The organism is Corallococcus sp. AB045, assembly GCF_003668895.1.
Taxonomy (GTDB): Bacteria; Myxococcota; Myxococcia; order Myxococcales; family Myxococcaceae; genus Corallococcus; species Corallococcus coralloides.
Map to the genome: position 1 here is coordinate 1 of NZ_RAWN01000067.1, position 46,497 is coordinate 46,497.

At 69.8% G+C, this 46,497-nt stretch carries 38 protein-coding genes; 27 read left to right on the forward strand and 11 right to left on the reverse strand.

The window, feature by feature from the left end; all coding sequences use genetic code 11:
- Nucleotides 1–173: 173 nt before the first annotated feature.
- The 3 genes from D7Y21_RS17890 to D7Y21_RS17900 form a co-directional block, all read right to left on the reverse strand.
- On the reverse strand, nt 174–587 hold the full coding sequence (locus D7Y21_RS17890) for a hypothetical protein (protein ID WP_120566311.1): 414 nt from the start codon (nt 585–587) through the stop codon (nt 174–176).
- 50 nt (nt 588–637) lie between these two features.
- Nucleotides 638–1,681 (reverse strand): diguanylate cyclase, encoded by a 1,044-nt coding sequence (locus tag D7Y21_RS17895; protein ID WP_120566312.1) that lies wholly within the window; start codon nt 1,679–1,681, stop codon nt 638–640.
- 174 nt (nt 1,682–1,855) lie between these two features.
- Entirely contained in the window at nt 1,856–2,476 is a 621-nt protein-coding gene (locus D7Y21_RS17900; protein WP_121714623.1) for a tRNA (guanosine(46)-N(7))-methyltransferase TrmB, read from the reverse strand.
- Nucleotides 2,477–2,557: 81 nt separating this feature from the next.
- On the opposite strand from D7Y21_RS17900, the gene D7Y21_RS17905 reads away from it, so the two are divergent.
- The 6 genes from D7Y21_RS17905 to D7Y21_RS17930 all read left to right on the forward strand — a co-directional run bounded on the left by D7Y21_RS17905 (nt 2,558) and on the right by D7Y21_RS17930 (nt 10,892).
- Nucleotides 2,558–3,484 carry a bifunctional riboflavin kinase/FAD synthetase gene (locus D7Y21_RS17905; RefSeq protein ID WP_121714625.1) on the forward strand — a complete coding sequence of 309 codons (927 nt, stop codon included), beginning with the start codon at nt 2,558–2,560 and terminating at the stop codon, nt 3,482–3,484.
- Between the two features lie 219 nt (nt 3,485–3,703).
- Nucleotides 3,704–5,404 carry a type IV-A pilus assembly ATPase PilB gene (gene pilB / locus D7Y21_RS17910; RefSeq protein ID WP_120566315.1) on the forward strand — a complete coding sequence of 567 codons (1,701 nt, stop codon included), beginning with the start codon at nt 3,704–3,706 and terminating at the stop codon, nt 5,402–5,404.
- A gap of 48 nt (nt 5,405–5,452) precedes the next feature.
- Nucleotides 5,453–6,565 carry a type IV pilus twitching motility protein PilT gene (locus D7Y21_RS17915; RefSeq protein ID WP_120566316.1) on the forward strand — a complete coding sequence of 371 codons (1,113 nt, stop codon included), beginning with the start codon at nt 5,453–5,455 and terminating at the stop codon, nt 6,563–6,565.
- 55 nt (nt 6,566–6,620) lie between these two features.
- Complete coding sequence (locus D7Y21_RS17920; protein WP_120566317.1) at nt 6,621–7,877, forward strand: type II secretion system F family protein; 1,257 nt, start codon at nt 6,621–6,623, stop codon at nt 7,875–7,877.
- Between the two features lie 4 nt (nt 7,878–7,881).
- Complete coding sequence (locus D7Y21_RS17925) at nt 7,882–9,462, forward strand: nitrogen regulation protein NR(II) (RefSeq protein ID WP_233612166.1); 1,581 nt, start codon at nt 7,882–7,884, stop codon at nt 9,460–9,462.
- Complete coding sequence (locus D7Y21_RS17930; RefSeq protein WP_121714628.1) at nt 9,459–10,892, forward strand: sigma-54 dependent transcriptional regulator; 1,434 nt, start codon at nt 9,459–9,461, stop codon at nt 10,890–10,892. Before D7Y21_RS17925 ends, D7Y21_RS17930 begins: the two co-directional genes overlap by 4 nt.
- Nucleotides 10,893–10,916: 24 nt before the next feature.
- Here the strand turns inward: D7Y21_RS17930 and D7Y21_RS17935 are convergent, their stop codons facing one another.
- The 4 genes from D7Y21_RS17935 to D7Y21_RS17950 all read right to left on the reverse strand — a co-directional run bounded on the left by D7Y21_RS17935 (nt 10,917) and on the right by D7Y21_RS17950 (nt 14,315).
- Complete coding sequence (locus tag D7Y21_RS17935; RefSeq protein ID WP_121714630.1) at nt 10,917–11,684, reverse strand: ABC transporter permease; 768 nt, start codon at nt 11,682–11,684, stop codon at nt 10,917–10,919.
- Nucleotides 11,681–12,661, reverse strand: coding sequence for an ABC transporter ATP-binding protein (locus D7Y21_RS17940; RefSeq protein WP_121714632.1), 981 nt, complete (start codon nt 12,659–12,661; stop codon nt 11,681–11,683). The genes D7Y21_RS17935 and D7Y21_RS17940 overlap by 4 nt, the downstream gene beginning before the upstream one ends.
- Nucleotides 12,658–13,563 (reverse strand): pilus assembly protein PilG, encoded by a 906-nt coding sequence (locus D7Y21_RS17945; RefSeq protein WP_121714634.1) that lies wholly within the window; start codon nt 13,561–13,563, stop codon nt 12,658–12,660. The genes D7Y21_RS17940 and D7Y21_RS17945 overlap by 4 nt, the downstream gene beginning before the upstream one ends.
- Before the next feature lie 122 nt (nt 13,564–13,685).
- The gene (locus D7Y21_RS17950; RefSeq protein WP_120566322.1) at nt 13,686–14,315 is read right to left on the reverse strand and encodes a type IV pilin protein; all 630 of its coding nucleotides are present in this window, start codon (nt 14,313–14,315) and stop codon (nt 13,686–13,688) included.
- 229 nt (nt 14,316–14,544) lie between these two features.
- Between D7Y21_RS17950 and D7Y21_RS17955 the strand changes: the two genes are divergently transcribed.
- The 18 genes from D7Y21_RS17955 (at nt 14,545) to D7Y21_RS18040 (ending at nt 40,040) form a co-directional block, all read left to right on the forward strand.
- Nucleotides 14,545–15,570: an A24 family peptidase gene (locus D7Y21_RS17955; RefSeq protein WP_121714636.1), complete on the forward strand. Its 1,026-nt coding sequence runs from the start codon at nt 14,545–14,547 to the stop codon at nt 15,568–15,570.
- Nucleotides 15,571–15,592: 22 nt separating this feature from the next.
- Nucleotides 15,593–16,711, forward strand: a complete 1,119-nt coding sequence (locus D7Y21_RS17960; protein WP_120566324.1) for a sensor histidine kinase — start codon at nt 15,593–15,595, stop codon at nt 16,709–16,711.
- 35 nt (nt 16,712–16,746) lie between these two features.
- On the forward strand, nt 16,747–18,159 hold the full coding sequence (locus tag D7Y21_RS17965; RefSeq protein ID WP_120566325.1) for a sigma-54 dependent transcriptional regulator: 1,413 nt from the start codon (nt 16,747–16,749) through the stop codon (nt 18,157–18,159).
- A 227-nt stretch (nt 18,160–18,386) separates the two neighbouring features.
- Nucleotides 18,387–19,469 carry a type IV pilus assembly protein PilM gene (gene pilM / locus D7Y21_RS17970; RefSeq protein WP_014399064.1) on the forward strand — a complete coding sequence of 361 codons (1,083 nt, stop codon included), beginning with the start codon at nt 18,387–18,389 and terminating at the stop codon, nt 19,467–19,469.
- Between the two features lie 30 nt (nt 19,470–19,499).
- The gene (locus tag D7Y21_RS17975; protein WP_120566326.1) at nt 19,500–20,183 is read left to right on the forward strand and encodes a PilN domain-containing protein; all 684 of its coding nucleotides are present in this window, start codon (nt 19,500–19,502) and stop codon (nt 20,181–20,183) included.
- A gap of 22 nt (nt 20,184–20,205) precedes the next feature.
- The gene (locus tag D7Y21_RS17980; protein WP_120566327.1) at nt 20,206–20,838 is read left to right on the forward strand and encodes a type 4a pilus biogenesis protein PilO; all 633 of its coding nucleotides are present in this window, start codon (nt 20,206–20,208) and stop codon (nt 20,836–20,838) included.
- Between the two features lie 44 nt (nt 20,839–20,882).
- On the forward strand, nt 20,883–21,443 hold the full coding sequence (locus D7Y21_RS17985) for a pilus assembly protein PilP (RefSeq protein WP_199724574.1): 561 nt from the start codon (nt 20,883–20,885) through the stop codon (nt 21,441–21,443).
- A gap of 58 nt (nt 21,444–21,501) precedes the next feature.
- Nucleotides 21,502–24,255: a type IV pilus secretin PilQ gene (gene pilQ, locus D7Y21_RS17990; RefSeq protein WP_121714638.1), complete on the forward strand. Its 2,754-nt coding sequence runs from the start codon at nt 21,502–21,504 to the stop codon at nt 24,253–24,255.
- A 30-nt stretch (nt 24,256–24,285) separates the two neighbouring features.
- The gene (locus tag D7Y21_RS17995) at nt 24,286–24,975 is read left to right on the forward strand and encodes a hypothetical protein (RefSeq protein WP_121714639.1); all 690 of its coding nucleotides are present in this window, start codon (nt 24,286–24,288) and stop codon (nt 24,973–24,975) included.
- Entirely contained in the window at nt 24,976–25,338 is a 363-nt protein-coding gene (locus D7Y21_RS18000) for a hypothetical protein (RefSeq protein ID WP_120566331.1), read from the forward strand.
- A gap of 140 nt (nt 25,339–25,478) precedes the next feature.
- Nucleotides 25,479–26,060, forward strand: coding sequence for an elongation factor P (gene efp, locus D7Y21_RS18005; protein WP_120566332.1), 582 nt, complete (start codon nt 25,479–25,481; stop codon nt 26,058–26,060).
- A 40-nt stretch (nt 26,061–26,100) separates the two neighbouring features.
- On the forward strand, nt 26,101–26,688 hold the full coding sequence (gene accB / locus D7Y21_RS18010; protein WP_120566333.1) for an acetyl-CoA carboxylase biotin carboxyl carrier protein: 588 nt from the start codon (nt 26,101–26,103) through the stop codon (nt 26,686–26,688).
- A 75-nt stretch (nt 26,689–26,763) separates the two neighbouring features.
- On the forward strand, nt 26,764–28,149 hold the full coding sequence (gene accC, locus D7Y21_RS18015) for an acetyl-CoA carboxylase biotin carboxylase subunit (protein WP_120566334.1): 1,386 nt from the start codon (nt 26,764–26,766) through the stop codon (nt 28,147–28,149).
- A 192-nt stretch (nt 28,150–28,341) separates the two neighbouring features.
- Nucleotides 28,342–31,509: a tetratricopeptide repeat protein gene (locus tag D7Y21_RS18020; protein WP_121714641.1), complete on the forward strand. Its 3,168-nt coding sequence runs from the start codon at nt 28,342–28,344 to the stop codon at nt 31,507–31,509.
- A 28-nt stretch (nt 31,510–31,537) separates the two neighbouring features.
- Nucleotides 31,538–32,479: an ExeA family protein gene (locus tag D7Y21_RS18025; RefSeq protein ID WP_120566336.1), complete on the forward strand. Its 942-nt coding sequence runs from the start codon at nt 31,538–31,540 to the stop codon at nt 32,477–32,479.
- A 4-nt stretch (nt 32,480–32,483) separates the two neighbouring features.
- Nucleotides 32,484–36,410, forward strand: coding sequence for a translocation/assembly module TamB domain-containing protein (locus D7Y21_RS18030; RefSeq protein WP_121714643.1), 3,927 nt, complete (start codon nt 32,484–32,486; stop codon nt 36,408–36,410).
- Between the two features lie 14 nt (nt 36,411–36,424).
- Entirely contained in the window at nt 36,425–39,493 is a 3,069-nt protein-coding gene (locus D7Y21_RS18035; RefSeq protein ID WP_121714645.1) for an outer membrane protein assembly factor, read from the forward strand.
- Nucleotides 39,494–39,509: 16 nt separating this feature from the next.
- On the forward strand, nt 39,510–40,040 hold the full coding sequence (locus D7Y21_RS18040) for a hypothetical protein (protein ID WP_120566339.1): 531 nt from the start codon (nt 39,510–39,512) through the stop codon (nt 40,038–40,040).
- A 10-nt stretch (nt 40,041–40,050) separates the two neighbouring features.
- On the opposite strand, the gene D7Y21_RS18045 is transcribed toward D7Y21_RS18040, so the two are convergent.
- From D7Y21_RS18045 to D7Y21_RS18055, 3 genes are all read right to left on the reverse strand, one after another.
- A complete protein-coding gene (locus D7Y21_RS18045; protein WP_121714647.1) occupies nt 40,051–41,172 on the reverse strand; it encodes an Ig domain-containing protein in 1,122 nt (373 codons plus the stop codon).
- Nucleotides 41,173–41,284: 112 nt separating this feature from the next.
- The gene (locus tag D7Y21_RS18050; protein ID WP_121714649.1) at nt 41,285–42,040 is read right to left on the reverse strand and encodes a hypothetical protein; all 756 of its coding nucleotides are present in this window, start codon (nt 42,038–42,040) and stop codon (nt 41,285–41,287) included.
- A gap of 7 nt (nt 42,041–42,047) precedes the next feature.
- The gene (locus D7Y21_RS18055) at nt 42,048–43,304 is read right to left on the reverse strand and encodes a hypothetical protein (protein ID WP_121714651.1); all 1,257 of its coding nucleotides are present in this window, start codon (nt 43,302–43,304) and stop codon (nt 42,048–42,050) included.
- 150 nt (nt 43,305–43,454) lie between these two features.
- Between D7Y21_RS18055 and D7Y21_RS18060 the strand changes: the two genes are divergently transcribed.
- Complete coding sequence (locus D7Y21_RS18060; protein ID WP_233612168.1) at nt 43,455–44,063, forward strand: RNA polymerase sigma factor; 609 nt, start codon at nt 43,455–43,457, stop codon at nt 44,061–44,063.
- A gap of 32 nt (nt 44,064–44,095) precedes the next feature.
- Complete coding sequence (locus D7Y21_RS18065) at nt 44,096–44,830, forward strand: hypothetical protein (RefSeq protein ID WP_233612169.1); 735 nt, start codon at nt 44,096–44,098, stop codon at nt 44,828–44,830.
- Nucleotides 44,831–44,936: 106 nt separating this feature from the next.
- Here D7Y21_RS18065 and D7Y21_RS18070 read toward each other — a convergent pair whose 3' ends face one another.
- Complete coding sequence (locus D7Y21_RS18070; protein WP_255424219.1) at nt 44,937–45,194, reverse strand: PPC domain-containing protein; 258 nt, start codon at nt 45,192–45,194, stop codon at nt 44,937–44,939.
- A 237-nt stretch (nt 45,195–45,431) separates the two neighbouring features.
- Between D7Y21_RS18070 and D7Y21_RS18075 the strand changes: the two genes are divergently transcribed.
- Nucleotides 45,432–46,497 (forward strand): lysophospholipid acyltransferase family protein (locus tag D7Y21_RS18075; protein ID WP_121714657.1); only part of this gene is annotated, 1,066 nt, incomplete at its 3' end.

Sequence of the window (46,497 nt, forward strand, 5' to 3'; positions counted from 1 at the left end):
GCGTGGGCCTCGGCGTGGGGGAGGGGGTGGGGGCAGTCGAGGACGGAGTCACCGGGCCGCCGGGCGTGGAGCCCGGTCTCCGGATGACCTCGACTGCGGGGAGCACCCGCCGTGTCTTCCTGTCGTTCACGGTTGTACGTTACCTGATGCGCGAGAGCCGGGCATGCCCGGGCTCACGGCTGGGGGGATGCTGAAAAGTCCACCTTCCACCCGGACGGTTCCCTCACCATCCGGACCTCGCCCGACCTTCCCGCCGAGCGCACCACCAAGGTCGCCACGTCGCCCTCCTGCCGGAGCAGCGAAACCTCCTGAACATCCGGCGGCACCGGGACATTCGCGAAGAACAGCGCGAGCGGCTCCGGCTTCACCATTCCCCCCGACGCGTCGCTCACCTGCTGCGCCCGCGTCTTCAGGACCTGCTGGGTCTGTTGTGACAGCCCCGCGTATGCCTTGGGCAGCTCTCCGCGCTGCACGTGTCGGTGGAACGTCTGGTAGGCCCCCACGGGGGTGTCCGGCTGCAGCCGGCTGCAGCCGCCCAGGGCAAGGAGGGCGAACAGCAGCCAGGTCGTCATCGCGAGCGGGCGCATGGGGCCTCCGATTTAGGTCAAACCGCCGCCGTGGGGAAGCGGGAGGTGTGTCACGCCGCGTGCTGGTGGACGCGATTGCGGCCCGTTCCCTTGGCGGAATACAGGCTCGTGTCCGCCGCGCGCAGCAGGGCCTCCGTGCCCGGAAGGTCGTCCGCGGGCACCGTCGCCACGCCCAGCGACGCGGTCAGCTTCACCTCCTGCGACATTCCGTCCGGCGACGTCCACGTCAGCTCCAGCCGCTCAATCGCCTCGCGCACCCGCTCGCACGCCCGGAGCGCGTCCTGGGGGGCCGCCTCCGGCAACAGGGCAATGAACTCCTCGCCGCCGTAGCGGGCCAGCAGGTCCACCTCCCGCAGCGTCGCGCGCGCCGTGTGCGCCACCGCGCGCAGCACCTCGTCCCCGAAGGGGTGGCCGAAGGTGTCGTTGATGCGCTTGAAGTGGTCGATGTCCAGCATCACCAGCGACAGCGGGGAGCGGTACCGGCGCGAGCGCATGAACTCCTCGCTCAGCCGCTCCTCGAAGTAGCGCCGGTTGAACAGGCCCGTGAGCGCGTCCGTGCGGCTGAGCGCGAGCAGCTCCTGCCGGCGGCGGTCCAGCTCGCGGTTGGCCCACTCCAATTCGCGGTTCTTCTCCAGGAGCGCGTCCTGCAGCGCCTTGAGCCGCAGCATGGACTTCACGCGCGCGCCCAGCTCCAGCATGTCGAAGGGCTTCACCAGGTAGTCGTCCGCGCCCAGCTCCAGCCCCTCCACCTTGCCCGCCGCCTGCCGGGCCGTCATCAGGATGACGGGGATGAAGCCGAAGCCGCCCTCGCCCGCGTTCGCCTTGACGATGCGGCACACCTCCACGCCGCCCAGGCCCGGCATCTCCACGTCCATCACGATGAGGTCCGGCCGGCCCGCGCGGATGGCGGACAGCGCCTGCGCCCCGTCCAGCGCTTCCTTGAAGACGTAGCCGTGCGGGGCCAGGCCCTCACGCACGTGGCGGATCTGCGCCGGATCATCGTCCACGATGAGCACGGTGCGCCCGGAGAAGTCGTTGGCGGGTCCGCTCCTGCGCACGCCCTCCGGCATCCGTTTCCTTTCGGCTTCCGGCATGAGGCGCCCACCCCCCAACAGGATGCGGTCGTGGCCCGACGTCGCGAGTGGCCCCCGGGGCGGGAACCCCGTGGGTGGATTCTCCTCCGGGTGGAGGGCGCTGCCAAGGGCCCTTCCGGGCACCCGCGGACACGAGGCCGCCGGGCGTCCAGGGCCTGACAGGCGCCGGTGAAACTACGGCGCGGGTTTCACCAGGCGTGCGCGGTACACGGGCTCTCCGGACGACAGGTAGCGCCGCTCGCGGGTGGAGGGCACCTCCTCCGGGTCGTACGGGTGGAACACCCCGGCGCCCAGCGGGTTGTGGAAGCCCGCGCCCTCCAGGATGCCCAGCATGGCCACCGCGCGGTCCTGCACGTCGGTGCGCATGTCGAAGCGGCCGCCGGGCTTGAGCAGCCCCAGCATCACCTTCGCGAAATCAGGCTGCACGACCGCCCGCTTGGCATGCGAGCGCTTCCACCACGGGTCGGGGAACTGCAGGTGGATGACGTCCAGCGACCCGGGGGCGAAGATGCGCGGCACCACGAAGCGCGCGTCGGATTCGACGACGCGCAGGTTCTTCATGCCCGCCTTCTCCGCGCGCATCTGCGTGTCGCGCGCGTACTTCTTGCGCCACTCGAAGGCCACGAAGCGCACGCCGGGGTTTCTGCGGCAGTACTCCAGCGCGTGCCCGCCCGCCCCGGAGCCGATCTCCAGCTCCAGCGGCCCCGTGAAGCCGAACTCCGCTTCCCAGTCCGGGGGCGCTTCCAGGGGGACGAACTTGAGGCCGACCGGTTCAGGGAGCAGGGCAGGGCGCATGGCGGGAACGGGGGGCCTCTAACCATGGAGCCGCGTGGGTTGGCCAGGGCAAAAGCGCGCGGGGTGGTATAGGGAAGGGCCATGAAGGTCTTCCAGTCCGTGTCCGAGGCGGGCCGCCAGCTTCAGGGGCAGGCCCTCGCGCTGGGCAACTTCGACGGCGTGCACGTGGGCCACCAGGCCCTCTTCGCGGAAGCGCTTCGCCACGCCCCCTCGAACGCGCTCACCTTCCAGCCCCACCCGGGCAAGGTGCTCCAGCCGGACCTGGCGCCCAAGCTGATTACGCTCTTGCCGCGCAAGCTGGAGCTGCTCTCCGCGTGCGGCCTGTCCCACGTGGTGGTGCAGTCCTTCACCCGCGACTACGCGCGCTCCACGCCGCAGGACTTCGAGGCCGCCCTCTTCGACACGCTGGGCGTGGGCCACGTCGTCGTGGGCAGCGACTACACCTACGGCGCCCAGCGCGCCGGCACCGTCACCACGCTGCGCGACGCCGCGGCGAAGCGGGGCGCCCGGGTGCACGTCGTGCAGCCGGTGAACGTGGACGGCGTCGTCGCGTCCTCGTCGCGGATCCGCGAGTACATCCTGGAGGGCAGGGTGGGCGCGGCCAGGCGCCTGCTCGGCCGCCCGTTCGACCTGGATGGCACGGTGGTCTCCGGCGCGGGCCGGGGGCGCACCATCGGCTTTCCCACCGCCAACGTGGACACGCAGAACGAGCTGCGGCCCGCGCCCGGCGTGTACGCCATCCGCGTGCGCCTGCTCGCGGAAGCAGAAGGGCCGTGGCGGCCGGGGGCGGCCAACATCGGCGTGAAGCCCACCTTTGGTGGCACGGAGGTCACCATCGAGGCGCACCTCCTGGACTTCACCGGCGACCTCTACGGCAAGGAGCTGCGGGTGCAGTTCCTGGAGCGGCTGCGGCCCGAGCAGCGCTTTGGCTCCGCCGCCGAGTTGGTGGGTCAAATCAAACGCGACGTGGAGGCCGCCCGCACCGTGGTGGCCCGCGGCGACGGGTAGGGCTCCAGATCCCAGGGGCGGCCCTCTGGAAGGGGGCTCCGGACAGCAAGGGAGCACGCCAGGGCGCCTTGACAGGCCGCGCATCGGTTTCCTCTAATCCGGGAGGATCCGTGCCAGGGCTTCAGGCCCCTGTAGCATGGCCTCATTCCCCCCCGCGGGTCCCGCTGACAGCCGGGGCTCTGGCTGTTCCCTCCTCACGCTCAAAGAGGCATCCCAGAAATGTCCGGTCGACTCGGTGAATTGCTGGTGCGCGAGAACCTCATCTCCGTCCAGCAACTCCGCAAGGCGCAGGAGGAGCAGCAGAAGAGTGGCGCGCGCATCGGCACGGCGCTCATCAAGACGGGCGCCATCGAGGAATCGAAGCTCACCGACTTCTTGTCGAAGCAGTACGGCGTCCCGGCCATCAACCTGAAGGACTTCGACATTGATCCGGACATCATCAAGCTCGTGCCCAAGGAAGTGGCCGAGAAGCACCTGGTGATCCCGGTCAACCGCGCAGGGCCCTCCCTCATCGTGGCCATGTGCGACCCGTCCAACATCTTCGCGGTGGACGACCTGAAGTTCCTCACCGGCTACAACATCGAAGCCGTCGTCGCGTCGGAAATCTCCATCCGCGAAGCCATCGAGCGCTACTACGCGGAGAAGGGCCCCTCGCTGGAGGACATCGTCGGCGACGTGGGCGACGACATCGAGGTCGCCAAGGAGGAGCAGGAGAACGTGGATGAGATGGCCAAGGCCGCGGATGACGCGCCCGTGGTCAAGCTGGTGAACCTCATCCTCATGGACGCCATCAAGAAGGGCGCGTCCGACATCCACATCGAGCCGTACGAGAAGGACTTCCGGGTCCGCTTCCGCATCGACGGCGTGATGTACGAGGTGATGCGCCCGCCCATGAAGCTGCGCAACGCCATCACCAGCCGTCTGAAGATCATGGCGTCGCTGGACATCTCCGAACGGCGCCTGCCGCAGGACGGCCGCATCAAGATCAAGATCGGCGGCGGCAAGGAGATGGACTTCCGCGTGAGCGTGTGCCCCACGCTCTTCGGCGAGAAGGTCGTGATGCGCTTGCTCGACAAGAGCAACCTGCAGCTGGACATGACGAAGCTGGGCTTCGACCCGCAGCCCCTGGCCTGGTTCAAGGAGGCCATCGACCGGCCCTACGGCATGGTGCTGGTGACGGGCCCCACGGGCTCCGGCAAGACGACGACGCTGTACTCCGCGCTCTCCAGCCTCAACGACGTGGGCACCAACATCTGCACCGCGGAGGACCCGGTCGAATTCAACTTCGCCGGCATCAACCAGGTGCAGATGCACGAGGACATCGGCCTGAACTTCGCGGCCGGCCTGCGCTCCTTCCTCCGCCAGGACCCCGACATCATCATGATCGGTGAGATCCGCGACTTCGAGACGGCGGAAATCGGCGTGAAGGCGGCGCTCACGGGCCACCTGGTGCTCTCCACGCTGCACACCAACGACGCCCCGGGCACGGTGAGCCGCCTGCTCAACATGGGCATCGAGCCGTTCCTCGTGACGGCGTCGCTCAACCTCATCCTCGCCCAGCGTCTGGCGCGCCGCCTGTGCCCGGCCTGCAAGCGCCCCGCGGAGAAGGTGGACGAGCAGGCCCTCATCGACGCGGGCATCCCGCCGGACAAGATTGGCACCTTCACCATGTACGAGAAGGTCGGCTGCCGCGACTGCAACGACCGCGGCTACCGCGGCCGCGTGGCCATCTACGAGGTCATGCCCTTCTGGGATGGCCTCAAGGAGCTGGTCATCAACGGCGCCTCCGCCGCGGAGCTCAAGCAGGAGGCCATCCGCCTGGGCATGAGCAGCCTGCGCATGAGCGCGCTCAAGAAGCTCATGGACGGAATGACGACGCTCGAAGAGGTCGTGGGCAACACCGCGCCGGACCGCTTCTAGTCACCCCACCTCCTCCCCACACTTCTTCCTCCGACAGGACACGCATCCGTGGCCAACCTGCACCAGCTCCTCAAGGCGATGGTCGAGAAGGGCTCTTCCGACCTCCACATCACCACCGGCTCGCCGCCGCAGCTCCGCGTGGACGGTGAGCTCGTCCCGCTCAAGACGGCGCCGCTCACGCCCGTGGAGACCAAGCAGCTCTGCTACTCCATCCTCACGGACGCCCAGAAGCACAAGTTCGAGGAGGAGAACGAGCTGGACCTGTCGTTCGGCGTGAAGGGCCTGTCGCGCTTCCGCGCGAACATCTTCATGCAGCGCGGCGCCGTCGCCGGTGCGTTCCGCACGATTCCCTTCAAGATTTTGACGTTCCAGGAGCTGGGCCTGCCGCCGGTGGTGGCGGAGCTGGTGAAGAAGCCGCGCGGCCTCATCCTGGTGACGGGCCCCACGGGCTCCGGCAAGTCCACCACGCTGGCCTCGATGATCGACAAGATCAACACCGAGCGTCATGAGCACATCATGACCATCGAGGACCCCATCGAGTACCTGCACCCGCACAAGAACTGCCTGGTGAACCAGCGCGAGGTCGGTGCGGACACGCGCAACTTCAAGACGGCCCTCAAGTACATCCTCCGCCAGGACCCGGACATCGTGCTCGTCGGTGAGCTCCGCGACCTGGAGACCATCGAAGCGGCGCTCACCATCGCGGAGACGGGCCACATCTGCTACGCGACGCTGCACACCAACAGCGCGGTGCAGACCATCAACCGCGTGCTGGACGTGTTCCCCCCGTACCAGCAGCCCCAGGTTCGCGCGCAGCTGTCCTTCGTGTTGGAGGGCGTGATGAGCCAGGCGCTCGTCGCCAAGCAGGGCGGCCCGGGCCGCGTGCTGGCCCTGGAGGTCATGGTGCCCAACCCCGCCATCCGGAACCTCATCCGCGAGGACAAGGTCCACCAGATCTACTCGTCCATGCAGGTGGGTCAGGCGAAGTACGGCATGCAGACGTTCAACCAGGCGCTGGCCGCCCTTCTGGCGCGCCGGGTCATCTCCCAGGACGAGGCCTTCGGCCGTTCCTCCGACCCGGAGGAGCTGCGCAACATCCTCGCCTCGGGCGGTGGACCGGGTGGAGCCCAGCGGCCGGCCGGGGGAGCGGGCGCCCGTTAGTTTTGGGGCATGAAAATCACAGGTTAGACTCCTCGCCCTCCCCGGAGGTCCCGTCATGGCAGCACCTGCAGTGCAGCAGAAGGCGACAGCGTCCAAGAAGAACACGGCCCAGTTCCTCTGGGAGGCGAAGACCAAGAGCGGGGAGAACAAGAAGGGCGAGATGGAGGCCTCGGACGTCGAGGCCGTCAACGCGCGCCTGAAGTCCCTGGGCCTCAACCCGACGAAGGTGCGCAAGAAGAGCGCGCTCGACGGGGAGATAACCCTGCCCGGCATGGGCGGCGTGACGGGCAAGGACATCCTCATCTTCACCCGTCAGTTCGCGACGATGATCGACGCGGGCCTGCCGCTGGTGCAGTGCTTGGACATCCTGGCCAGCCAGATGGACAACCCCGCCTTCAAGAAGGTGGTGTTCGCCATCAAGAGCAAGGTGGAGCAGGGCAGCACCTTCGCGGACGCGCTGAAGGAGCACCCCAAGGTCTTCGACGAGCTCTACGTGCAGCTGTGCGCCGCGGGCGAGGTGGGCGGTATCCTCGACACCATCCTCAACCGGCTCGCCGCCTACCGTGAGAAGAACGAGAAGCTCAAGGCGAAGGTCAAGGGCGCCATGACCTACCCGACGGTGGTCATCCTGGTGGCCATCGGCGTGACGGCGCTGCTGCTGCTCAAGGTGACGCCCGTCTTCGAGAAGATGTTCTCGGACTTCGGCTCCGCGCTGCCGGGCCCCACGCAGGTCGTCGTGGACATGTCGAAGTTCGCCCAGGCGTACTTCCTCCACACCGTCGTGGCCATCGGCGCCATCGTCTTCGCCTTCACCTGGAGCTACCGCCAGCCCAGGGGCCGCAAGTTCTGGGACAAGACCTTCCTCAAGCTGCCCCTGTTCGGCGACGTGCTTCGCAAGGTGGCGGTGGCGCGCTTCACGCGCACCCTGGGCACGATGATCTCTTCTGGTGTGCCCATCCTGGACGCGCTGGACGTGACGGCGAAGACGGCCGGCAACCGCACGGTGGAAGAGGCCATCTACTACGTGCGCGGGAAGATCGCCGAGGGCAAGAACATCGCGGGTCCGCTCCTGGAGACCAAGGTGTTCCCGTCCATGGTGGTGCAGATGATTGGCGTCGGTGAGGCGACGGGCGCCATGGACACCATGCTCAACAAGATCGCCGACTTCTACGACGACGAAGTGGACACGGCCATCGGCGCGCTGACGTCGATGATCGAACCCATCCTGATGGTGTTCCTCGGCGGCGTGGTCGGCGGCTTCCTCATCGCCATGTACCTGCCCATCTTCTCGCTTGCCGGCGCGATCAAGTAACGCGGTGGCGCGAAGCGTGGCCCCGGGGCTGCGCTCGCGCCTGGTGTGGCTGGTGTTGTTCCGCACCGTGGCGGCGAGCCTGTCGCTCGTCGTGACGGTGGTGCGGCTGGTGACCCAGCCCGTGCAGGAGCCCAGCCGCGCGGACTCTTTGTCGTTCGCGGTCATCGCGGGCGCCTACCTCCTCACCGTGGTGACGGGCCTGCGGCTGCGCCGGGGCACGGCCGGGCGCCTGGACGCCACGGTGCAGGTGGTGGGCGACGTGCTCATCGCCACCGGGCTCGTCTACCTGAGCGGCGGCGCGGACTCCCCGCTCACGTTCCTCTACAGCCTGGCCGTCATCGGCGCGGCGGTGGTGCTGGACTGGCGCGGCGCGCTGGTGGCCGCGGCCGTGTCCACGTTCGCCTTCACCGCGCTCTTGCTGGTGATGGGGCTCACCACGCCCGCGGGCAGCGTCATGGTGTCGCCCTCGCGGGTGCTCTTCGTGCTGGGCAGCAACGCGCTGGCGCTGGTGCTCATCGCCGTCCTGTCCGGCTACCTGTCGCGCCAGCTGTCCGCCACCGGCGGCGCGCTGTCCCAAAGCGAGGCGGACCTGCGCCGGCTGGGGCGGCTCCAGCAGCTCATCCTGTCCTCCATGCCGTCCGGGCTCGTCACCTGCGACGTCCACCGGCGCGTCACCTTCCTCAACACCGCGGGCAGCGGCATCCTCCAGGAGGACGCCCTCGCGTGCGTGGGGCAGCCCCTGGAGAAGCTGCTGCCGGGCGTGTCCACGCTGGCGCCGCGCTCCATCCGGAGCGAGCTGCCAGTGCAGACGCCGGGCGGCAAGCGGGTGCTGGGCCTGTCGGTGTCGCCCCTGGAGGGTGAAGCGGGCGCGCTGCTCATCGTCTTCCAGGACCTCACCGACCTGCGGCGCATGGAGGAAGACCTGAAGCGCACGGACCGGCTCGCGAGCCTGGGAACACTCTCCGCGCAGCTCGCGCACGAGCTGCGCAACCCGCTGGCCTCCATGCGCGGCTCCGCGCAGCTGCTGGCCCAGGAGCAGTCGCAGGACGCGGTGGTGCAGCGGCTCACCGGCATCCTCACGCGCGAGTCGGACCGGCTGGCGCGGCTGGTGGAGGACTTCCTGCGCTTTGCCCGCCCGCCCCAGCCGCAGCGCCGCGCGGTGGCGCTGGACACGCTGGTGTCGGAGACGGTGGACATGCTGCGCGCGGACCCCCTCACGCGCGAGGTGACCCTGGAGGTGCGGGTGCCCCAGCCGCTGACGGCGCAGGTGGATCCGGATCAGCTGCGCCAGGTGCTTATCAACCTGGTGCGCAACGGCTGTCAGGCGGCGGGGGCGCGGGGCACGGTGCGCGTGGCCCTGGCACGGGCGGACCAAGAAGCGCAGATTCGGGTTTGGGACTCGGCCGGCAGCATCACGGAGGAGATGATGGGACACCTGTTCGAACCGTTCTTCACCACGCGGAGCGGTGGCACCGGGCTGGGCCTGTCCACCGCGCACTCCCTCATCCGCGCGCACGGCGGCACCATCCGCGTGACATCGCACCCGGCTGAAGGCACCGAATTCCTGGTGGGGCTGCCGCTGTGAGCGCGCTCCATGAGGGGGGGCCGCGCGGCCACGTGCTGGTGGTGGACGACGAGCTGTCCATGCGCGAGTACCTCGAAATCCTGCTCGTGCGGGACGGCTACGCGGTGACGAGCGTGCCCGCGGTGGCGGCCGCCTGCGAGGTGCTGGCCCGGGACTCCGTGGACCTGGTCATCTCCGACATGAAGCTGGGCCCCGGCGGCAGCGGGCTGGACGTGCTGCGGGCGGCGCGCGCGCGCAAGGAGCCGCCGGAGGTGGTGCTCATCACCGCCTTCGGCACGCCCTCCTCCGCGGTGGAGGCCATGCGCGAGGGCGCCTACGACTACATCTGCAAGCCCTTCGACAACGAGGAGCTGCGGCAGCTGGTGCACAAGGCGCTGGAGAAGCGCGCGCTGCGCCAGGAGAACATCACGCTGAAGGAGCGGCTCCTGCCGGGCCTGGGCGGGCTGATGGTGGGCTCCAGCCCCCGCATGCGCGCGCTGTGGCACCTGGTGGAGAAGGTGGCCCCGGGGCGCAGCACGGTGCTGGTGACGGGGGAGAGCGGCACCGGCAAGGAGCTGGTGGCCCGGGCCATCCACCTGCGCGGCCAGCGCGCCGCCCAGCCCTTCCTGCCCTTCAACTGCGGCGCCCTCAACGAGGGCGTGCTGGAGAGCGAGCTCTTCGGCCACATGAAGGGCTCCTTCACCGGCGCCACGCACGAGCGTCCGGGCCTGCTGGTCTCCGCGGGCGAGGGCACGGTGATGCTGGACGAGGTGGGGGAGATGCCCCTGTCCACGCAGGTGAAGCTCTTGCGCGTGCTGCAGGAGCGCAAGGTGAAGCCCGTGGGCAGCGCGGCGGAGATTCCCTTCCACGCGCGCGTCATCGCCGCCACCAACCGCCGGCTGGAGGCGGAGGTGAAGGCGGGGCGCTTCCGCGAGGACCTCTTCTACCGGCTCAACGTCATCACCCTGGAGCTGCCCGCCCTGCGCGAGCGCCCGGACGACATCGCCCCGTTGGCGACCCACTTCCTGGCGCGCCTGTCGGAGGAGCTGGGCCGCCCGGCGCTGCGGTTCGCCCCGGAGACGCTGGCCCTGATGGAGCGCTACGCGTTCCCGGGCAACGTGCGCCAGTTGCAGAACATGGTGGAGCGCGCGGCCACGCTGTCGGACTCGGACCTGCTGGGGCCCACGACGCTGCCGCCCACGGTGCGCGGCGAGGCGGAGCCCCAGGCCCGCTCCGGCGAGGCCGGCGAGCCCGCGATGGGGGCGGGCTTCAACCTGGAGCGCCACCTGGACGACAGCGAGCGGCGCCACCTGCTGGCCGCGCTCAAGCAGGCGCAAGGGGTGAAGACGCGCGCCGCGGAGCTCCTGGGGCTGTCCTTCCGCTCCTTCCGCTACCGGCTGGCCAAGCACGGCCTCACCGAGGAGCTGGACGAGCCGACGCCCCGGGCCTGAAGCCCGGGGCCAGCGTGCCTCACGTCAGCGGAAGTCGCGCCGCTCGAAGATGACGGTGGCCAGGGCGATGAGCACGCCCGCCCACGCGACGCTGTAGGCCGCGCCGGACAGGAAGGTGCTGGCGTCCACCGGCAGCGCGTACGTGGCCTGCGGACGGAAGTTCACCCGCTCCAGGTTGGGCAGCGCGTAATAGATTGTCTTGCCCATCACCTGGATGAACGTGCTCTCCGAGCGGCTGGCGATGGCGTAGAGGTCGCCCGTCAGGTGCCCGGTGAAGTACAGGCCCGTGGTGGCGATGGCCGACACCGCCGGGCCCGCGAAGCTGGAGAAGAGGATGCCCACGCTGCTGATGACGAGCAGCTCGAACCACAGGCCCGCGCTCGCCAGCAGCTGCGTGGAGGTGATCTCCGCGCGGAACAGCAGCAGTTGACTCAGGAAGACGAGCGTCATCGCCACCAGCAGCGCGCCCAGCGTCAGCATGGTGCCGGCCAGCCGCGCCAGCAGGAACTGCGTGCGAGACACAGGCTTGCTCACCACCAGGAAGATGGTGCGCCGCTCGATTTCGCGGCTGAGCAGGCTGCTCGACAGGAACACCGCCAGGAAGACGAGGATGATGCTCATCATCCCCAGGCCGAAGTCCGTCAGCACGCGGTCGAACGTGGTGACCGTCACCTCCGTCACCAGCGTGGAGGAAAGCAGCACCACCGCGGCGAACACGCCCACCACCACCGTCACCCGGTTGCGGCGCGCCTCGCGAAAGCCATTCCACATCATCGCGCTGAAGGCGCTCATGTATTGATCTCCCCGCCCACGGTGGACGCGCGCCCGGACTCCTTGAGCGCGTTCATGAACAGCTGCTCCAGCGAGAACCGCGCCGGCTGCACCTGGTTCACCCGGCCCCCGGCGCCCAGCACGCCGCTCAAGAGCCGCTGGGTGTCCACGTCCGACACCTGGAGCAGCACGCGGCCATCGAGCGCCTGGAGCGACTCCAGGGGAATGCCCAGCCCCTTCACCGCGTCCGGCGCCATGCCCTCCACCACGACCTCCACGGTGGGCACCTGCGCGGACACCAGCTCCCGGACGCTGCCTTCGCGCACCAGCCGTCCGCCCACCAGCACCGCCAGCCGGTCGCACAGCGACTCGACGTCCGGGATGATGTGGCTGCAGAAGAGGACCGTGGTGCCCTTCTCCCGCTCCGCCAGGATGAGGTCGCGCATCTGGCGGCGGCCCAGCGGATCCAACCCGCTTGTCGGCTCATCCAGGATGAGCAGCTTCGGCCGGCTCACCAGCGCCTGGGCCAGCGCCACGCGCTGCACCATGCCCTTGGAGTAGCGGCGGATCTGCAGCTTCTCCGCGCCCGCCATCTCCACGGAGCCCAGGACCTCCTTGACGCGCACGTCCAGCTCCTGGCCGCTCAGGCCCGCGAGCTGTCCGGCCAGCGTCACGAACTCCCGGCCCGTGAGGTACTCGTACGGGGCGGGGTTCTCCGGCAGGAAGCCCACCAGCCGCCGGGTGGCGGCCGCATCCACCGGCTGGCCGAAGATGCGCGCGACCCCGCTGCTGGGGCGCACCAGGTTCATCAAGATCTTGATGGTGGTGGACTTGCCCGCGCCGTTGGGGCCGAGCAGGCCGTAGATCTGCCCGGCACCGACCTGGAGGTCCAGCGACTGCAGGGCGCGCACGGTGCGGTTGAACCAGAAGCCGACCTTGTAGGTCTTGGCGAGCCCCTGGGCCAGGATGGGAGGGGCGTCAGGATGGGGTGTCGTCATGGCGCTTGGGTCGTCCGGGGCTTGGGCAGGATGCGTTCGCCGCTTTCGTCCTTCTCGTCCTGGATGAGCTCCAGCCGGAACCTGGAGGCGTTGGAGTAGGCCCGGCCGTCCTCGCCCAGGAAGAACTCCCCGCCCAGCGGATCCGCGGGAAGCATGCGCAGGTCGCCCGCGGTCACCAGCGCGGGCAGCGTGTCGGGCAGGCGTCCCTCGCGAGCGCGGTAGCGGGCGATGGCCTCGTCGATGCCCCGGAGCACGCGCTCCTGCTGGATCTCCTGGATGCGCTGCTCGTAGAAGGCGCGCGACTCCTCGTCCTCCGCGCTGTCGCGCAGCGCCAGGGTCAACGACATGCTCGCGTCGAAGTCACCGGACTGCGCGTACAGGCGCGTCGCGAGCGCGGCGAAGTAGGGCGGGGCACCCTCCCACCGGGACATCTCCTGGATGAGGTCCGCGGCTTCCTTGTACTTCCGCTCGAAGAACATCAGGTTGTACGCGAGCTGGAAGGTCAGGGGCTGGTCGTGGGGGACGTTCGCCACGCCCTTGCGCAACAGGGCCGTGGACTCCGCCGTGTTGAGGTAGCCGCCCTTGCCCGTGTAGACGGGGATGGTGAGGCCTCCGTAGAGGTACGCCTGCCGGAACTTCGGATCCAGGTTCGTCACCAGCTCCGCGTAGTCGGAGACGTGGAGGTAGTCCTCCGCCCGGACCGCGCTGCCAATGCGGTTGAGCATGAGGATCCAGAAGTAGTCCGTCACCAGGCCCTTCTGCGCGGTGAACAGCGCCTTGAGCAGGTCGGGGCGTGGGAGCAGGGGACCGCCGCCTTGCCTGCGCGGGGGGACGGGCGGCGCGGACAGGAGGGCTACCAGCAGCAGTCCCGGAACGAATCGCAGCAGGGGCAGCTTTCGCATGGCCTCACGAAACGACAACGGGACGCCCGAAATGCCCGGGCGCCCCGTTGATTGTGCCATGTCGAGCCGCTTCGGTGAATCAAATGAAGCGAGCCCGGCAGGCTTGCACGGCGTGCAGCGAATTAACCGCCGCAGCTCACGTCGTTGAACGCGTTGGTGGGCTCGCCCGCGACCAGGTTCAGGCCGTTCGGGGTGTCCTCGTCGATGCCGCAGGGGTTCTGCACGACGGCCTCACCGGCGACCGTGTTGGACGTGATGCCCCAGGTGTCACCCTCGGGATCGTTGTCCACGTTGCCGATCGCCGTCGCGTTGAACGAGCAGTTCGGGCACGTGTCGATGTCCGGGTTCACGCCCACCGCGTTGACGGCGTCCGCGGCGGCCGGCCCCGTGGGGAACTTCAGCGCGTCCTGGCCGATGCAGCCGAGGATGGCGCCCGGGCGGCGATCCGTGGGGGTCGCGTTGACGGGGGTGTTGCAGGCCGTGGCCATGCCGTAGCTGTAGCGGTTGCCGGCCTCGGGATCAAAGCCGATGACCGTGAAGTTCACCTGGTACTTGTCCTTCTCTCCGAAGTACGCCTTCTGGGCCGTGAAGATGGCCTTCAGGTTCGTCTTCGCCTCCGACTGCTTGGACTTCGCCTGGAAGCGGATGAAGTTCGGGATGGCGATGGCGGCCAGGATGCCGATGATGGCGACCACGATCATCAGCTCGATCAGGGTGAAGCCACCCTTCTTCCGGAAGAGACGGTTCATCATGTTTGGGAACTCCGCGGCAGGCAGAGGGGGGTTGAACGACGTGCGAACTCTTAGCATGAAGAGTGCCAGGCCGAACACTTCGCCCAACCACCGGGATTCCCAGGGCAGGCGGCCGAGGCAGGGGGTGGATCACCGGCGGGCCTGCCAATTTTTGTCACTGACGCTGACGGTTTTCGTCCTCCATCGCGCAGTCGCCAGCTTCGGAAGCGGCGGGTAGGATTCCGGCCCCGTGACGTTCACCTACGCGCCGGGCTGGGCCGAGCCCCTCTTCATCCTCTTCCTGTTCATCCTCGGCCTGTGCATCGGCTCATTCCTCAATGTCGTCATCGCACGGGTGCCCGAAGGGCTGAGCATCGTGCGACCCGGGTCCCGCTGCCCCAAGTGCGGGCACGTGCTCGCCTGGTACGAGAACATCCCCGTCCTGTCGTGGCTGGGGCTGCGCGGGAAGTGCCGAGGCTGCGGCATGCCCATCTCCCCGCGCTACGTCCTGGTGGAGCTGCTCACGGGGCTCCTCTTCCTCGCGTGCCTCAAGCGCTTTGACTGGACGTACGCGCTGGTGCCCGCGCTGTTGCTGGTGTTCCTGCTGGTGCCGCTCACCTTCATTGATCTGGAGCACTGGATCCTGCCCTTGTCGCTCACCGTGCCGGGCATCGTGGCGGGCATCGTGCTGGCCATTCCCCTGGGCCAGGACGCGGTGGTGAACGCGGTGGTGGGCGCGTCGGTGGGCTTCCTCACCTTCCGCTTCATGGAGTACGTGGGCTGGAAGCTCTTGAAGAAGGAGGCGCTGGGCGGCGGGGACAAGTTCCTCGTCGCGTTGCTGGGTGCGTTCCTCGGCTGGCAGTCGCTGCTCGGCATCCTCTTCTTCTCGTCGTTCCAGGGCTCCATCGTGGGCGTGGCGATGCTCGCCCTCACGGGCCGGGCAGGCCCTCGCGGCGAGGAGAAGGAGGATCCGTCCAAGGCCCCTGCCGACGAGGAGCCGGAGGAGCCCGCGTCCACGATGACGTGGGAGTTCACGAAGCCCGGATTGCCCTGGTGGAAGCGGGTGGCGCTGGTGATTCCGTGCCTGCTCCTACAGGACATCCCGGACGTGACCCTGGACGAGGAGACGGGCGAGGATCAGTGGGAGCCCGGGGTCACCAACATCCCGTTCGGTCCATGGCTGGCGCTGGCGGGGCTGGAGGTGATGCTCCTGGGGCCGCTGCTCGCGCGCGTGCTGCCCCCGGAGGTGGCGATGATGCTTGGAGGGACGCAGTGAGGAACCCCGCGCCGGTGCGGGGATGAAGTGGCGCATCGCCAGCGTGGCGTTCCTCCTGGGCTCGCTGTCCACGGGCCTGTCGTGGCTGACGCTGCAGCCGGTGCTCATCCGCCTGCTGGACACGGCGCGCCGGCTGGCGCTGCCGGGGTCGCTGGACATGGAGAGCCTCGCGCGGATCCGCGCCTTCCTGCCGCTGGCGCTGGGGCTGGATCTGCTGGTGCTGACGCTGCTGGCCTATGGCGTGCTGGACCTGGCGGTGGGCCGCCCGCTGCGCGCCATGGAGAAGTCCGTGGAGCAGCTGGGCCGGCTGCAGCTGGACGTGCCGCTCTCCGGGCAGGGGGGGCCGTTCCTGTCGCGCATCCAGCGCGAGCTCCAGCGCATGGCGGAGGCGCTGCGCCAGGAACAGGCCCTCACGCGAGCGCAGCTGGAGGCGCTGCGCGAGGCGAACGCCCGGCTCGCGAGGGCGCAGACGGAGCTCGTCGCCTCCGAGCGCCTGGCCACGGTGGGGAAGCTGGCCGCGGGCGTGGCGCACGAGGTGGGCAATCCGCTGGCGGGCATCCTGGGCTACCTCTCCCTGGCCCGCTCCAGGGCGCAGGGGCCGGAGCTCAAGGACTTCCTGGAGCGCATCGACCATGAGGTCCTGCGCATCGACCGCATCGTGCGGGGGCTTCTGGACCTGGGCCGCCCGGCCAGCACCCAGCCCGGGCCGGTGGATGTGGGGCAGGTGGTGGAGACGTGCGTGCGGCTGGTGCGCGCCGGGCCGGAGCTGGACCGGGTGGACGTCGCCCTGGACGTGGCGCCCGGCCTGCTGGCCCGCGCGGACCCGGGCCCCCTGTCGCAGATCCTCATCAACCTGCTGCTCAACGCCGCCCAGGCCATGGGGGGCGAGGGCCGCGTGCGCGTCTCCACCCGGCGCGAGGACGCGCTCGTCCTGGTGGAGGTGGAGGACAGCGGCCCGGGCCTGTCGCCGGAGGTGCGCGCGCACCTCTTCGAGCCGTTCTTCACCACCAAGGGACGGCAGGGCACGGGCCTGGGACTCGCGGTGTCCCTGAATCTGGCCCAGGGCATGGGCGGCCGGCTGGACGCGCGCGACGGAGCGGGCGGCGGCGCGTGCTTCCGGCTATCGCTGCCAGCAGCCTGACGGCGGGGCTGGACGGCATATGATGGGCATCCCCCATGCCCCTCTTCCGCACCGTCCTCGTCGCCGACGACGAGCCGTCCATCCGCCACATCCTCACCCTGGTGCTCACCGACAAGGGCTACGACGTGCGCGCCGTCGCAGACGGGGACGAGGCCCTGCGCGAGCTGTCCACGCGCGCCTATGACGTCCTGGTGACGGACGTGCGCATGCCCAAGCGCGACGGGCTGTCGGTGCTCAGGGCCGCGCTCGCGGAGCATCCGGGCCTCACCGTGGTGGTGATGAGCGCATACGGCTCCCAGGAGCAGGCGCTGGAGGCGGTGCAGGCGGGCGCCTACGACTACGTCCAGAAGCCCTTCAAGCCAGAGGAGATCGTCCTCGTCCTGCGCAAGGCGGAGGAGCGCGAGCGGCTGGTCCGCGAGAACCGCCGGCTGCACGAGGCCCGGCTCCCCGGCGCCTCGGGTAGCCACATCCTGGGGCACAGCGCCGCGCTCCAGGCGGTGCTCAAGCAGGTGGCGCGCGTGGCCCCGGTGGACACCACCGTGCTCATCTCCGGAGAGAGCGGCACGGGCAAGGAGCTCATCGCGCGCGAGCTGCACGGAAAGAGCCGCCGCTCCGCCATGCCCTTCGTCGCCGTCAACTGCGGCGCCATTCCCCACGGCCTGCTGGAGAGCGAGCTGTTCGGCCACGCGAAGGGCGCCTTCACCGACGCGCGCACCGCCCGCCGGGGCCTGTTCGCGGAAGCCGACGGCGGCACGCTCTTCCTCGACGAGGTGGGCGAGCTGCCCCTGGGCGCGCAGGTGAAGCTCCTGCGCGTGCTGCAGGAGGGGGAGATCCGCCCGGTGGGCGAAAGCCGCGTGGAGCGCGTGGACGTGCGCGTGGTGGCCGCCACGCTGCGCGACCTGGGCAAGCTGGTGACCCAGGGCGACTTCCGCGAGGACCTCTACTACCGCCTCAACGTCGTGAACCTCATCCTGCCGCCCCTGCGCGAGCGCCGCGAGGACATCCCGCTGCTCGCCCACTCCTTCCTCCAGCGCTTCAACCGCGACCTCAACCGCGAGCCTCCGGTGGAGGGCGTCACCCCGGAGGCGGAGGCCCTGATGACGGCCTACGCCTGGCCGGGCAACGTGCGCGAGCTGGAGAACGCCATGGAGCGCGCGGTGCTGCTCGAGGAAGGCACCCACATCGCGCCCGGCAGCCTTCCGGAAAAGCTGTGGGCGGCTTCCGCACCCGCCCCGGCGGGGACGGCTCCGCCGCTACAGGCCGGGAGCGACCTGTCGCTCAAGCGCGCCATCCGGGAGCTGGAGGAGTCCTACATCCGGGCGGCGCTGCGGCGCACGAAGGGCAACCGCACCCGGGCGGCGGAGGTGTTGGACATCAGCCACCGGGCGCTCCTCTACAAGATCAAGGAGTACGGCATCGACCCGGACGCGGAGGGCGCCCGGACCTGAGGGCAGGGGAGACGCCCGGCGGGCAACCCTCGAGGAATCCTCCGGCGCTATTTGACGGAACGCCGCCGGGGCCGGAAAATCGGGCCTCCGCGATGGTGGGCCTGGGGGCGCGGTCGTGGCTGGCTTTCACGGCGCTCTCCCGTCCGCAGGGCGGCCGGGCGCCAAGCACTTTTTAGGAGGGGTATCAAGCCGGTGCTACGCTGGCGCCCTCTCCGATGGAGTTACGCATGGCGAAGGGCAAACTGGCACTCGGGCTGGATATCGGGTCGACGTCGATCAAGATGATCATGCTCAAGGAGCAGCGCAAGCGCGGTGAAGTCGGCTACGCGCTCCAGAGCTTCGGAATGAAGCCGCTGCCTCCCGAGGCCATCGTGGACGGCGCGTTGATGAACTCCACGGCCATCGTGCAGGCCGTCCAGGAGCTGATGTCCGAGCTGAAGGTCAAGGGCAAGGACGTCGCCATCGGCGTGTCCGGCCACTCGGTCATCATCAAGAAGATCCAGATGCCCCGCATGAGCCAGGAAGAGCTCGAGGAGAGCATCCAGTGGGAGGCGGAGCAGTACATCCCCTTCGACGTGAAGGACGTGAACATCGACACGCAGATCCTGGACGGCGGCGGCAACGACGCCACCGGCCAGATGGACGTGCTGCTCGTCGCCGCCAAGAAGGACATGATCAACGACTACACCACCGTGGTCTCCGAGGCGGGACTGGCCCCGGTGGTGGTGGACGTGGACGCGTTCGCCGTCCAGAACATGTTCTCCACGAACTACGAGCTGCCGGACAAGGAGACCGTCGTCCTCATCAACGCCGGCGCCTCCGTGGTGAACATCAACATCATCGCCAACGGCGTCACCGTCTTCACCCGTGACGTGACCATCGGCGGCAACCAGTTCACCGAAGAGATCCAGAAGCAGCTCAACGTCTCCTACGAGGAGGCGGAGGCGCTGAAGATCGGCGGCAACCGCGCGGACGCGGACGCCGTCGTGCCGCAGGACGTGGAGCGCGTGCTCTCCAGCGTGGCGGAGCAGGTGGCCGGTGAAATCCAGCGCTCGCTGGACTTCTACGCGGGCACCGCCGCGGACTCGAACTTCACCAAGGTCTACCTGTCCGGCGGCACCGCGAAGATCCCCGCCCTGTTCAAGACCATCGAGGCGCGAACCGGCGTGCCGGTGGAGATCCTCAACCCGTTCCGGAAGATTGAAGTGGACAACCGCAAGTTCGACCCCGCGTTCATCATGGACGTGGCGCCCATGGCCGCGGTGGCAGTGGGACTGGCGCTCCGGCGCCCGGGCGACAAGCTGGGCTGATACCGCTCTGGCCACGAGGAAATCACGCACATGATGATCCGAATCAACCTGCTGCCCGTCCGGGCGGTGAAGAAGCGGGAGATGGGCCGGCAGATCCTGGCCCTCTACGCCGCGGTCCTGATCGCCGCGATGATCGGCAACTACGTCTGGTACGCGAACCGCGACGACGAGCTGCAGCGGGCCAACCAGGGCATCGCCCAGACGAAGGCGAAGATCGCGGAGCTGGAGAAGGTCATCGGCGAGGTGACCAACATCAACGCCCGCAAGACGGAAGTGGAGAAGAAGCTCGCGGTGCTGGACACGCTGCGCAAGGGCCGCAACGGGCCGGTGCGCATGCTGGACGCGCTGTCCTCGGCCATCCCCAAGAAGGTCTGGCTCAAGAACTTCGTCGAGGCGTCCAACAAGGTCACCATCGACGGCTCGGCCGTCAGCCACGACGAGGTCGCGGAGCTGATGCGCGGCCTGGGCAGCATGGTGTGGACGCCCAAGGGCATGGGACGCCTGGTGGACCAGGGCCGCACCGCCAGCAAGACGTCGCGCGTGGAGCTCTTCAACACGGAGACCGCCAGCGTGGAGGAGTTCTCCGCGAACGAGATCAAGCCCTTCTTCGGCAACGTCGAACTGACCAACGCCGTGCAGTCCAAGGCCGCCTCCGCCGGCGCGGCGACGTTCGTCGACTTCAAGCTCACCCTCACCGCCAACTACGCCATCTGATTGGCGGCGAAGGACCCCTGTCATGGAAAAATACCTGGATCAACTGGCGAAGGCCCCCCCCGCGGCGAAGTTCGGCGGGCTCGCGGCCATCGTCGTCATCTTGACCGTGGGCAACTTCTTCTCCTTCATCAAGCCCACGGACGAGAACATCATCCGCCGCGCGGCGGACCGCCGGAAGCTCGACCAGGAGCTCGCGGAGAAGAGCGAGATCGCCCAGAACCTCAACGAGCGCCGGCGTGAGATGGACGTGCTCGAGCAGAAGCTGGCGGAGGCCCTCACGGAGCTGCCGGAGCGGCGCGACATGGAGGAGCTGCTCGCGCAGATCAACGACATCGGCAAGAAGTCCGGCCTGGAGATCGCCCGCGTGGAGCCCGGCAAGGAGTACGTCGAGGGCACCGAGTTCTTCGCGCGCATCCCCATCAAGATGACGGTGAGCGGCAACTACCACGAGATCGCCATGTTCCTGCAGGAGATGGCGAACATGCGCCGCATCGTGAACGTCAACAACATCAAGCTCGATGGCGCGGCCCTGAAGAACGAGAAGGTCATCCTCCAGAGCAGCTTCCTGGCGACGACGTTCCGCTTCGTCGACACGAAGGCCTCCGACAAGAAGGCCTCCGACAAGAAGGCCTCCGACAAGAAGAAGAGCAACTAGAAACTTGATCCGCCCGGCAACAAGGGCGACAAGGGATGACGCGGATGAAGACGTTCAAATCCACGATGACCGTTGCGGTGCTGGCGCTGACCCTGTCCGCTTGTGAGGACACGCCCAAGGCCCCACGCACTGCTCCCCCCAAGGCCGCCGCCCCCGCGCCGGCCCCAGTGGCGGAGAAGACCGAGGCGTCGGCGGCGCCAACGTTCGTCTACACCTATAGCCCGGTGGGCAAGCGGGACCCGTTCCGCAGTCCGCTGGAGGAGCTCGGGCCGGTGGCGCGTGACGCACCGGAGCGGGCCTGCAACGAACCCCTGTGCGTGTTCGACCTCGACCAGCTCAAGCTGGTGGCGGTCGTCACGGGGGACGCCAGCCCGCTGGCGATGGTCGAGGACCCCCTGGGTCGCGGCCACATCGTCCGGCGCAACACCCGCGTGGGGCGCCAGGGCGGCAAGGTCACACAAATTCTCCGGGACTCGGTCACCGTCACCGAGGTCTTCACGGGCGCCAAGGGCGAGCTCATCAGCAATCCGGTGAGTCTCCAGCTCAAGGCGGATGGCGTGAAGGACCCTGCCTACAACCTGATGACGGGCAAGAACTGGGAGTAGCGCCCCACGGCGCGCCCGCGGGCAGTCGTCGCCCGCTTCCAACTTGTTGAGGGGACGCATGCTCGAGCAGAGCGCTGTGACGAGGGGCAAGTGGTTCATGGCGACCGCATGGGCGGTCGTCCTGGCAAGCGCCAAGGTGTACGGCGCGGATCTCAATACGCTGAGGGACCTGCAGGTGTCCCGGACGGGAGCTGGTGCCCAGGTCGTGGTGACCGGGACCCGGCCGCCCACCTTCACCGTCTTCCGGCTCAGTGGGCCGGAGCGGCTGGTGGTGGACCTGTCGTCCGCGGACGCCACCGGCATCAAGGGGCACCATGACGGCACCGGTCCGGTGTCCGGCGTGGTGGCCGCCCAGTTCTCCGACGCGCGCGCCAGCGTGGGCCGCGTGCTGGTGGCGCTCGATCAGGCCTCCCAGTACGACGTCCGCGCGGAAGGCAACCGCGTGGTCATCTCCGTGGACGGCTCGCCGGTGGCCCCCGCCGCCGCGACCGCCCAGGCTCCGCAGGCCCCGGCCGAAGCGAAGCCGGCCGAGCCCGCGCCGAAGGCCGAGCCCGCGCCGGTGGTAGAGGCGATGGTGGCGGTGGTGCCAGAGGAGGGGACGTCCTCCAAGGCCGCCCCGTCCCAGGCGCCGGGCCGTGAGAACGTCGTCGCCACGGAGGCGGATGAGCGCGAGGTGGCCCACCCGGCCCAGCGCATCACCCGGCTGTCCCTGGACGGCGAGTCGCTGCGCGTCGCCGCCGACGGCGAGATCGCCCGCTATGAGGTCCTGGAGCTGGTGGACCCGCCGCGCCTGGCCGTGGACGTGTACGGCGTGGGCCTGAGCGCGAAGGCGCCCAAGGTGAAGGGCAACCTGCTCAAGGACGTGCGCGTGGGCGCCCACGAGGACAAGGTGCGCCTGGTGCTCGTGGCCAAGGGCGACATGCCCGCCTACCGCGTGGACCGCGCCGAGCGCGGCCTGGAGGTGGTGCTGGGCGCCGCGGTGGCGCGCAAGTCCAAGCCCGCCCAGCCGCGCGACGCGGTGGCGGAGACGGAGCCCCTGCGCCCGCAGCCCCTGCCCGTGCAGGAGTCGGCGAAGCCGCAGCCCGCGGTGGCGCAGGCCGCGCCGCAGCCGGCGGTGGTGGAGGTCAAGGACCTGTCCTTCGACGAGAGCCCCTCGGGCGGTCGCGTGCAGCTGAAGCTGTCCGGCGCGACGGCGTGGAAGGTGGACCGGCCGGATCCGCGCAGCGCGGTGCTGACGCTGGAGAACGCGCGGCTGCCCAAGAAGCTGGAGCGCAGCCTGGACACCAGCGCGCTGGACACGCCGGTGAAGATGATCAGCGCCTTCAGCGTGCCGGGTGAGGGCCGCAAGGTGCGCCTGGTGGTCGCCGCGGACGGCGCCATCGAGGAGAACGTCACCCAGGGCGCCAACAGCCTGAGCTGGCGGCTGGACGTGCAGGGCGTGAAGACGGAGGAGGTGGCCGTCACCCAGCGCACCGCCGGCTTCACGGCGGAGGCCCCGGCGTACGCGGCGGAGGGCGCGCCCCAGCAGGCGCGCTACCGCGGCAAGCGCGTGTCCTTCGAGTTCAAGGACATCGACATCCAGAACCTGCTGCGCGTCATCGCGGAGATCTCCAAGCGCAACATCGTCGTGGCCGACGACGTGTCGGGCCGCGTGACCATCCGCCTGCGCAACGTGCCCTGGGACCAGGCGCTGGACCTCATCCTGCGCACCAAGCAACTGGGCCAGGAGCAGGTGGGCAACATCATCCGCATCGCGCCGCTGAAGACGCTGGAAGAGGAGGCGCGGCTGCGCCAGGAGCGCAAGAAGTCGCTGCAGCAGCAGGAGGACCTGCTGGTCAGCCTGGTGCCGGTGAACTACGCGGTGGCCGGTGACATGTCGGCGCGCGTGAAGGACGTGCTCAGTGACCGCGGCACGGTGACGGTGGACGTGCGCACCAACGTGCTCATCATCAAGGACATCCGCTCCAACACGGAGAAGGCGCGCGCCCTGGTGCGCAGCCTGGACACGCAGACGCCGCAGGTCCTCATCGAGAGCCGCATCGTGGAGGCGAGCACCTCCTTCAGCCGCAACCTGGGCGTGCAGTGGGGCGGTCAGACGCGTCTGTCGGCCGCGTCCGGCAATCCGACCGGCCTCATCTTCCCCAGCACCGTCGGTGTCACGGGCGGCGCGGGCGGCACGGCGGCGGGCGTTCCGGCCCAGCCCAACTTCGCGGTGAACCTGCCGGCGGCGGTGGGTCAGGGCCTCGGTGGCGCCATGGGCTTCGCCTTCGGCTCCGCGGGCGGCGCCGTGCAGCTCAACCTGCGCCTGTCCGCGGCGGAGTCCGAGGGCACGGTGAAGACCATCTCGTCGCCCAAGGTCACCACGCTGGACAACAACACGGCCCGCATCAGCCAGGGTCTGTCCATCCCGTTCAGCCAGACGTCGGCCGGCGGCGTGAACACGACCTTCGTGGAAGCGCGCCTGTCGCTGGAAGTCACGCCGCACATCACCCAGGACGGCAGCATCCTCATGTCCATCGCGGCGCAGAACAACCAGCCGGACCCGTCCAACACCGGTGCCAACGGCCAGCCGTCCATCCAGCGCAAGGAGGCCAACACCCAGGTGCTGGTGAAGGATGGCGACACGACGGTCATCGGCGGCATCTACGTGCGCCGCGGCAGCACCTCGTCCGACTCGGTGCCCTTCCTGGCGAAGATTCCCGTGCTCGGCTTCTTCTTCCGGAGCACCCTGGAGACGGACGTGCGGCAGGAACTGCTCATCTTCATCACGCCCCGCATCCTCAACCGGCAGACCATCGCGCAGAGCCTCTAACGGCACCGCGCCTGATTGGGAGACACTCCAATGAAGCCCTTCTTCATCGCGGCGGCCCTGTCGCTCGGGCTCTGCTCGTGCTCTGAAAGCGCCCCCGTCGTCCAGATCCTCCAGACCATCCAGCCGGACGACAGCTGCGACTTCGGCCCTGACGATACCGGCATCGCAAGTGGTTCGCTCAACCTGGCCTACCGGAACGCCTACGTGCTGGGGCTCGTCGTCAAGTCGACGTACGCGAGCACGCCCATCGACGTGAACGGCGTCCCTCTGGAGCCGGACACCGACATCGGAGGTTCCGCCGCCGCCTTCGTGGACACGTTGAAGCTGTCCTACTCCTCGACGCCGAGCATCAACATCCCCGACGGAGAGGTCCCCTACACGGCGGTCATCAATCCCTCGTCGGACGAGAACCGGCTGGTGGTCAACCTGATGACCTCGGAAGCCGCGGCGGCCCTGCGGGCGGCCCTGTCCGGGACCACGACGGCCACGGTGAGGGTCACCGTTCAGGTCACGGGCAAGTTCGCGTCGGGCGGCAAGAAGTTCGAGTCGAACGAGGTCGTCTACGGCATCGACGTCGCCAATGCGCCCGTCCTGCTTCCGACCTGCGCCGGGACCGAGTCGCCTGCGATCCCCGCGGGCCCGTGTGGTTCGGGTGCCGGTCAGGACGGCCAATTTCCCTCGTGCCAGCCCGGTCCGGCGGCCCCGGGCGTTGGGGGCTAGATGGCCTTCCGCACGCACCTTGAAGCGGTGGTGAACCAGGTGGACGGAGCCCTCGCGTGCAGCGTGATGGGCTTCGACGGCATCTCCGTGGAGACGTTCCAGAAGGACGAAGCCACGGAGCTGGACGTGTCCGGCACCTGGGTGGAGTACGCCAACCTGCTCACGCAGTTGAAGAACGCGGCCGAATCCCTGAAGACGGGCACCGTCACCGAGGTGTCCGTCAACAGCGAGAAGGTCCTCACCGTGATGCGCATGCTGACGCCGGAGTACTTCCTGGTGCTGGCCCTGCGCGCGGACGGGAATTTCGGCAAGGGGCGCTATGTCCTGCGCGTCACCGCGCCGCAGGTGAAGGCGGAGCTGTAGCCGCGCACGTCCGCTCGGGCAGGGGATTGTCGAGCCTGCCCGGCGACGCAGCGTGCCTCCGCTTTCCTCTTTGCAGGAACCAGGGCATGGGCTAGACACCCCGGACTTTCGCCTTTACGTTCGTCCCAGGAGTCGGTCCCATGGCCGGGTTTGTCGATACGTCTGAATTCCGCAATGGTTTGAAGATCTTGTGGGAGGACAAGCCGTACGTCATCGAGTACTTCCAGCACGTCAAGCCTGGGAAGGGCTCCTCCTTCACGCGTACGAAGATCCGCAGCCTGCTGGACGGCCGTGTCCTGGAGCCCACGCTGAAGTCCGGCGACAAGGTGGGCACCCCGGACATCGAGTCCAAGGACATGCAGTTCCTGTATGTCCAGGGCGACGAGTACCACTTCATGGAGAAGAAGACCTTCGAGCAGACCTTCCTGACCAAGGAAGGCCTCGGGGAGTCGATCAACTTCTTGAAGGAGAACCTGGACGTCGAGATCCTCTTCTGGAACGGCAAGGCCATCAACGTGGGCCTGCCGAACTCCGTGGACCTCAAGGTCACCAAGTGCGACCCGGGCGTGCGCGGCGACACCGTGTCCGGCGCCATGAAGCCCGCCACGCTGGAGACCGGCTACACCGTCAACGTGCCCCTGTTCATCAACGAGGGCGACGTGCTGAAGATCGACACGCGTGAAGGTGGCAAGTACCTCACCCGCGTGGCCACCGCGGGCTGAGAGCAGCTTCCCTTCACCTGGCGACCCGGGAGGGGTCCGAATGGCAACGAAGCGCAAGGCAACCCGGCCGGCCGAGTCCTCGGGCGCGGCCTCCGGGCGGGATGCGGGCAGCACGTCGCTGGACGTGGATGCCCTCCGGCAGATCGTCGAAATCCTGGAGGCCTCCGACGTCACCCGGTTGGTGTGGACGAAGGGCCCGGAGAAGCTCTACATCCGCCGCGGTCACGCGCCGGAGACGACCATCGTCCACCACACGGCGCCGTCGGGCCCCGGGGTGACGGTGTCGCCGCCGGTGGAGTACGCCGCTCCGGCCGCGCCCCGTGTGGCGCCCGCCGCCGCGCTCGCGGCCCCCACCGCCGCGGCCCCGGAGAAGCCCGCGGAGAAGCCGGGCCACCAGGTGACCAGCCCCTTCGTGGGGACGTTCTACCGGACCCCCGCGCCGGATCAGCCCCCGTTCGTGGACGTGGGCACGGTGGTGCGCAAGGGCCAGGTGCTCTGCATCGTGGAAGCGATGAAGTTGATGAACGAAATCGAGTCCGAGGTCTCCGGCCGCATCGCCGAGGTCCTCGTGGAGAACGGTCGCCCGGTAGAGTTCGGCCAGGCGCTGTTCCGCATCGAGCCGGCCTGAGTCTGCTGACCCGTCAGGCGCGTCCGGCCCCATCCGGGCGGGACGCGCCCCAGGCCCTCGCGAAGGAGCACGGCCGTGTTCAAGAAGGTACTGGTCGCCAACCGCGGGGAGATTGCCCTGCGGATCATCCGCGCATGCCGTGAGCTGGGCATCGCCACCGTGGCGGTGCACTCCACTGCTGACGCCAACGCGCTGCACGTGCGCTTCGCGGACGAGGCCGTCTGCATCGGGCCGCCTCCGTCCAAGGAGAGCTACCTCAACGTGCCGCAGCTGCTCTCCGCGGCGGAGATCACCCGCGCGGACGCCATCCACCCGGGCTACGGCTTCCTGTCGGAGAACGCCGAGTTCGCGGAGGTCTGCGAGAACTGCAAGATCCGCTTCATTGGCCCGCGCCCGGAGATGCTGCGGCTGATGGGCAACAAGGTGCGCGCGCGCGCCGCGGCCCGCGAGGCCGGCCTGCCGTTGCTCCCGGGCAGCCCCGGCGTGGTGAAGGATCCGCGTGAGGCGGAGGCCTTCGCGAAGGAGATTGGCTTCCCGGTCATCCTGAAGGCGGCGGCGGGCGGTGGCGGCAAGGGTATGAAGATCGTCCGCGAGCCGGGTGTGCTCGCGCAGGCGTTCTCCACCGCGCAGGCGGAGGCCCTGGCCAGCTTCAACAACGGCGACCTCTACATCGAGCGGTACGTGGAGAAGCCGCGCCACATCGAGATTCAAATCGTCGCGGACGAGCACGGGAACGTCATCCACCTCAACGAGCGTGAGTGCTCCGTGCAGCGGCGGCACCAGAAGCTCATCGAGGAGAGTCCATCCCCCGCGCTCACGCCGGAGCTGCGCCAGCGCATGGGCGAGGTGTCCGTCGCCGCGATGCGGAAGATCCGCTACAACAACGTGGGCACCATCGAGTACCTGCTCGACGAGCGCGGCGAGTTCTACTTCATGGAGATGAACACGCGCATCCAGGTGGAGCACCCCGTGACGGAGCTGGTCATGGGCGTGGACCTGGTCCGTGAGCAGATCCGCATGGCCTACGGGCACCCCCTGCGCTTCAAGCAGGAGGACGTGCAGATACGCGGGCACGCCATTGAATGCCGCGTGAACGCGGAGGACCCCGTCACCTTCGCGCCGTGGCCGGGCAAGATTACGGGCTACAGCGTGCCGGGCGGCTACGGCGTGCGCGTGGACTCCGCCGCGTACGAGAACTACACGGTGCTGCCGCACTACGACAGCCTGCTGTCCAAGCTCATCGTGCACGCGGAGGACCGCGAGACGGCCATCCGCCGCATGCAGCGCGCGCTCTCCGAGTACGTCGTGGAGGGCATCCGCACCAACATCCCGTTCCACCGGGCCGCACTGGCGGAGGAGTCCTTCCAGGAGGGCAACTACGACACCCGCTTCGTGGAGCGCCTGCTGGCGAGCGAGACGGGTTCGCGCCGGCTCAAGAAGGCCGTGGAAGAGACGCCGTAGCGCTTTGCCGTGAAGGCGTGGAAAACCCGCCGGGCGTGCGAGCGTCCAGGCGGGTGATCCAGCCCTGGGGGAGGGCAGGCTGTTTCTTGACCCGCATCGGAGGATTCCGTTAGCCTCCGATGCTCCCCCCCAGAGAAGGACTGAAACCCGCGAAGTTCCTCGGGGTTTCTGCCTGTCGGAAGCGCACGCTCGATGGACAAGAACAAGATCATCGAAGCCGCCGCGAAGCTGGTCGCGAAGGGCGCGTACGACAAAGCCATCAAGGAGTATCAGAAGGTCCTGGAGGTCGACCCGAAGGACATCCGGGTCCTCCAGAAGATGGGGGAGCTGTACCAGAAGAAGAACGACAACGCGCAGGCGGCGCACTTCTTCACCAAGGTCGCGGAGAGCTACTCCTCGGACGGCTTCTTCCTCAAGGCCGTCGCCCTCTACAAGCAGGTCCTCAAGCTCAACCCGAACCTGCTGGAGGTGAACCTCAAGCTGGCGGAGCTGCACCAGCAGCTGGGCTTGATGTCGGAGGCGATGGCGTACTTCCAGATCGTCGCCAACCACTACGACAAGGCGGGCGACACCAAGTCGAGCCTCGACACGCTGAAGAAGATGGTGGATCTCGACCCCGAGAACGTGGCGTCGAAGATCAAGCTCGCGGAGCTGTACGCGCGCGAGAACATGACGAAGGAAGCGGCGCAGGAGTTCAAGCGCGCCGCGGAGTACCTCAAGCGCAACGCCCGGGCGGATGACTGGCTTCGCGTCGCGGAGCGCCTCTCCGCGCTGGAGCCGGACAACCTCCCGCTCGCGAAGGAGCTGGCCGCGTCGTACCTGCAGCGCGGCGACCAGAAGCGCGCGCTCGCCAAGCTCCAGGTGTGCTTCAAGGCGGATGGCCGCGACGTGGAGACGCTGACGCTGCTGGCCCAGGCGTTCCAGGGGCTGGGCCAGGTCTCCAAGACGGTGTCCGTCTACAAGGAGCTCGCGAAGATCCACCAGGAGCGCGGCCGCACCGCTGAGTCCGACGGCGTGTGGACGCAGATTGAGCTGCTGGATCCGCAGGATCCGGATCTGCTCGCGCGCCGGGGCCCCGTCGCTGAGCCGGAGCCGGAGCCCGCGCCCGCCGCCGTGCATCACCCCGTGGAGGAGGCCGCGCCCGCGTGGAGCGCGCCGGCCCCTTCGGCGCCCCCGTCCCGTCCCGCGCCCGCCGCGCCGCCCGCGGCCGTGGCACCGCCTGCGCCCGTGGGGATGAGCCGCGAGCAGCTGGCCAAGCTGCTGACGGAGACGGACGTCTACGTGAAGTACGGGCTCCACGACAAAGCGCTGGAGCACCTGCGCAAGGTGTTCTCCGTGGATCCGGAGAACCTGGACGCGCACGAAAAGGCGTACCACATCTACGTGGCGGCCAATAACGGCGCGCAGGCGTCCGAGCAGCTGCTCAACGTGCTGCGCCTGTGCACGCGCCGCGCGGACGTGCAGCGCGCGCAGCCGTACCTGGCGACCATCCTCCAGGAGAATCCGGCGCATCCCGAGGTGCCCGCCTTCCTGTCCGTGCTCCGCGCGGAAGGGGGCTTCGTGGCGCCTGCGGCGACGCCGGGCGTGGAGTCGCTGGAGGAGGACGCCATCCTGGTGGACTCCAACGAGGACGAGATCCTCGTCGCGGATCCGCCGGAGGACGCGCTCGCGCAGCCCGGGGGTGACGAACTCGCGCTCGCGGCGCTGAGCCACGGGTCGGACTCGGACGAAATCGTCGACGACGAGGTCGCGGAGACCACGTTGAGCGGCGAGGAAGCGGTGATGGGCGAGCCCATCAGCTCCGCCGAGAACACCGTCTACGACCTGCCGCCGCAGGACGACCTGGTGATGGGGTCCGACGAGGACTCGCTGGTGCTCGCGGACGAGCCGGGCTTGGTCGGCTCGGATGACTCCGGAGGCTTGGACGACGAGCCGCTGCTCGCCCAGGACGACACGCTGGCGTACGCGGCGGACGTGGACGGCGACGAGCCCATGGTGCTCGCGGACGACGCGGGCGGCATGTCGCTGGGCGACGAGGAAGAGGCGCCGCCCACGCGCATCTTGTCCCCGTCGCGCGCGCTGCTGGAAGAGGCCGCGCCGGACACGCTCCAACTGCCGACGCTGGGCGACAGCGGCGACGACGAGGCCCTGATCGAACCCGGCATGTCGCTGGGCGAGGACGACGACGCGCCCACGCGCGTGGGGCTCGCGCCCCTGGATGCGTCCGCGCTGGACGACGCGGGCCTGGACGAAAGCTTCTCCGCGCCGGTGGAAGAGCCCGCGTACGCGGGTGGCATGTCGCTGGGCGACGAGGAAGAAGACGAGCCCACCGCCGCGCACATGGTGCTGCCGTCGGTGGAGGGGCTGTCCTACGACGAGCCCCAGACCGAGGCGTTCGCGGACGAGCCGGAGCCGGAGCCCGAGGCCCTGGCGGATGCGCCGGAGCCCGAGCCGGAAGCGGAGCCCGAGGAGGAGCCTGCCTCCGAGGAGTGCGACGAGGCGTCGTTCTTCCTCGACCAGGGGCTGCTGGAAGAGGCGCGCGAAATCCTGGAGACGGTGGCCATCGCGTTCCCCGGCCACGTGCGCGCCGGCGAGCTGATGGCGCGGCTGGAGGAGATGGAGGCCGGTGGTGGCGCGGCCCCCGAGGACGACGCTCCTTCGGAGCCTCTGCACGTGCCCTCCGTGCAGCCGGTGACGGAGGCGTCGCTCGACGATGGCGCCGGTGGTGGCGACGCGTTCGACCTGGCGGCGCAGCTGGCCGGTGAGCTGGACGACCTGGGCGGTGAGTCGCTGGCGGCGGTGCCCCCGGCGGAGGAGGACTTCCAGTACTCGGTGGACGAGGTCTTCGCCGAGTTCAAGAAGGGCCTGGCCAAGGTGGTGAAGCCCGAGGACGTGGACACGCACTACGACCTGGGCATCGCCTACAAGGAAATGGGGCTGCTGGACGACGCCGTCCACGAGTTCGAAGTGGCCCGCCAGGGCTGCGTGGGCACCCCGCGCGAGCTGGACTGCCTGACGATGATTGGCATGCTGCACACGCTGCGCGGCAAGCCGGACGAGTCCGTGGCGGTGTTCAAGGAAGGCCTTTCCAACGTGCTCGCGACGGGCGAGGTGGCCAAGGCGCTGGGCTTCGAGCTGGCGAGCGCCTACGACGCGCTCAACGAGCAGGGCAAGGCGCTCTTCCACTTCCAGCGGGTGGCCGCCATGGACGCGAAATACCGCGACGTGGGGTCTCAGGTGACGCGGCTGTCGGCGGTGACCGCACCGGAGGAGGACCCGCTGCCTCGCGCCGGAAAGGGCCCCGCGACGCCGGTTCCCGCCGCGGGCGTGCCGAAGGCTCGTAAAGTAGGGTACGTGTAGCGCGTCCCCCCACGAGGCCCGGCGAGCGATGACGACCTACCTCGATTTCTTCGAACTCACCCAGGAGCCGTTCTCCAACGCTCCGGTGAGCCGCTTCTATTACAACTCCGCGCAGCACTCGCAGGCCCTCACGCGGCTGATGCACGCCGTGGGCTACATGAAGGGCCTGTCCATCCTCATTGGCGACATTGGCGCGGGCAAGACGACGCTCGCCCGGCGCATGCTCGACTCGCTTCCGGAGTCCGAGTACGAGGCCGCGCTGCTCGTCATCATCCACTCGGGCATCACCGCCCAGTGGCTCCTGCGCCGCATCGCGCTCCAGCTGGGCGTGGAGAACCCCGCGCAGGAGAAGCTGGCGCTCCTGTCGCAGCTCTACCAGCGCCTGCTGCAAATCTATGAGTCCGGCAAGAAGGCCGTCGTCCTCATCGACGAGGCGCAGATGCTGGAGACGCGCGAGCTCATGGAGGAGTTCCGGGGGCTGCTCAACCTGGAAGTGCCGGAGCGCAAGCTCATCTCCTTCGTCTTCTTCGGCCTGCCGGAGATCGAGAAGAACCTGAAGCTGGATCCGCCGCTCGCCCAGCGCGTGGCGCTCCGCTACAAGCTGGAGCCCTTCACGGCGGAGTCCACGGAGGCGTACGTGAAGCACCGGCTGCGGCTCGCCGGCTGCCCGCGCATGCCCTTCACGCCGGAGGCGCTGCTCGCCGTGCACGAGCACTCCGGCGGCACCCCGCGCGTCATCAACACCCTGTGCGACAACGCCCTCTTCGAGGCGTTCCTGGTGCGCTCGGAGACCATCAGCGCGGAGCTGGTGCACCGCATCGGCAACAACCTGGGGCTCCAGGGTGGCTCGGCTGCCTCCCAGGCAAGCGAGCGGGCGAGCGCGCCCGCCACCTCGCTGCCCCGGACGGCGAACACCAAAATCGACCTGGCGGAGATCGACCGCTACCTCGAGGGACTCGGTAAGCTCTAGCGGCTTGTCCCTCCCCAGCCGCAACAGTGCAGCGCGCAAGGCGCTCTTGTTGGTGCTCCTCGTGGTGTCGGGGAGCATCCTGCTGTTGCGTCAGCCGTTCACCTGGGACGCCGCCTGCACCCTGGCGCGCAGGAACCTGCCGGACCTGCTGGGCGTGGACGTGGGCATCGGCCGGTGCGAGTTGGATCCGCTGGGCTCGCGCGTGGTGCTGCACGGCGTGTCGGTGTTCGCGCCGGGCAGGGACACGCCGCTGTTCGCCGCGGACGAGGCGGAGGTGGGGCTGGGCTTCCTGTCGCCCCTGTCCCGCCGCTTCATGCTGGGCCACGTGCGCGTGCGCCATCCGCGCGTGGCGCTGGATTTGTCCCGGCCCTCCGCGGCCCCGCCTTCCTCCGACGGCACGTGCCCGCTCACGCCGCTGACCCGCGTGGGCGTGGGGCGCGTGGACATCACCGGCGCGGAGGTGCGCCTCGCGCTGCCGGACGGGCGGGGCGTGGAGGTGGAGAACCTGGACGTGGGGTGGGTGGAGCACTGGGGCGTGATGGAGCTGGAGGTGGGCGCACGGCGGGGCGTGGTGCGCCTGGGCGCGGGCGGCGGCGAGCTGACGCTGGGGCAGCTGGGCTTCACCGGCGCGCTGGACCCCGATGAAGGCCTGTTGGACGTGGAGCGCGCGGAGGTGACGCTCGACGACATCACCGCCACGGTGTCCGGCCGGGTGGAGACGCTGTGTCATCCGGTGCTCGCGCTGGACGCGCAGGTGTTCCTGCCGCTGCGCACGCTGTCGCAGGCGAAGCTCCTGCCGCGTCCGGCCACCGGGCACCTGTGGACGCGCCTGTCCATCACCGGGAAGCCGTCCGCGCTCGCGGTGGGCGCGGACCTGTCCGCGAGCAACCTGGCCTATGAGCAGTACGGCCCGGTGAGCCTCAACGCGCGCTTGTCGTACGCGGGGGACCGCGTGCGCGTGGAGTCGCTGGAGGCCCCGCTGGGCTCCGGCAAGGTGAAGCTGTCGGGCGCGCTGAAGCTCACGCCGGAGCTGCCCGTGGACGTGACGCTCCAGACGGAGGACGCGTCCTTCGGGCGCATCCTGGAGCGCGCGGGCGTGGCGGGCTCCTGGGTGGACTTCCCCGCGACGGCGAACGCGCACCTCACCGGGACGCTGCTGCCCCGGCCGTCGCTGTCCGGGCCGTTGGATTTGCGCAGCGGCCGCTTCGTGCTGGCCACGCGCGCGTTCGACGCGCCGGTCAGCGCCGGCAAGACGCTGCTCACCTTCGAGCGGGGCCGCGCGCAGACGGCCGTGAAGCTTTCCGGGGACCGCGTGTCCTTCAGCCGCCTCACGGTGGAGTCCGGCCGCTCGCGCGTGCACGGCGACGTGACGCTCTACTTCGACACCGCGCGCGGCCTGGACATCCAGGGCAACGGCGAGCTGGAGCTGTCGGACTTCGGCCACATCGCGGAGCTGCCGTGGTCCGGGAAGGGCTCCGCGAACTACTCCATCGTGGGGCCGTATTCGGACGTGAAGGTGGACGCGAGCCTGTCCCTGCGCGACTTCACCTTCTGGGGCTTCGGCCTGGGCGTGACACAGGCGAAGCTGTCGTATTCGAATGGCCTGCTGTCCTTCCCGTCGCTCACCGGCCAGAAGGGGCGCACGCAGTACTTCGGCAACGCGAAGCTCGCCTTCGCGCGCCTCCTGCACCTGCGCCTGGACGTGACCGTGCCGCAGGGCCGCACCGAGGACCTGGTGGACCTGGTGGCGGGCCTGAGCCCGTCCATCGCGGTGATTCAAGGCCAGTTCGCCGGCGCGGCTTCGGGCCGCGTCGAAATCGACAGCCCCCTGGAGAAGCTGGAGGGGCTGGTGGCCTTCGACCTGCGCGACACCACGTACCTGGGCCGCAGGCTGGGCGCGGGCTCCGCGCGGCTGCGCTTCGTGGACGGCAAGGAGATGGTGCTGGAGCGCACCGTGCTGGACGGCCGGATGGGGCGCACCTGGGTGGAGGGCTCCTTCGGCTTCAGCGCGGGCGCGCTGGACTACCGCTTCGGCGGAGAGAACCTGTCGCTCGCGGAGGCCGTGGGGCAGGAGACCGCGGAAGAGATGGGCATCCAGGGCACGCTCGCGCTCGCGGGCACCGTGGCGGGCTCGGCGGACAAGCCCGACATCCAGGCCACGCTGAAGGGCCCGCGCATCACCTTCGCGTCGCGCGACCTGGGCGCCATGGACCTCGCGCTGCGCCAGGAGGGCAAGCAGCTGCGCATCACCGGGCGCCCCTTCCGCGACGCGCAGGGCTACCTGAACATGACGGTGAAGGAGCCCTACCTTTTCGACTCCACCGTCGACCTGCTGCTGCCTGAAATCAAGCCGCTGCTGCCGCAGACGCCGGCGCTGGCGGGTGTCACCGGCATGCTCGCGGGGCGCGTGACGCTGCAGGGACCGCTGCTGCAACCGGAGGGCTACTCGGTGGGGGCGACGGTGCGGGAGCTGTCGCTCGCGCGGGGCGACCTGCGCGGCCGCAACCAGGGACCCATCGTGCTGACGTACCTCAACGGCCGGCTGGACGTGCAGCCCTTCCGCTTCAGCGGCGCTTCGGTGGACTTCTCGTTGGGCGGCTGGGTGAGCCGGCGCGCCATGAACATGGGCCTGCGCGAGGGGCGCATGGACGTGCGGCTGCTGGAGCCGCTGTTGCCCGGCATGGAGCGCGTGGGCGGCCAGCTGCGCGTGGACGCGGAGGCCACCGGTTCGCTGGACGCGCCGTCGGTGGTGGGCACCGCGGAGCTGTCCGACGTGCGGCTGTCCATGCGCGACATGCCGCTCACCGTGCGCGGCATGTCCGGCCGCCTGGAGATGACGGGGCAGCGCGTGCTGCTGGAGCACCTGCAGGCCCAGGTCAACGAGGGCCAGGTGTCCGCGCGCGGCGACATCCGGCTGGAGCGCTTCGTGCCCAAGCGGCTGGCGCTGACGCTGCAACTGGATGCCGTGCCGTACCGGATGACGGAGGACCTGCCGCTCACCGTGTCCGGCCTGCTTCAGGTGGTGGGACCGCCCACGGGGCCCACCGTCACGGGTGGGCTGGACATCATCAAGCTGCGCTACCAGAAGCCGTTGGACATCGAAGCGCTGCTCAAGACGATGCAGAAGAAGCCGAACCTCGCCATGGGCGGAGGGGGCGAGCGCGCGAGGGACCCCTTCTTCACCTGGGACGTCAACGTGCACTTCGGTGACGTGCGCGTGGACAACAACCTGGCGAAGGCGCGGCTGCTGGGCGACGTGCGGTTGACTGGCACGGACGTGAAGCCGGGGCTCCTGGGCCGCGTGGAGGCGGCCGAGGGCAGCCAGGCGTTCTTCCGCAACAACCTCTTCACCATCGACCAGGGGCAGCTGGAGTTCCGCGACGCGTCCGGCATCGACCCGGTGTTCGAGGTGCAGGCGCAGACGTCGGTGCGCGAGTTCGTGGTGAAGTTGCACGCGTTCGGCCGGCCGGCCAACCCGCTGGTCGTGCTGTCCTCGGAGCCGGTGCTCACGGAGGGTGACATCCTGTCGCTGCTGACACTGGGGGTGACGAGCGCGGACAAGGACACGGCCGCGTCGGCGAGCTACGGTCTGGCGGCGGAGGCCCTCTTCAACGTGTCAGGACTGGACCGGCAGGTGCGCCGGTTCCTGCCCAGCAACCCCGTTCTCAGGGACTTGTCCCTGCAAATCTCCACCACCTACAACGACGCCACCCGGCAGGCGGAGCCGACCGCACAACTGGAGTCGAAGTTCCTTTCCGAGCAGCTTAAAATCGGGATGACCCAGCCAGTGAGTGGGCGAGGCACCCGGGCACGCGCTGAGTACCGCTTCGACGACCGTCTTTCCGCACAGGCCCAGTGGGACAACGAGAACAGCCAGGCGTCGTTCGGAAACCTCGGGCTCGAGCTGAAGCTGGGCTGGGAGGTCGAGTAGCCGCGCTGGCCGCGGTGCTGCTCCTCGTGTGCGCGCTGCCCGCCTTCGCGGCGCCCGTGGGCCACGACGATGACGCGCCGGAAGTGGTGGCCGTGGAGCTCCACCTGCCGGAGGGCATGGCCCCGGACGGGCTGTCGGGGCTCGTCACGCTGCGCAAGGGACAGGCGCTGACGCCGGGCGCGGTGCGCAAGTCGGTGGAGCAGCTGTTCGCCACGGGTCGCTTCGCGGACGTGGTGGCGCTCACGCAGGAGGTGCCGGGGGGCGTGCGGCTGGTGTTCCAGCTCCTGCCGCTGCCGCTGCTGTCGCACGTCGCGGTGCGGGGCAACCAGGTCCTCACGTCCGGGGAGCTGTTGGAGGCGAGCGGGCTGCTCCAGGGCGGGCCGTTGGATCCAGAGGAGCTGGACACCGCGGCGGACGCCGTGCGCGAGGCCTACCAGCGCAAGGGCTACGACGCCGTCGACATCCAGGTGGAGGAGCGGCCGGTGCCCGCGGGTGGCGTGGCGGTGACGCTGGTGGTGGCGGAGGGCAAGCCCACCCGCGTGCGGCAGGTGACCTTCTCCGGCAGTCCCGCGCTGCCGTTGCCGCGCCTGGTGGAGGCGCTGGGGATGAAGCCTGGAGAAGTCTTCGACCGGGCGAAGCTGGACGGCGGCCTGGAGCGGCTGCGTGTGCTCTTGCGCGAGGGCCAGCACTGGCGGGCCTGGGTGGGCACGCCCAACGTCGTCGTGGAGGACAGCGAGGCGTCCGTGGCGGTGCCGGTGTCGGCGGGGCCCGCGTTCCACCTGCGCTTCGCGGGCAACCGCCGCTTCCCGGACTCGCTGCTGGCGCGCGTGGTGGCCTACGACGGCGAGGAGGCGATGGACGAGACCGTGGCGGCGCGGCTCGCGCGGCGGCTGGAGGCGTTCTACCGGCGGCGCGGCTTCCACGACGCGCGCGTGCGGGCGATGGAGGTCCTCCGGCCGGATGGGGACGCGGCGGTGCTGGGCTTCCAGGTGGACGAGGGCGCCCCGCTGCGCGTGACGGACGTGCGCTTCCACGGCAACGCGGCGCTGTCCTCCGTCGTGCTGCGCTCCATGCTCACCAACCAGGTGGCGGCGCTGGAGACGTGGCCGGAGCTGGACCTGCCCATGCGCGAGGATCCGCTGGAGACGGAGGGCCGCGATCGGCGCAACGACACGAGCGTGATGTCCCCGCCCGACCCGTCCACGGTCTACGTGGAGGACACGTGGCTGGAGGCCGCGGACGCGATGACGATGGCCTACCGCGAGCAGGGCTTCGCGTCCGCGCAGGTGACCTTCCGGGGCCTCACGCTGGACCGGGTCCATCACACGGCGGAGGCGGACTTCGACGTGGAGGAGGGGCCCCGGGCGTTGATCCGCGCGCCCATCTTCCTGGGCATCCCGCTGGAGGTGGATCCCGTCTGGGTGAACCTGCTCCTGCCCGTGGGGACGCCGCTGAGCTTCGAGAAGGTGGACCAGGCGCAGGCCGCGCTGGAGCGGGGACTGGGCCGCGAGGGCTACCTCTTCGCGCACGTGAGCAACTCGGTGTCGGTGGAGGAGGACGGCACCTCCGCGCAGGTGACCTACCGCACGGACCTGGGGCCTCGCGTGCGCGTGGGGCAGGTGCTGCTCCAGGGGCTGACGCGCTCGGATCCGGACGTGGTGCTGGCGCAGCTGGACTTGAAGCCCGGACAGCCGCTGTCGGTGGAGGCGCTGGCGGAGGCGCAGCGCCGGCTGTCGCGGCTGGGGCTGTTCCGCCAGGCGGAGGTGTCGCTGGCGGACCCCAACCGCCGTGAAGCCTCCAAGGACGTGCTGGTGACGGTGCAGGAGCGCCCGCGCATCGACGGCGAGGTGTCCGGCGGCTACTTCCTGGTGGACGGTCCGCGCATCACGCTGGACACGGCGTGGCGCAACCTGGACGGCCGGGGGCTGAACCTGCTGGCGCGCGGCAAGGTGAACTACGCGGGCGCGAGCGCGGAGGCGCTGTCGTCCTCGCGGCTTCCGGCCGGGTGCTCCACGGGAGAGCTGTCCGGCGAGGCGTGTGAGTCCGACCTGGATGGCTTCAGCGGCCTGGGCGGGCGCGGCAACCTGGCGCTGTCCCAGCCCCGGCTGTCGTTCCTGGCGCCGCAGGAAATTGGCGCGCGGCTGGACCTGATTGGCGAGCGCGTGCACCGGCCGTCGTACCTGTCCACGCGGTTCGCGGCGGTGCTGGGCGCGGACTGGGCGCTGGCGTCGTGGGTGAACGTGTCGCTCCAGTACGAACTGGAGAACAACCGGCTGCGCTCGCGCGGAGGCGTGTTGGAGCTCATCAACCGCGCGGACCAGGAGCGCCTGCGCTACCCGTACGGTGACTTCGCGCTGCACTCGCTGCGCCCGTCCATGACGTTGGACTTCCGCGACGACCCGGCGAACCCCCGGCGCGGCATGGTGCTCAGCAGCAGCGTGGAGTTCATGCGCGGCATCAGCGTCCACCCCACGGACGTCGCGGGCAACCGCGTGCCGGAGTTCCCCATCGACGGCGTGAAGCTGTCCGGCAGCGTGAGCGCGTACGCGCCGCTGGGCCGCCGCGCGAGCGTGGCGGTGAGCGCGCGCGCGGGCACCATCGTGCCGCTGACGCAGGGGGCGCAGAACATCGGGTCCAAGCTGTTCTACCTGGGCGGCTCCTCCAGCCTCCGGGGCTTCCGCGAGGACGGCGTGCTGCCGCAGGACGTGCGCGAGGTGCTGCACCAGCGGCTGGCCGCGTGCCGCGCCGTGATTTCCCCCGCGGGCTGTCCGGATGACCTGAAGGCGGTGCTCGCCGGACAGGTGCCCGCGAGCCAGGGCGGCGAGCTCTTCACGCTGGCCAAGGCGGAGTTGCGCGTTCCGGCCATCGCCTCGGTGGACCTGGGGCTCTTCTTCGAGGCGGGCAACCTGTGGCAGGACCGCACGCTGTTCGACCCGGGCGTGCTGCGCTACGCGGCGGGCGTGGGCCTGCGCTACGTGACGCCCGTGGGCCCGCTGGCCTTCGACGTGGGCTTCAACCTGGACCGCGACGAAGCGCTCAACGAAGCGCCCACGCAGTTCCACTTCAGCATCGGGACGTTCTGACCGGAGGCCTTCGCCCATGCGGACCCACCTTGCGCGCCGTGGAGTGGTTTGGGGCCTGGGCCTGCTGGGGCTGTTCGCGCTCGCGTGTCAGCACGGACCGGACGCGGCGGAAAAGGCGCCGCGCCCCGCGTGGATGCCGCCGGAGGGCACCTGTCCTCGCGGCGCGCAGCTCCAGATGGAGCGGCTGGGGCTGAAGGTGGGGGACCGCATCCCCGTCATCGTGGACAGCATCCAGGACCACCCGGGTCCGGCCCGGTACAACTACAGCTTCGTCATCGCGCTGCCGCAGGCGGAAGGGGAGGCGAAGCTGCCGGGGGCGCGCATCGGTGGGCGGCTCTACGTGACGAAGCACCGCGTGTTCGGCCGGTATGATCGCATCTTCACCCCGGAGAGCGGCGCCACGTCCGTGCCCTTCTGCGGCGTGCTGCTGGACACGCGCTGGGACCGGGACGGCGAGGGGCTTATCGCGTATCCCAGCCCGATGAAGGGCTTCTCCGTGGTGCAGGACAACACGGGCGTCATCCAGGTGGTGGACCGCTACCCGTGAGGCCCGCGCCTCAGTCGACGTGCAGGGTGTAGGCGCGCTCGTCGGAGAAGAGCAGGTCCGCGACGCCGAGCCGGAAGGTGAAGTCGCCCTGGGTCATGGGCTTGCCGGAGAGCGTGCCGTCCTTCGTGTCCAGGAGGATGCCCGGGGGCAGCGCTCCGTCCTTCAGGCTCCAGGTGCCCGTGCCGCTGGCGCGCACGGTGTAGCTGTAGTCGGAGCCCGCGCGGCCGGCAGGCACCGCACGAGACACCAGCTTGAGGCCGAGCCCGGCCTCCGTGAGGGTGATGGAGAGCGTGCCGGTCGTGGTCTGGGGCGGCATGTCGCTGTCCGTCACGACCACCGTGAACTCCTTCCTCCCCGCCTGGGTGGTGGTGCCGGAGATGCCGCCGTTGGCCGCGAGGGTCAGGCCCGCGGGCAGCGACTGCTGCGGCGCGAGGGCGAAGCTGTACGGCGCCTTGCCTCCCGTCGCGGAGATGCGCTCGGCGTAGGCGCGATTGTTGACGGCGTCCGCGAGCGGCTCCGGGCCCGCGACCCGCAGCAGCGGACGGACGGGCAGCCGCAGGCTGGCGCTGGCGCGCTTCGTCGGGACGCTCCGGTCGGACACCTCCACCGGGAGGACCAGCTCTCCCGCGCGCGTGGGCGTCCCGCTGATGCGGCCCGCGGTGTCGAGCGCGAGGCCCGTGGGGAGCTGGGCGGTGGCGGTGAACTGGTACGGCGGGGTCCCGCCGTTGGCCTGGATCTGCGCCGAGTAGCTGACGTTCTCGGTGCCCTCCATCAGGACGTTGGATTCCAGCGCGAGCGGGGCCGTGGGACCTGCGTCTTCGCTGCCCGCGTCCACCTGGCCCGCGTCGGCTTCGCCCGCGTCCGTCTCACCGACGGGCCCAGTGCCCGCATCCACCTCCGCGCCGCCGCCGTCCGTCTCCGCGTTCGTGTCCGGATCCTCGTCGAGCCCGTCACAGCGCCCGCCCTCGCCGCAGGTCGGCAGGCAGCGATTCTCCGAGGCGAGGCATGACGTGCCGGAGGGGCAGCCCCCCGGCACATCGCATGCGGCGAAGCGCGAGAGGTCCGGCGCGAACGTGCACGCCCCCGCCGCGAGGAGGGTGGCGCTCATCAACGCGGCAAGCAGCTTCCTCATGGCAGGGCCTCCGTCACGGGCGTCGCACCCCGCAGGGCGTAGCGCGGGTGCGGGGCCCGCGACAAGTGGACGCGCGACCTGGAGGGGCCATCAGGTGTCTCCATCTGTCCGCTCATGGAAGCTCCCAGATGAAGGACACCGTGCCCCCGACGCCGAGCAGCGCGCCCACGCCCAGCAGCACGTTGGACGTCCGCGCCTGGCGGCGGCCCGCTTCGAGCCGCGACGTGATGCAGTCCGTGAACGCCTCGCCGGCCGTGGCGCAGTCACCGCCGTTCCTCGACAGCTTCGACTCCGTGCTCCGCGCCGCCAGCCCGAAGCCCACGCCCGCGATGAGCGCCGCGCCGCCCGCGCCCCACAACACCTTGGGAAGCATGCGCGAGGAGCCCTGGGGCTCCCGCGTCGCCTGCGTCGTCACCAGCGGCGACCACACCTGCTGGAGCGCCTGCCTCGCGCGCGCGTCCGCTTCGCCCGGCGTCGTGGCCGGGGCCTCGAACTGCGCACGCGTCTCCGGGCCTCGTGCATCCGTCACCGTGAGCGCCACGCTGCGCTTGCCTCCCACGCCCAGCGCCACGCCCCGCACCAGCCTGCGCACGCCCAGCGCCGTGGCCTGCGCGCTCCGGCACTCCGCGTCGCCACACGCCGTCAGCGCCGCGCCCGAGCCGCGCAGCCGCGCCACCGTGTCCTCGCGCGACTCCAGGCACGCGTCCGGCAACGCGGCCACCGCGCGCCGCGTGGCGTCCTCCAGCTCGCGCGCGTCCGTGGACGGCAGGGCCAGCCTTTCGAAGGGCATCAGCACCACGCGCGTGTTCGCGTCGCAGGGCGCCGACATGCGCAGCAGCATCAACAGCAGGGATGCGGGCAGGCTCATGGCAGGTTCAGGGCACCAGCGCGGCGTCGGCTTCATCCGACGACGGCGTGATGCCGAGGCTCGCCATGTAGCCCCGGTAGAAGCGCGGCCCGAAGGGCACGGAGAAGAGCTTGTCGCGCATCGCGTCCTGCACCGCGCCCCGGGCCGCCACGCTGGCGTCGTGCCAGGGCAGGCCACCCGCGTCCACCACCTCCGACGCGCGGCTGATGGCGAACGGCGCCTCCCGGCCGCTGCTCCGCAGGTAGTAGCCGCGGCCCACGGGCAGGGCCACCACCAGCGGGCGCTCGCGCTCCTTGTGCAGCTCCACCACGCGGATGCCGCGCGAGTCCTCCACCCAGAGCCGGCCCGCCAGGCCCGTGGGCACCATCAGGTAGCCCAGCGACGTAGCGTCCCCCAGGTCCGTCAGCGCGAACGTGCGATTGAGCGCGGGCGGCTGGATGAACACGTTCGGCTGGCCTCGCACGTCGTCCGTGCCCTGGCTCGCGGCGGCCACGAAGGCCCGCAGCTCCGCGTAGTCCACCTTGCCGTCCCCGTTGACGTCGCCCGCGCCCGACAGCGCCGAGCGCACCATGTGGCTGAAGACGCCGGAGCGGATGGCGCTCCACTCCTGGCTCTCCTGCTCCGAGGCCGTGGACAGCACCACACCCACCTGCGGGAAGCGCTCCAGCTCGCGGTTGCCCAACAGCCCCTTCACCGCGTCCACGTACGCTGGGCCCACCGGCAGTGCGCCGCGCGAGTGGACGAAGAAGTAGGAATCACACGCGTCCACGATGAGCTGGAGGAAGGACGCCTTGCTCGGCGCGACCACGCGCTCATACAGCTCCGTGCGCGTCAGCGGCCCGTCCAGCAGGCTCACGGAGCCTTCACCCGCGGCGCGGCGCTTGCCATGACCCACGAACACGAAGGTCAGCACCGGCACGGCGCCCTTCGCCCGGTCCTCCGCCATGCGGGCGTTCAGGCGCGCGAGCGCGGCCCTCAGCGCGGGGTGCGTGGGCGGGCGCGTCTTCGCGGCGAGCCCCGGGTGCAGGGCCTGGGTCTCCGCGTCCAGCACGCTCAGCAGCACCACCTCGCGCGAGCGGGGCGCGAACAGCTCGTAGTACCGGGCGCCGTCGTCGTCCGCGTAGCGCAGGGGCGCCTGGGACGGTTCCGTGCCCGTGTTGCTGGCCACGATGAGGGCGTAATGCACCTGCTCCGGCGCGGCGCTCGCGGCGGTCCCGGCCAGGACGAGGAGAACACCCAGGACCAGCGGCCTGTGAGGGGGCATAGGCATCAAGGGTTTGCGCGATGCGCTGTGCGAAAGAATGCCATGGGCCGCGACCGACAATCCACCCGTGGCCGCTCGCGACAACATGCGGATGACGGGACCGCGACGGTCGCGGTAAGCCCTTGAGGGATGGAGTGGGATGACGACACGTTGCGCCGTTTTCGCGAAGGCACCCCGGAGGTGCTGGCGGAGGTGTATCGCGCGCACGCGGAGCCGCTCGCTCGTCTGCTCAAGGCGGCCGCATGGCGGGGAGCCTTCACCCGTCTGAGGAACGCGATGGAGTTGGAGAACACGTTGTTGGAGACCTTCGCCCGCGCCTTCGAGCCGCGCACGCGCGCCGCCTACAACGGCACGCGTCCCTATGCCCACTTCCTGATGGGCATCGCGCGCAACGTGCTGCTGGAGCAGTCGCGCGAGCGCGAGCTGGTGGGCCGGGACGAGGCCTTCGAGGGGCTCACCGAGTCCTCCTCCGAGGAGGGCGGGCTGGATGCGCTGCTGGAGGACCGCGAGGTGGAGGCGCTGCTCGCGGCGTTCAAGGGCGGCCTGTCACGTGAAGAACATCGGCTGTTCGAGCTGCGCTTCAGCGAGGGCCTGCCCCAGGAGGAGGCCGCCACGGCGCTGGGGCTCACGCGCATCCAGGTGCGGCGGCGTGAGTTCGGGTTGAAGTCCCGGTTGCTGGGGTTCCTCCAGTCGAAGGGGTACCTCCAGGACCTGGAGACGCAGGGCTGGAGCTTCTTCAAGCGGCGGGGTGCGCGATGAGTGGATGTGACGACCGCCGGATGAAGCAGGCCATGGCCGCGCTCTTCGAGAAGGGCCGCGACGGAATGGACGCGGACGGCTTCGAGCGCCTGCGCGAGCACCTGGCCACCTGCCCTGACTGTCAGGAGACGTACACTCGGCTGTCGCGCGTGGAGTCGGTGCTGGAGCAGCGGGCGCTGCCCCATGCCCGGAGCGCGCTCCTGGAGCAGGCGCTGTTCGCCAGGCTTCAGCCCGCCCCCGCGCGTGCGGTGGTGGCGCCCGAGCGCCGGAAGTGGTTCGCGTCCCCGCTCTTCATGCCCCTGGCGCTGAGCGCCGCCGCGGCGACCGTGGCGCTGGTCGTCGTGGCTCCAACACTGGAGCGCCGGGAGCAGGACGTGCCGGAGTGGCAGGCGCGCTCATCCGCTCCAGGCGCAGGGGCCTGGGGCGTGCGCGCCTTCTGCATCTCGCCCGAAGGCACGGTGCTGGCGGAGGCCCGGCCCGGTGGGACGCTGACGTGCGCGGAGGGCAACGCGGTGCAGTTCAGCTACACCGCGCCGGAGCGCGTGCGCCTGTCGCTGGAGGGGCTGCCCTCCGAAGGCGAACCGCTGCGCTTCTTCCCGCGCGAGGGTCCGGCCCCGGAGGTCGCCGCGGGCGTGGACGTCACGCTGCCCTTCAGCACGCCCGTGCAGGGCGGATGGCTGACGGGGCCGGTGCCGGTGCGCGCGCGCTTCACGGACGCGCAGGGCCGCACCGTCGCGGACACGCAGGTGACGCTCCAGCCGCGCTGATCCGCCTGCGCATCACTTCACCCAACCCCTCGAACGAACAACCCCCCTCCCGTGCGAGCACAGGAGGGGGGCGGGGACTGTCGTGCCTTGTGGGGTCCGTGAGTGACTACGGACGCTGGACACGGCGATCCACTTCCGCGGTGCCGGTGTACTGCGTGGCCACGTTCAGGAAGCCCTTGAGCTGAACGCGCCAGGTACCGGCGGGTGGGTTCGAAAAAGTGACGGCCTCACCGGTGGAGGTGCCCTCGGCGCTGGTCGCGACGAGCTCTCCGTTGGGGCCAAAGACATACAGGTCCAGGTCGTAGGCCGGGTCGCCCCAGTCCGTATGGACCGCGAGGACGACGTGACGGTGGCGGCGGCCCAGCCCAGCGACAGCAGACGCTTCATGGGGTGCCCTCCCGAGGTGCGTCGCGGCTTTTCAAAGCCCGCGCAAAAGGGGTGTGTCGGGGGAGCGTTCCCGTGGATCGCCGCTGCACCGGATTGTTCTGTACTGGCTGAATCCGGAGGGCTGTCGGGGAAGAGGGTCTTTCCCGCCCCTGGCGGTGACAGTGTCCGGATCACGAACGGGCCCGAGGTGGGTCGCCGGTATACAGTCCGCGTCGTGTTCTACGCGTGTGTGCGGGCGGTGGTGGCGCTGGCGTTGCGGCTCTTCTACCGGGTGAAGGTGAATGCCCCGGGCGAAGCGCCCTCCGGGCCGGTGCTCTTCGTGGGCAACCATCCGAACGGGCTCATCGACCCGGCGTTGGTGTTCATCCTCACGCGGCGCCAGGTGACGTTCATGGCCAAGGCGCCGTTGTTCAAGCTGCCCGTCATCGGGTGGCTGTTGAAGGGTTTGGACGCGCTGCCGGTGTATCGCAAGCAGGACGACCCGACGCAGATGGGCCGCAACGAAGGCACGCTGGAGGCGGCGAAGGGCGCGCTCGTGCAGGGGCGGGCCATCACCATCTTTCCGGAGGGCAAGAGCCACTCGGAGCCGGAGCTGGCGGAGCTGAAGACGGGGGCGGCGCGCATCGCGCTCAACGCCGCGCGCGAGGGTGCCCCGGTGCGCATCGTCCCGGTGGGCCTCACCTACGCGGAGAAGAACGTCTTCCGCAGCGAGGTGCTCATCGACCAGGGAGCGCCCATCGACGTGACGGCCTTCCTGCCGAAGGACGCGGCGGGGGAGCAGGACGCGGTGCGCGCGCTGACGGAGCGGGTGGCGGAGGGCCTGCGCGCGGTGACGCTGAACCTGGAGCAGTGGGCGGACCTGCCGGTGGTGCAGGTGGCGGAGCAGCTCTACGCCTTCCGCCAGGGCGGCGTGCTGGACTCGGAGCGGCTGCGGCTGTGGGCTCGCGGGGTGCGGCTGTTCCGGACGCAGGAGCCGGAGCGCTACGAGCGCCTGCGCCAGCACCTGTCCTCATTCGGCAGCCGGATGGCGCTGGTGCAGGCGGCGCGGCCGGAGGACCTGTCCGTGGAGTACCGCCCGGGCAACGTGGTGCCGTTCGCGGTGAAGACGCTGGCGCGGCTGGTGTTCGGGCTGCCGCTGTTCGCGCTGGGGCTGGCTGTGTTCGCGCTTCCGTATCCGCTGCCCCGGATGGCGGCGCGGCGCGCGGAGCTGGACATCCAGGCCACGGTGAAGTTCCTCACCGCGGTGGTGGTGTCCGTCGTGTGGTGGTGGGGCCTGACGG

Coding starts and splice junctions, on each gene's coding strand:
- D7Y21_RS18025 (WP_120566336.1), top strand. CDS start 31,538: ATGACGACCTACCTCGATTTCTTCGAACTCACCCAGGAGCCGTTCTCC.
- D7Y21_RS17945 (WP_121714634.1), bottom strand. CDS start 13,563: ATGCGAAAGCTGCCCCTGCTGCGATTCGTTCCGGGACTGCTGCTGGTA.
- D7Y21_RS17980 (WP_120566327.1), top strand. CDS start 20,206: ATGGAAAAATACCTGGATCAACTGGCGAAGGCCCCCCCCGCGGCGAAG.
- D7Y21_RS18040 (WP_120566339.1), top strand. CDS start 39,510: ATGCGGACCCACCTTGCGCGCCGTGGAGTGGTTTGGGGCCTGGGCCTG.
- pilQ (WP_121714638.1), top strand. CDS start 21,502: ATGCTCGAGCAGAGCGCTGTGACGAGGGGCAAGTGGTTCATGGCGACC.
- D7Y21_RS17975 (WP_120566326.1), top strand. CDS start 19,500: ATGATGATCCGAATCAACCTGCTGCCCGTCCGGGCGGTGAAGAAGCGG.
- D7Y21_RS18020 (WP_121714641.1), top strand. CDS start 28,342: ATGGACAAGAACAAGATCATCGAAGCCGCCGCGAAGCTGGTCGCGAAG.
- D7Y21_RS17950 (WP_120566322.1), bottom strand. CDS start 14,315: ATGATGAACCGTCTCTTCCGGAAGAAGGGTGGCTTCACCCTGATCGAG.
- pilB (WP_120566315.1), top strand. CDS start 3,704: ATGTCCGGTCGACTCGGTGAATTGCTGGTGCGCGAGAACCTCATCTCC.
- D7Y21_RS17895 (WP_120566312.1), bottom strand. CDS start 1,681: ATGCCGGAAGCCGAAAGGAAACGGATGCCGGAGGGCGTGCGCAGGAGC.
- D7Y21_RS18065 (WP_233612169.1), top strand. CDS start 44,096: ATGGCCGCGCTCTTCGAGAAGGGCCGCGACGGAATGGACGCGGACGGC.
- D7Y21_RS18050 (WP_121714649.1), bottom strand. CDS start 42,040: ATGAGCCTGCCCGCATCCCTGCTGTTGATGCTGCTGCGCATGTCGGCG.
- D7Y21_RS17940 (WP_121714632.1), bottom strand. CDS start 12,661: ATGACGACACCCCATCCTGACGCCCCTCCCATCCTGGCCCAGGGGCTC.
- D7Y21_RS17890 (WP_120566311.1), bottom strand. CDS start 587: ATGCGCCCGCTCGCGATGACGACCTGGCTGCTGTTCGCCCTCCTTGCC.
- D7Y21_RS18000 (WP_120566331.1), top strand. CDS start 24,976: ATGGCCTTCCGCACGCACCTTGAAGCGGTGGTGAACCAGGTGGACGGA.
- D7Y21_RS17995 (WP_121714639.1), top strand. CDS start 24,286: ATGAAGCCCTTCTTCATCGCGGCGGCCCTGTCGCTCGGGCTCTGCTCG.
- D7Y21_RS17935 (WP_121714630.1), bottom strand. CDS start 11,684: ATGAGCGCCTTCAGCGCGATGATGTGGAATGGCTTTCGCGAGGCGCGC.
- D7Y21_RS17905 (WP_121714625.1), top strand. CDS start 2,558: ATGAAGGTCTTCCAGTCCGTGTCCGAGGCGGGCCGCCAGCTTCAGGGG.
- accB (WP_120566333.1), top strand. CDS start 26,101: ATGGCAACGAAGCGCAAGGCAACCCGGCCGGCCGAGTCCTCGGGCGCG.
- D7Y21_RS18055 (WP_121714651.1), bottom strand. CDS start 43,304: ATGCCCCCTCACAGGCCGCTGGTCCTGGGTGTTCTCCTCGTCCTGGCC.
- D7Y21_RS17965 (WP_120566325.1), top strand. CDS start 16,747: ATGCCCCTCTTCCGCACCGTCCTCGTCGCCGACGACGAGCCGTCCATC.
- D7Y21_RS17960 (WP_120566324.1), top strand. CDS start 15,593: ATGAAGTGGCGCATCGCCAGCGTGGCGTTCCTCCTGGGCTCGCTGTCC.
- D7Y21_RS17900 (WP_121714623.1), bottom strand. CDS start 2,476: ATGCGCCCTGCCCTGCTCCCTGAACCGGTCGGCCTCAAGTTCGTCCCC.
- D7Y21_RS18045 (WP_121714647.1), bottom strand. CDS start 41,172: ATGAGGAAGCTGCTTGCCGCGTTGATGAGCGCCACCCTCCTCGCGGCG.
- D7Y21_RS17985 (WP_199724574.1), top strand. CDS start 20,883: ATGAAGACGTTCAAATCCACGATGACCGTTGCGGTGCTGGCGCTGACC.
- efp (WP_120566332.1), top strand. CDS start 25,479: ATGGCCGGGTTTGTCGATACGTCTGAATTCCGCAATGGTTTGAAGATC.
- D7Y21_RS17920 (WP_120566317.1), top strand. CDS start 6,621: ATGGCAGCACCTGCAGTGCAGCAGAAGGCGACAGCGTCCAAGAAGAAC.
- pilM (WP_014399064.1), top strand. CDS start 18,387: ATGGCGAAGGGCAAACTGGCACTCGGGCTGGATATCGGGTCGACGTCG.